Here is a 56775-nt window from a genome sequence, read left to right as displayed (position 1 = left end):
ACCTGGCACCCCGGCTCAACGGCGCTGTGGTCCACTGAGCTCCGCGTGGTCTTCAGGGCCGTCGAGGGCGGCGCAGAGGTCAAGGTGCTCCATGAGGGCTGGGAGGGCGCCGAGGATCCCGCTGCCACCCGGGCAGGGTACGTTGCGGCGTGGCCGCTGATCCTGGCCCGCTACTCCCGCTTTATGGGGTCTGCCGGCTAGGACACCACAGCTAGGGTTTCGTTGGCGGGATGGCCGTGCTGGTGCGGATGACAAAGTCCGTGGGGTATTCGTAGTCGGGCGCAGGGATGGGTGCTGCATCGGCGTCGGAGTTCCAGGCCGTATCCAGCAGCTCAAGCGCCGTTGTAGCGGCGAGCTTGCCCTGGCCGCGGGGATTCTGGTCGATGGTGGTCAACCCGAAGGCCTCGCCAAGTTCATGCCCGTCCAGGCCTACCACGGAGATGTCCCGGGGGACCTGGAGGCCGAAGTCCCTGGCCGCGAGGATGGTGCCCACCGCCATCTCATCCGACGCCGCGAAAACCGCTGTTGGCCGTTCGGAAGCCGTCCCCAGAAGCCGCTTGGCGGCCGTATATGCCCCCTGGATGGTGAAGTCCGCCGCGACCTGCCAGTCCGGATGGACCGGCAGGCCCGCGGCCGCCATCGCAGCCTGGTATCCGCTGAGGCGGATGCCCGGAAGCTTGAAGTCCCGGTTCAATTCAGTGTCCCCGGTCATATGCGCAATCCGCGTGTGCCCCAGCCGGATGAGGTGTTCGGTGACGAGCCGCGCAAGGCGGGCATCGTCGATCCTGATGGAGGCCGCACCGGGCAGGGCGCCGCCGATCGCCACGAGGGGCCTGCGGACGGCCAGGAGCTGCATGATCTCCGCCTCGCTGAGCACCAGGGCAACGGCGATCACGGCATCCAGGCGCTTCCGCAGCAGGAAGTCGCTCAGGACGCTGTTCCTGCGCTCCGTCTGTTCGCCCACGTTATAGAGGGTGAGGTCGTAGCCGGCATCCAGCAGGGTCTCGGAGACGCCCTCCAGCACGGAGGCGAAATACCAGCGCTGCACATAGGGCACCACCAGGCCGATGTTGTAGTTCCGCCCGGACGCCAGGCTGGCGGCGTGGTACGACGGGACGAAGCCCAGCTCCTGCGCTGCCCTGCGGGCCCGCTCCCGGCTCTTGGCCGAAACATTGGCCTTGCCGCTGAGCGCCCGCGAAACCGTGGCCACCGACAGGCCGGCCCGGTCCGCAACCTCTTTGATCCCCGGCATGCTAGTCCGTTGCGCCGCCCTGCCCCAGCGCAATCCAGGCCGTTTCGCCGGAAGCGAGCCAGCCGTCGGTTCCGTCGGCGGCGCTGCGGACCAGGACCTGGCCTGCAGGCAGCTCCAGCGGTTCGTGGTTAAGGTTCATCAGCACCAGCGTAGTCCCGTTGACGTAGCCCAGCGCGGATCCGCTGCACCAGTCTTCTGCCCAGAGCAGCGAGCCGCGGCCCAGGTCCAGGTTGCGGCGGAGTGCCAGGGTTTCCTTGTAGACGGAAAGGTGCGACGCCGGTGATCCGGTCTGCAGATCACGCGCCAGGGCGGCAAACGAGTCGGGGAAGGGGAGCCACGGGTCAGCCCCTGGTCCAAAGCCGAGGTGGGGTTCTGCCGCACGCCATGGCAGTGGGATCCGGCAGCCGTCCCGGCCCAGGCGTTCGCCGCCGGTCCGGGCAAAAGTGGGATCCTGGCGGAGCTGCTCGGGAATGTCGATACCGTCAGGCAGTCCCAGTTCTTCACCCTGATAGAGGTACGCGGCGCCCGGCAGGCCCAGCATAAACACTGACGCAGCCGCAGCACGGCGCCTGCCCAGGGCAACGTCCGGCTGCGGGTCTGCGGGGCCGATGCCGTCCCCGCCGCGCGGTCCCTGCCCGTTGTAGCCGAACCGGCTCGCGTGGCGGACCACGTCATGGTTGGACAGGACCCAGGTGCTGGGCGCGCCAACAGCGTCCAGCGCCACCAGCGAATCGGTGATGACACCGCGGAGGCGGTGGATGTCCAGGCCTGCATGCAGGTAGGGGAAGTTGAATGCCTGCTGCATTTCATCCGGCCGCACCCAGTCGGCCAACCTGGGCAGCGGGTCCACGTTGGCTTCGGCACAAAGGATGCGGTCGTGGCCGTATTCGTTGAGGATTGCCCGCCAGCGGCGGTAGATGTCATGCAGGGCGGGCTGCCCGAACATGGGCGCTGCAGAACCCGGGAAGCCTTCGCTGCTGCTGCCGTCCGCGCGGCCGCCCCAGGCGGGCAAACCTGCCGCCTTGACCAGCGCGTGGGCCACGTCCACCCTGAACCCGGACACGCCGCGGTCCAGCCAGAAGCGGAGGACCCGCTCGAACTCGGCATGGACGGCGGGGTTGTCCCAGTTGAAATCCGGCTGGGAGGAATCGAAGAGGTGCAGGTACCACTGTTCCGGGCGGCCGTCGGTGCCAATGATGCGGGTCCAGGCCGGGCCGCCGAAGTGCGACTCCCAGTTGTTGGGCGGCTCGTTGCCGTCAGGGCCGCTGCCGTCACGGAAAATGAACATGTCCCGTTCGGGGCTGCCTGCGGACGCCTGCACGGCTGCCTGGAAGGCGACGTGCTGGTCCGAGCAGTGGTTGGGCACAAGGTCCACAATCACGCGGAGCCCCAGCCGGTGGGATTCGGCCATCATCACGTCGAAGTCGGTGAGGGTGCCGAAGATGGGGTCCACGTCGCAGTAGTCGCTGACGTCGTACCCGGCGTCGCGCTGGGGCGAGCGGTAGAACGGGGACAGCCAGACGGCGTCCACCCCCAGGTCCGCGAGCTGCGGCAGCTCCTCGGTGATGCCTGCGAGGTCGCCTACGCCGTCACCATTGAGGTCGCGGAATGACCGTGGGTACACCTGGTAGATCACGGCGGAGCGCCACCATCCGGGGATGGTATCGGCAGAGTGGATCAGCGTGAGCGGGCCCGCCGCCAGGGTGGTGTCCGGTGTCACAGTTTCGACAGTCATGAGAGTTACCTTAGAGCAGAATCCGGATTAAATGAAAGCGCTTCCAGTCTGGTTTGCAGGGCCTATTGATAGTTGAAGCCATCCGCGCAGGTCAGGAGCTGGAAGCGCTTGCATCCGAGCCTGCGTCCACCACCGGCGCTCAACCTAGACTGGGTGGAGACGTGCGACGGCGGATGGAGGCTTTGTGGAAAGCGTGGTTGAGGAATTGGTGGCTGCCGTCGGGGCAGCTCAGGTGGACACCGCCGAAGGGACCCTGCGGCGGTACGCGGTGGACCAGGCGCCCATCATCGACTTCCACCTTCCCGTGGCCGTGGTGTTCCCGGCGTCGGTACCTGAGGTCCAGGCGGTGGTGCGTGCCTGCGCCGCCGCGAATGTGGCGCTGGTGCCCCGCGGAGCGGGGACGGGTGTGTCTGGCGGTGCCCATGCCACGCGCGGCTGCGTGGTCCTCTCCCTGGAACGGCTGGACCGGATCCTGGACCTGAGCCCCGACGATGAAACGGCAACAGTGGAACCGGGGGTCATCAACGCCGTGCTTAATGAGGCCGCGGCCACCCACGGGCTGATGTACGCGCCGGACCCTGCAAGCTACCGCAGTTCCACCATCGGCGGGAACGTGGCTACCAACGCCGGCGGTCTCCGCTGTGCCAAGTACGGCGTCACCCGGGACTCGGTGCTGGCCCTGGACGTTGTCCTGGCCGACGGCTCGCTGATCCACACCGGCCACCAGACGTTCAAGGGCGTGGCGGGCTATGACCTGACCGGGCTTTTTGTTGGCTCCGAGGGAACGCTCGGGATTGTGGTGGGCATCACCGTCCGGCTGAAGTACCTGCCGCAGGAGGTGCACACCGTGGCCGCCTTCTACCCCGACTTCAAGCGCGCCGCAGCGGGTGTCCTCGCCGTGGGCCGGGCCCGGGTCCAGCCGGCCATCATGGAACTGCTCGACGGCGGGACGCTGGCGCAGCTGGACGAAATCCACGGCTCGGACCTCAGCGCACGCGGCAGCTCCCTCCTCCTCGTCCAGACGGACGGCTTCGGCGCTGCAGCTGAAGCAGCCAGGATCCGGCAGGTTCTGCAGGACAGCGGCGCGGTGGTGACCACTGAGGAGAGCGCCGAAGCGCAGCGTCTGGTGGAACTGCGACGGCACAGCCGGGGCGCCGAGGTGGACGACCAGTACCGGGTGGGCGAGGATGTCGCCGTCCCGCGCTCACGGCTGGTGGACTATGTGGCGGCCCTGGAAGCCATGGCCGGGGAGCACAGGGTGCACCTGAAGGTTGTTGCGCACGCCGGCGACGGCAACCTGCACCCCACGTTCTGGGTGGACCGGGAGGAGACGGGTGTTGATGCCGGAGCCCTGGCCCGCCTGGAACGGGTGCTGGACGAATCGGTGACGGCCGCGCTGGCCATGGGCGGCACCATCACGGGTGAGCATGGCGTGGGCCAGTACAAGCTGCGCTGGCTGGGCCAGGAGCAGGCTGAACCCGTGCGGGAGCTCCAGCACAGGATCAAGGCGCTGTTCGACCCCGCCGGGATACTGAACCCCGGCAAGGCAATCTAGCCTTCGGTCATCCCAACTGGGTCGCAGTTGTTGTCGTTTTGAGGGCCCAAAACGACAACAACTGCGACCCAGTTGGGGGCTGACCCCCGGCCCTGCGGGAGGGCTCAGTGCGGGAAGGCTCAGTCGTCGGCGTCGGGGTATTCGCTGTCCGCTCCGTAGCGGGACTCCTCGGTCTCCACTTCGAGGATCTTGAGCATCCCGGTGTCCGGGTTGAGCATGATCGCTGCCTCGTCGCGGCGGTGCCGCAGGATGGAGTCGATGTAGGACTGCACGGCTTCGGCCAGCGGGATGTGGCGTTCCTGCTTCTCCGACATGTACCAGCGGTGTTCCAGGACCTCGTGCACGGCTTCCGCCGGTTCCAGTTTGCCGGACAGGTCCCGGGGTATGGACCGGACAATGGGTTCGAAGATCTGGCTGACCCAGAGGTGGGCGCTGTATTCCTCGTCCATGTCCGGGTTGTTGTCGGCCCGGAACGAGTCCATGTCGTTCAGCAGCCGTCGTGCCTGGTTTTCCTGGGCATCCAGCCCGGTGAGGCGCAGCAGCCGCCGCATGTGGTGGCCGGCGTCCACCACCTTGGGCTGCAGCTGGATGGTGGTCCCGTTCTGGGTGGTCTTGATGGCATATTCTTCAACGTCGAATCCCAGTTCGTTGAGCCGCCGGATCCGGGCACCCACCCGCCAGCGCTCGCCAAGTTCAAAGGATTCCTTTTCCGTCAGCTCAGTCCAGAGCCGCCGGTAGCTGTCCATGATGAGTTCGCTGGTGGCCACGGGGTCCACTTTTTCCTCGATCAGGCCGCCGTCGAGCAGGTCCATCAGTTCACCGGCGATGTTCACCCGGGCGATTTCGAGGTCGTACTCACGCTGGCCGGTGGACAGGTCCGGGTAGAGCTCGCCGGTTTCGGCGTCGACCAGGTAGGCCGCGAAAGCGCCGGCGTCGCGGCGGAACAGCGTGTTGGACAGGGATACGTCGCCCCAGTAGAAGCCGATCAGGTGCAGCCGGACCATCAGGAGCGCCTGGGCGTCGATCAGCCGCGTCAGGGTGTCCTTGCGCAGCATCTGCGAGAACAATGCGCGGTACGGCATGGAGAACTTCAGGTGCCGGGTCACCAGCACCGGGTTGAGGGGGCGGCCGTCCATGGTGGTCCGGCCGGTGATGACGGCGACGGGTTCCACGCAGGGGACATCCAGCCGCGCCAGTTTGCGGAGCATGTGGTATTCGTGCCGGGCCACGTGCTCGGACGTTTCCTTGATGGCAATCACGGAACCGCCCAGATGGGCGAAGCGCACAATGTGCCGGGAGATGCCGCGGGGCAGCGCCGCGAGGTTTTCCGCCGGCCAGTCCTCCAGGGCGATGTGCCACGGAAGGTCCAGCAACTCGGGGTCCGCGGCGGCGGCCGTGATGTTCAGGGAACTGGAGACCGAGGCCGCTTTGTCATCGTCCGCGCTGGCCGCCACAAACCGCGGCAGTTTTCCGATCTGCGCGTAGTCGGTGGGTTCATCGTGCCACTGGGCGCTGTTTTCCTCGGTCATGGCTCAATTCTTCCGTACTTTGCGGTGTTGGGCTAAACATCGGGTTAAACGGCCGACGGCGGCCCCTCCAGTGAAGGGGCCGCCGCCGGTTACAGAACGAATCAGTCGCCGAGGCGCAGACCGGTCTTGGTGTCGAACAGGTGCACGTGGCCCGACTGCGGACGGACGTAGAGGGTCTCGCCCTTCAGCGGAGGACGGCGACCGTCGACGCGTGCCACGATGTCGTGGTCCTTGCCGTCGAGCGTGGTGTGGCCGTAGACGTAGGCGTCGGCGCCGAGTTCTTCAACGACGTCGACCTCGACCTTGAGGCCCTCACCCTGCGGTGCGGTCTCGAGGTCTTCCGGACGGGAACCAACGGTGACCGTGCTGCCGTGGGCTTCTTCGAGGATGTTGCGCGGCACGGGGTAAACCGTTCCACCGAACTGGACGCCGCCGTCGACGACGGGCAGTTCGAGCAGGTTCATGGCGGGGGAGCCGATGAAGCCGGCGACAAACACGTTCTTCGGGCGGTCGTACAGGTTGCGCGGGGTGTCGACCTGCATCAGCAGGCCGTCCTTCAGCACAGCCACGCGGTCACCCATGGTCATTGCCTCGACCTGGTCGTGGGTCACGTAGACCGTGGTGACGCCCAGGCGGCGGGTCAGGGACGCGATCTGCGTACGGGTCTGGACACGGAGCTTGGCGTCCAGGTTGGAGAGCGGCTCATCCATGAGGAAGACCTGCGGGTTACGCACAATGGCGCGGCCCATGGCAACACGCTGGCGCTGGCCACCGGAAAGTGCCTTCGGCTTGCGGTCCAGGTACGGCTCAAGGTCAAGAAGCTTTGCTGCTTCACGGACACGCTCGGCGCGCTCTTCCTTGGAAACGCCGGCGATCTTCAGGGCGAAGCCCATGTTGTCGGCAACCGTCATGTGCGGGTACAGCGCGTAGTTCTGGAAAACCATCGCGATGTCGCGGTCCTTCGGCGGAACGTCGGTGACGTCGCGGTCGCCAATGAGGATACGGCCTGCGTTGACATCCTCAAGGCCTGCGAGCATGCGCAGGGAGGTGGACTTACCGCAACCGGAGGGTCCAACGAGGACGAGGAATTCGCCATCGGCGATGTCGATGTTGAGCTTATCGACGGCGGGCTTTTCTGTGCCCGGGTACAGACGCGTAGCGTTATCAAAAGTAACTGTAGCCACAGTTATCAATCCCTTCACCGGCAGGTACGTGCCGGACGATCCGTTGTGAATGGTTCATGTTTGTTCAGTTTTGTTTTGCACCACTGCGTTCCGGCTAGCGCCAGGAGGCAGTGGGTAATGCCGCACGGTGTTTGTGCGCCACATCACAAGCAAGAGTATGCCAGACGCTGCCCGTTTTGTTGTCTTTGTTACGAACGTCACACGTGAAGTTCGGCACGGCGTCAGCTGCCGGTGTGTCCGGGATCCTCTTCGGCAACGGCCAGGCTGCGTTCCTGCAGGAGTGTTTCGAGGAGTTCCGCCACATGGATGGGGGCCTCCACACGGAACTGTGCCCCGGTGAAGTCGAAACCCACCTTGATGCCAACGTCCCCGGGTTCGAGCCGGGCCAGCGCATCCTCGTCGGTGGTGTCATCCCCGGCAAACAGCACCGCAGTGGCTCCGGTGATCTGGCGCAGGAAGGTTACCCCCTCACCCTTGGAGGCGTTGACGACTGACGTTTCCAGGACGCGTTTCCCATCCTTGAGGAACACCCCCTTGCGGTCCTGCAGCAGGGACCGGGCAGCGGCCACAGCATCCTCGGCGACGTCATCGGCCGCGAGCCGGGTGTGGAGCACCACGCCCGCCGGTTTGTCCTCGAGCATGGTGCCCGGTGCCACGGCGACGATTTCGGCGAGCGCGCTGCGGACCTCGGCCAGCAGTTCCGCCTGCGCCGCGTCCAGCGTGAGGCCGGCGGAACCGGGGCCCAGCCAGGCCTCGGCGCCGTGGCTGCCGATCAGCAGGGAGTCCACAGGTGGCGAGGCGACCACCCTCAGGCTGGCGAGTGCGCGCCCGGAGATGAGTGCCGTCGTCGTGCGCGGCAGGACGGCGAGTCCTGCGAACGCCGCAGCCGACCGTGGCAGCGGCCGGGCGTCGTCCGCGTGGCCCACTATCGGCGCCATGGTGCCGTCGAAGTCCAGGGCCACCAGCAGGTGTTCCGTGCGGGCAATTTCGCGGAGGGCTGCACGGAGTTCAGGGGACAGGGCCAGGGGGCCCTGGCCGGGGCGGGCCTCAGGTGTCATCGCGGATGACCTTCTCGTTCAGGGCCTGCAGGAAATCCGCTGACCAGTGGTCGACGTCGTGCTCCAAAATCTGCTTGCGCATGGACTTCATCCGGCGGGAGGCTTCCCGGGCCGGCATGTCCACGGCGGTCATGATGGCGCTCTTGAGGCCGTCAATATCGTGCGGGTTCATCAGCAGCGCCTGCTTGAGCTGGTCCGCCGCCCCGGCGAACTCGCTGAGGACCAGCGCGCCGTCGTTATTGTTCCGGGCCGTGACGTATTCCTTGGCCACCAGGTTCATCCCGTCCCGCAGCGCGGTGACCAGCATAACGTCCGCGGCCAGGTACAGGGCCACCATTTCCTCCACCGGGTAGCTGTGGTGCAGGTAGCGGACGGCGGTGTTTTCCAGGGTGTCGTAGGTGCCGTTGATGTGGCCCACGGTACCCTCCACCTCTTCGCGGAGCAGGCGGTACTGCTCCACGCGCTCCCGGCTCGGCGAGGCAACCTGGATCAGGGTGGCGTCGGCGACGGAAAGCTTGCCGTCCGCCAGGAGCTCCTCAAAGGCCTTGAGCCGGTGCCTGATCCCCTTGGTGTAGTCCAGCCGGTCAACACCCAGCAGGATGGTTTTGGGGTTGCCCAGGTCCTGCCGGATCTGGCGCGCCCGTTCAATGATGTCCGGCCGGCCGGCCAGTTCGCTGATCTGCTGGACGTCGATGGAAATGGGGAACGCCTGGGCGCGGGCGATGTGCGTGATTTCGCCGTCGCCGTCCTTGACGTGGACCTGCTGCTGCTTGACGCTGGCGCCAAGGAAGCGGCGGGCCGAGCGCATGAAGTTTCCGGCGTCGCTGGCGCGCTGGAAGCCCACCAGGTCCGCGCCGAGCAGCCCGTCGATGATGGCCTGCCGCCAAGGGAGCTGGGCGAAGATCTCCGGGGGCGGGAAGGGGATGTGGTTAAAGAATCCGATCCGCAGGTCCGGGCGGACCTTCCGCAGCATCCGTGGCACCAGCTGCAGCTGGTAGTCCTGGACCCAAACGGTGGCGTTTGTGTCAGCATGGCGGACGACGGCGTCGGCGAACCTTTGGTTGACCTTGCGGTAGGCGTCCCACCAGGTCCGGTGGAACTCCGGGGGTGCGATGACGTCGTGGTAGAGCGGCCAGAGGGTCGCGTTGGAGAAGCCCTCATAGTAGAGCTCCACCTCGTCGTCGCTGAGCTGGACGGGGACAAGGTCCATGCCGCCGTGGCTGAACGGTTCCAGCGTTTCGTCGGGGGCACCGTGCCAGCCCACCCAGGCGCCGTCTGTTTTACCCATCATGGGTGCCAGGGCCGTCACCAGTCCACCGGGGGAGCGACGCCACCCCGAGCCGTCGTCGCCGTTGTCGCCCGGAGCGCAACGGTCCACCGGCAGCCTGTTGGACACCACCATAAAGTCGTATTTCGTGGCGTCGCCGTGCGCGGAACCGGTGGTTCCTGGCCGGGATTTGGCGGCGGATTTGTCCTGGACGGGTGATTGCATTGCGGCCCCCTGGGGTTGCTTGTGCTCTCAGGCAACCCTAACGGGGCGGGGTCATCCGTGCTATTCATCCGTTGGGCAACCCGGCGGAATGGTTGAAAGCGCAAGCTCCCAGCTTTCTCCCCTAAAATGGTGGAGTTGCCACTGAGTGGTCCCCCCACGTCGATCGACCCAAGGAACACATGAGCCCCGCAAATGAAGTACGGAAGTCCAAGGCTGAGCGCACCGCGGAGGCGCGCGAGAAGGCCCGGATGATCCGCGAAGCCCAGCTGAAGAAGGAGCGGCGGAACAAGCTGCTGATCGGCTGGGGCATCGTCGCGGCCGTGGTGGCCATCCTGGTCATCGTGGGGCTGGTGGTCACCACCTCGCTCAAGCAGAACACGCCGATCGCGGACCAGGGACCGGTCCCCACCAGCGCCAACACCAACGGCGGCGTGACCCTGCTGGCGAACACCGAGGTCAAGGCCGCCGACGGCGGCTCCGTGGACATGGCCAACCTGCCGGCCAAGCCCGAGACCCTGCCCAGCCCGCTGGTCGCCCCCGGCGCCGAAGCCGAGACCGGCCAGCCCGTCAAGGTTGTTGCGTACGTTGACTTCATCTGCCCCGTCTGCAAGCGGTTCGAGGACACCTACAACGAGGCCCTCACCGGGCTCCGCAACGAAGGCAAAATCTCCCTCGAATACCGCCCGCTGGGCTTCCTGGACCGCCAGTCCAGCACCAACTACTCCTCACGTGCCGCCAACGCCGCCGCTTGCGTCGCGGACAAGGCTCCGGACAAGTACGGCGAATACGTGGACACCCTTTTCACTAACCAGCCCGCTGAAGGTGGCGCCGGCCTTTCCGATGACAAGCTGAAGTCCCTGGCCAGCGACATCGGCGCGGACATCGGCAGCTGCGTGGACGACAAAACGTTCCGCCCGTACGTCAAGTACGCCACCGGCCTGGCCGCCAACACCGGCATCAGCGGCACGCCCACCATCTTTGTGGACGGCAAGCAGTGGGACGGTACCACCGACCTGAATGCCGACATCCAGGCTGCGATCGACGCCAAGGCCTGATCCGCCCGAAGTACCCAAGGCCCGCTCCCGGTTTTCTCCGGGGGCGGGTTTTTGCGCAGGGCCTGCCGGACGCAAGCGTTTTTACCACCGGTGGGACTTTGGGCTACCCTTATCCAGTGCCGTTCAGGCGTTGCCCCATTGGGGGTGTGCCTCCTTAGCTCAGTTGGCCAGAGCACCGCTCTTGTAAAGCGGGGGTCGTCGGTTCGAATCCGACAGGAGGCTCCAACGGAGCCCTCCGTTCCGGCGATTCTGCCGGAACGGAGGGCTTTTCCTTTTCCCGGAAGCAGCCGGTCCCGCTGGTGCCCGATCCTGTCCGGCAATGTGGGCTAGGGTCAGTGCAACAAACCTTCGTGAAGGGTCGCCACCGGATGTCCGTGCGCACCGGGCGAAGGGTGCCGCCGGTACCCGCAGCCTGGCAAAGTTTCGCTGACTGGGCCTTTTTTGTGCTCGGCGGCGTGTCAGCCGTCTGGCTTGCCGCCGTCCTGGTCCGGGAGAGCTTCCTCTTCGGCTGGTGGCAGTTGCTCTTCCTCGTGGGGTTCTGGGTGGCGCTTGCCTACCTGGTGCTGCCCCGGCTGCACAGCATCCTGACCCGGATCTACGTCCCCGACTACTTCATCGGCCGGGCCCGGACCAGCGACGGGTTGCTGGGCGACCCGGTCAACCTCGCCCTCCTCGGCTCCGAAGCCCAGCTCCACACCGCCATGCAGGGCGCCGCGTGGATCCGTGCCGACGACCTGTCGTTCCGGACCGGGTTCCGCATTGTGAAGTCCACCGTCCTGCGGCGCAGCTACCTGGCCGCGCCCGTCAGCCCGCTCCTTCTGTTTGGCCGCAGGCAGGACTTCGCGTACCAGCAGGAAGTGGACGGCAGCCCCGGCAAACGACACCATGTCCGGTTCTGGCGCGCCCCCGCGGGGTGGTTGCTGCCCGGCGGCATCAGCGCCGATTGGCTCGCCGCCGGCACCTATGACCGTAGCGTGGGCTTTTCGCTTTTTACGCTGCAGGTCACCCACAAGATCGCGCCGGACACCGATGTGGAACGGGACCATATCGTGGCTACTGTCCTTGCCGCGCAGGGGGACGCGACGGTGAGCGTCATCCGCGATTTTTCCACCGGATACCACGCGCGCAACGGCGGCGGCGATGCCATAGTTACCGACGGCGACCTGCCCATCCTTGACCTGCGCCAGCTGGCTGCCGGCACCGCGGAGCCTGACCAGGGCACGGACAGCCGCGACCGGCGCCCCGCGCCGGTGGTGGTGGGCGCGGTCATGACCGCCGTCAGCGCGCTCGCCTCGATCCTCACCGGCATCGTGCAGCTGCTGGACGCGCCCATCACCGCCGCCGACACCGACCCTGGACTGGGGCCGCTCGCCACCGTGGTGGTACAGGTCGCGGCGTCCGCCGTGATCGCCGTGGGGGTGGTGATGGCGCTGCTCGCCTGGCGGGTCTTCCTGGGCAGTGCCCGGGCCAGGTCCGCCGTGATGCTGCTCAGCGTGCTCTCCATCGCAGCCCTCGTCACCGCGTCTGAGTCCGGCAACCCGGATGACGTGCGGCAGAACCTGTGGAGCGTGGCGCTGACGGTGCTGGTGCTGCTGGCGCTTTCCAGCGACAGGGCAACCACCTACGTGAACCGCCGGCGCAAGGCGCCCAAACGGATCTCGGGGCTGCCCGGCGGAACGGCCCCGTTCTAGCTGCGCAGGCCTTGCCCGGGGCCAGCCCTGCGCCGCGCTTTCCCTTCCCGGGACGCACCTTCCGGCGGTACTCTGGGACCCGCCAGCACCACGACCGGACAGGAGTGCCAATGCCCAAGACCGGCAAGAACCACCACGCCCTGAAGAAGGAGCTGCCGTCCACCCTGCAGCGCTCCGGCCAGGAAGCCCAGGACACTTTCGCCAAAACCTACGACTCGGCCATGGAGTCCTACAACGACGAAGGCCGCGCCGCGCGGACGGCGTTCGCCGCCCTCAAGCACAGCCACGAAAAGGTGGCCGACCATTGGGAGCCCAAAGCGGAGAACGGCCCGTCGGACGAACGGGCGGAGCAGGGCGGTTTGTCGGATAAACCCACAGCCGGCGGTGTGGACGCCAACGCCTCCAAGGCCCACCTCTATAAGCTCGCGAAGGAACTCGACGTCGCCGGCCGCTCCACCATGGGCAAGGACCAACTGGTCCAGGCCCTACGGAAAGCCAACGACGCCGCCACGCGCAGGGCCAGCGGCGGCTAGCGGTTCCCAGCTGACCAGGGCGCCCCGCCAACTGGCCCTTGCCGTTCCGCCCGCCAGGGTGTCGAATCAGAAGACACATGTGGGCCGGCTTGGACGCCAGGAGGAACATTGTCCGCCATTTCCTGCACGGCACTGCAATGAACCCGGCCGCCCAAAAGATCCAGCGCATCTACCTCACGCTGACCCTGGGCAACACCCTTGCGGCCTCGTTCATCTGGGGCATCAACACCCTCTTCCTGCTGGATGCCGGCCTCAGCAACCTGGAGGCCTTCGCCGCCAATGCGTTCTTCACGGCCGGGATGGTCCTCTTCGAGGTGCCCACCGGCGTCATCGCCGACGGCTGGGGCCGGCGCACCTCATTCCTGCTCGGGACGTTGACGCTGGCCGTATCGACCTTCCTGTACTACCTGCTGTGGCAGTGGTCCGCGCCGTTCTGGTGGTGGGCCGCCGTGTCCGTCCTGCTTGGCCTCGGGTTCACGTTCTTTTCCGGGGCCGTTGAGGCCTGGCTGGTGGACGCGCTGCGCTTCTCCGGATACGACGGTGACCTGGAGGCAGTGCTGGGCCGCGGACAGATGGTCTCGGGCATCGCCATGCTGGCCGGATCCGTGGCCGGCGGCGTCCTGGCGCAGGCCACCAACCTGGGCGTCCCCTTCCTGGTCCGCGTGGCGGTGCTGCTGGCCCTGTTTGCCGTGGCCCTGCGGCTGATGCACGACGTCGGCTTCACACCCGAGCGCTCTCCGCACCCGATCCGGGCCACGCGGGCTGTGCTGAAGGCATCCGTGGACGGCGGGCTGAAGAATCCGCCGGTCCGCTACATGATGCTTGCCGCACCCTTCACCGAAGGTGTCGGCTTCTACGTTTTTTACGCGCTGCAGCCCTACCTGCTGCAGCTGTTCGGTGACCCCCGTGCCTACGCGGTGGCCGGGCTGGCCGCGGCCATCGTGGCTGGAGCGGATGTGGTGGGCGGGTGGATGGCCCCGCGGGTCCGGCGCCTGGTCCGGCGGCGCACCACCATCCTGATCGCCAGCAACGTCATCAGCTCCGTGATCCTGGTGGTGCTGATGGTCACCGCCAACTTCTGGGTGGCGCTGGCCCTCCTGGCGCTCTGGGCCGTGGTGGGGTCCGCAGGCACCCCCGTCCGGCAGGCCTACCTCAACGACATGATCGAATCCAGGCAGCGCGCCACAGTCCTCAGCTTCGATTCGCTGATGGGGTCCGTCGGGGGCGTGGCGGTACAGCCTGCCCTGGGCCGCACGGCCGACCTGTACGGTTACCCGGCGTCCCTCGCCGTGGGCGGTGCCGTCCAGCTGCTGGCCGCCCCCTTCATTTTCCTCAGCCGCCGGCAACGCGCTGCTGCTGATGTCCGGACCGAGCCGGCACCGGACACGGACGCAACGGCAGGGACCGACGCCGGAACGGCACCTGCGCCTTGACCGTTTCCGGCGGGTGCCGGGCAGGGGCAGCCGCGGCAGAGTTAATCGCCGGGAGACGGGGACGAAACGCGGCCACAACAATCGCTGCGTAGGTTGGGCGCATGACAGCTCACAACGCAGGCCGGCTCCTTGACTGGCTTCGGGACGTCTTTACCTACGAATCCCCGGACCGCGCCGCCGACGCCATGGCCGACGCGACCCGCTGGGGCTGGTTGCCGGCGCTCAGCGGTGTGGCCGCCGGTGCGCACCACGCGAGGGCAAGCCATCACGGCGGCCTGGAGCCCGAAAACAGTCGTGGATTGGCCTGACGACGTGGCATCGGAACGGCCCCAGGTGATACTTGCGCCACTGCTTTAACACCTGTCCCGTGCCGGCGGAACGTGTGGTTTTTGCTGCCGGCCGGCGTCGTTACCTGCCATAACGGCGCGGGTGCCGAAACGACATCAAACGGATGACGGCGGGGCAAATTTCCGGTCTTGATGCATGGTGGCGTGATGCTGGGGAAGCTTCGCTAACGGTTGCGCGCCGAAGCGGAAACAAGCCTGTTTTCCGGGTCTGGAGGCTCCTAGCCTTGAGCTATCCACCCGCTCCTCACCCAGGAAAACGACAATGAAAAAACTATCAATCTGGCTCACCGCGCTTCTCATCGCGGCAGGGCTGGGCATCATCATCCCGGGGCCAGCCTCGGCAGCTACATCGTATTGCGGCCTCACTTGGGGGTCATTGGCCAAGGCAGCTCCTGACACCGGCGCAGGGTCCGTCACCAACGTCCGCTCCGGCCGTCAGGCCTGCTACGACCGGCTGGTGATCGACCTCAATGGCCGGACGGACGGCTACAGGGTTGAGTACGTTAGTGTCATCACCAGCGACGGCAAGGGAGAGGTAATACCCGTCAGGGGCGGTGCCCGGCTGCGGATCGTTGCCCTGGCTCCTGCCTACAACGACTCCGGGTCCGCCACCTATCTGCCGGCCAACCCGAAGGAAGTAGTCAACGTGGCCGGTTACCAGACCTTCCGCCAGGTGGTCTGGGCCGGAAGCTACGAGGGCCAGACAACTCTGGGCCTGGGCGTTCGTGCCAGGCTTCCGTTCCGGGCCTTCACCCTGGTCGGTCCGGGCGGCGGGTCCCGCCTGGTGATCGACGTGGCACACTTCTGGTGAGCCTGTCCCGCCCGGCGTAAATTCCCCGGTATGACCACAGAAAAGGTGCCGCAGCCCCGAACCAGGGACCGCGGCACCTTTCGTTGCGTACTGCCGATGGATTGGAAACATGATGCGACGCGGTTTTGGTCCGGCGGTGGATCAACGGGAGCCAGCTGGAACAGGCAGGCGCGGGCTGGCAGGGCGTCCGGGTCCAGGTCGGGCTGGCTTGCGGGGCCCTACCGCGATGGTGCCGCAGTTCCTACTCCGGGACCACCAGGGCCGGCGTGTCACGCCGGAGCGTCTCGCCGCGGAAGAACCCGGGCCGCACCTTGGCCATGACCAGCATAAACACGGCGCCCAGCGCCAGGATGCCGATGCCGAGGATAAACACCAGGCCCACCCCGGACACCTCGGAGCCGCTGCCGAATTCGGGCGCCCAGCTGTCGGCAGCGGTCTGGAGGAACACCACAAACAGGCCCACGCCGCCCAGGACCGGGCAGAGCAGCCGAAGGACGAAGTGGCGGACGCTGCTGAAAACGCTGTGCCGGAAGTACCAGGCGCAGGCCAGGGCGGTCAGGCCGTAGTAGAAGCAGATCATCAGCCCCAGGGCCAGGATGGTGTCATTGAGGACATTTTCGCTGACCACGTGCATCACGGCGTAGAAGCCCGCCGAGACGATGCCGGCGGCGATGGTGGCGTAGCCCGGCGTCGCAAATTTGCGGCTGATGCGGCTGAACGGCTGCGGCATGGCGCCGTAATGGCCCATTGCCAGCAGGCTGCGCGAAGGGGACATAAACGTGGACTGCAGGGATGCAGCCGAGCTGGACAGCACGGCCAGCGACATCAGGATGGCAAAGGGGCCCATGATGGGTGAGGCCAGGGCCGTGAAGATGTTCTCGTGGATGTCGGCGTTGTTCAGGCCGTTGCCGGTGTCCCCGACGCCGGCAAACATCATGGTGGCGATGCTCACCACCAGGTAGATGCCCAGGACGATGACGGCCGTAAGGGTGCCGGCCAGTCCCGAGGTCCGCTTGCCGTTGGCGGTTTCCTCATTGACCGTCAGGCAGACGTCCCAGCCCCAGTACACAAAGATGGACAGCGAGATGCCGGCGGCGATCTGGCCGAACGTCTCGATTTTGGTGACGTCGAACCATTCCCAGCTGAAGGGGATGGCGGTTTCGGAGGTGGACCAGTTGGCGAAGGCCATCCCCACAAACAAGCCCAGGACCACCAGTTGGAAGCCCACCAGGCTGTACTGCACCACTTTCGTGGTGTGCATGCCGCGGTAGCTGACCCAGACCGCAAGAGCCACAAAGACGAAGCAGGTCATTACGTTGACAGCCTTGTTCCCCGCGAGGTCGGCGAGGTCGGGGGAGCCCGTCACCTGGGAAAGGAAGAGGTAGAAGAAGTCGACGGCGACGCCGGCCAGGTTGGAGAGCACAATGATGTTGGCCGCCAGGAGGCCCCAGCCGCCCATCCAGCCCACCCAGGGGCCAAACGCCTTGGTCACCCAGGTGAAGGTGGTGCCGCTGTCCGGCGAGTCGGCGTTGAGCTCCCGGTAGGCCAGGGACACCAGGATCATGGGGATGAATCCGATGAGGAAGATGACGGGCAGCTGCAGGCCGGCCTCATTCACGGTAGGGCCCAGGGCGCTGGTCAGGGTGTAGGCCGGGGCGATGGTCGAAATGCCCAGGACAACCACGGCCAGGAGTCCCAGCTGGCCGCCCTTGAGGCCTTTGGCGGAGATGCCGGCGTCTCCGGAGGCGGGCGCGTTGCCGGGGGACTTGGCGCTGGTGCGGGTGGTCTCTGTCATGGCACCACTTTCTGGAAGAAATTGAGACGGCAGTCACTATATGAATGGCGTTCATTTAGTATGGGGTCGGACCGGCCAGGATGCAAGGGCGCAGCAAAAAGTGGTCCCCGGCACCCTGCTTGCCACGCTTCAGGGAAAATTAGTAAGCTCACTGAGAAATCCCGTCCGGGCCCGCGCTGAAGCGGCGGCAGGCTGGTAGCGTCGGGATTACTGGACCACTCGAGGAGGACGCATGAAAGCTTCACCGACACTGACCAACAACCTCCAGGCCGTCCTGGCGGACCTGATTGAACTGCACATCCAGGGCAAGCAGGCCCACTGGAACATCGTGGGAACGAACTTCCGCGACCTGCACCTGCAGCTGGACGAAATCGTCGACGCTGCCCGCCAGTTCGCCGACGACACGGCCGAACGTATGCGGGCCCTGCACGCTCTGCCGGACGGACGCAGCGCAACGGTGTCCGGATCCACCAGCCTGGCGCAGTTCCCGGAAGGCCTGATCAGTACCAAGGATGCAATCGAACGCATCGTGGCTGCGATGGAAGCTGCCGTAGGCACCATGCGCAAGGTCCATGACGAGGTGGACGAGGAGGATCCCACCAGCGCGGACCTCCTGCACGAGTTCATCGCCAGGCTCGAGCAGTTCGCCTGGATGGTGCAGGCGGAAAACATGAAGCCCACCGCCAGCGTCACCACCGCCGACGCCAAGTAGTTTCTGCAGCCTGTGGGCTGCCAACTACAGAGACGCCCGGCGTCGGAGCCTATGCTCCGGCGCCGGGCGTCTTTTGTCCTGGCGGGTTATATCAAGCCGGTGTCATCCCCGCGTGGTTTCCCCGGTCGGGCCGCCGTGACGGCGCCCGCAGTCCCGCCGCTACTTGCCGGCCCGCGGAACCTTCCGCAGCACGGTGCCGGCCAGAACCGCCGTCAATGCCATCAGCACCAAGGCGATGGTGGCTGTGATGTGCACGCCGGAGTCGAAGGCGGCGCGTGCCGTGGCAAGCAGTTCCCCGGCGGCCGGCGCCTGCAGGGTCGCTGCCAGCTCCACGGCGCCGGCCAGCGTCTCGCCGGCCTGGTGGGTGGCGCCCTGGGGCAGGGAACTGGCCACGCCCTCGGGCAGCACCAGGTTCCGCTGGTAGGAAGCCGTCAGGATGGAACCCAGCACGGCGGTGCCCAGCAGCGAGCCCACCTCGTAGCCCGTTTCGGAGATCGCCGCCGCCGCCCCTGATTTTGCGGCCGGCACGGAGCCCAGGATGAGGTCATTGGAAATGGTTTCCGCGGCCCCCACGCCCAGGGCCAGGACCAGCAACGCCGCCAGCAGCAGTGCCGGTCCCGCGCTGTGGTCGCCGAACGCCACCAGTGCATAGCCGGCGGCGCTGAGGCTCAACCCGCCGGCCACCACAAACCCGGGCCGGACCTTGCGGACCAGCGGGACCACCAGCAGCCCGGCCGCCACGGTGGCCAGAAGTGCCGGGATCATGGCCACGCCGGACGCCGAGGGTGACATGCCTTCAAGCAGCTGCAGGTGCTGGGCCAGGAAGAAGATGAAGCCGTTGAAGGAAAACAGGGCCAGCACGTTGGCGGTGATGGCCGTGCTGAAGACGCGGTTGGAGAACAGGCCCATGTCCAGCAGTGGGGCGGCGAGGGTGCGCTGGCGCCGGACAAAAACCCAGCCCATGGCCAGGCCCAGGGCGATGATGGCCAGGGCCTTGAGGCTGAAGCCGGCGGTGGCGATTTCCTTGATGCCGTAAACCACGGGGACCATCACCAGCATGGAGAGGACGATGCTGATGATATCCACCCGTCCCGGCCGGGGATCCCTGGACTCCGGGATGAAGAATGGGCCAAGGGCCAGGAGTGGCAGCATGATGGGAACTGCCACCAGCAGCACGGCACCCCACCAGAAGTGTTCCACCAGCCAGCCGCCGAAAATCGGGCCAAGTGCGGCGCCGCCCGAGAAGCCTGCCGCCCAGATGGCTACGGCAAGCCGGCGCCTGTTCGGGTCCGGGAAGATGTTCCGGATCAGGGACAGGGTGGAGGGCATCAGCATGGCGCCGAAGAACCCCAGGCCGGCGCGGCCCGCGATGAGCCACTCCGCGGTGGGCGCAAAGGCCGTTGCGGCCGAGACGGCCGCAAAGCCGAGGCTGCCCGTCAGCAGCAGGCGCCGGCGCCCGATCCGGTCGCCCAGGCTGCCCATCGCCACCAGCAGTGCCGCGAGGACCAGTGGGTAGGCGTCCACGATCCACAGGAGCTGGACGCCGGTGGTCTGCAGGCTCCGCGCGATTTCAGGGAGCGCAAACGTCAGCGCGGTGTTGTCAACCGCCACCAGCAGGACCGGAAACATCAGCAGTCCCAGCGCCAACCAGTCGCGCCACGAACCGGCTGAGGTGGGCGTTGCGGCTTCCGCCGCCTGGTCCTTCCGCATGGGGGCTGCTGTTGTCATCCGCCAACTATACCGTCCAGACGGTACAGTTACAAAATTTCTGCCAGTTGAGGGTTTCGCCGCAGCTTTGTGCATGATGGGAACCATGCCCCGAAAACCAGTCGCCCGTGATGCTGTCCTGGACGCCTTCGAAGCCCTGCTGATCGACGTGGGCGAACGCGCCGCCACCCTCGACGCCGTGGCCCGGCAGGCGGGGGTTTCCAAAGGCGGGCTCTTGTATCACTTTCCGAACAAGGAAGCGCTGATCAGCGCCCTGCTGGAGCGCCTCGACGCGCTCGCCGACGCGGATCTCGCCCGCATGGCGGCCGCCCCCGAAGGGGCAGCCGAATACTTCATCCGGACATCCCTCTTCTCCGACACCGCCATGGACCGGGCCTTTGTGGCCGCTACCCGTCTCGCGGAAGTGGCACATGCCGAAGCGCGGCGCCGGTTCGCGGGGATCCAGGGCCAGTGGCTGGACCTGCTGGCCGCCGACGTCGGGCCCGGCGTTGCGAAAGCCGTCCTGTACATGGGTGACGGACTCTACTTCAACGCCATGTGGGAAAGCGGCACCGAAGGCGTCAGTGAGCGCCAGCTGGCCGACGTCGAAAGCCTTATCCTCGCCGTGCGGAAACTCCGGGCCTGACTCCCCGGACGCGCACCCTTCCGCTGTGACCGGCGGGCTGGTTTGCGGCTGCGGCCCGGGCATAGGACAATAAAGGTCTGTGAGGGCTGTCACCCGGCCCGCACGGATGCTGAAAAACTAAATGAATTGCCTTTGATCTGCGGCGGGAGAGTCCTGCTGTCAAGGTACAAGCAGGCGCCGTAGGAGCAAATCCTCCCCAGGAATCTCACAGGCCCATGTACCGCCGCGGCGAGGCGCCTCTGGAAAGCAGCAGGCAGTCCATCTGTGCCCCGTTCCGGGATGCAGGACTGCCAGGCTCACCGACGGTGCAAGCGGGGCCAGCTTCGGCAGGCGGCGCGGAAACTCTCAGGTCCAATACAGAGCGGGGAGGAACCCGAATCGATGCGGCGCACCCTGCGCCGCCTAAGTTTATGGAGTTCCTTGTGACTGTCGCCCCGGCACCCGCCACTTTTGTTGACCGGCATATCGGCGTCCGCCGCGCTGCCGAAGTACAGGCCATGCTCAAGGCAGTTGGCCATGAGAGCGTGGATTCACTCGTTGATACCGCCGTCCCCAAAGGCATCCGGCAGGAAACGCCGCTGGAGCTGGCCCCGGCGGTGAGCGAGGTGGAGGTCCTGGCCGAGCTGCGCCGGATCGCCGCCAAAAACAAGACCGCCGTGCAGATGATCGGCCAGGGGTATTACGACACCGTGACTCCGCCCGTGATCCGCCGCAACATCCTTGAAGGCCCCGCCTGGTACACCGCGTACACGCCCTACCAGCCCGAAATTTCCCAGGGCCGGCTCGAAGCCCTGCTGAACTTCCAGACCATGGTCCAGGACCTGGTGGGCCTGCCCATCGCCAACGCCTCGCTGCTGGACGAAGCCACTGCCGTCGCCGAAGCCGTTCTGATGATGCGCCGCGCCAACAAGGACAAGGGCGCCAAGGACGGCATCACAGTGCTGGATGCCGACTGCCTGCCGCAGACCATCGCCGTGGTGAAGGGCCGCGCCGAGGCGCTGGGCTTCGAAGTCCGCGTCGCCGACCTCACCCACGGCCTGCCCGACGGCGCCATCAACGGCGTGGTCCTCCAGCAGCCCGGTGTTTCCGGCCGCGTTTTTGACCACTCCGCCGTCATCGCAGCAGCCAAGGAGCGGGGCGCCCTGGTCACGGTGGCCGCGGACCTGCTGGCCCTGACGCTGATCACGCCGCCGGGCGAGCAGGGTGCCGACATCGCCGTGGGAACCGCGCAGCGCTTCGGCGTCCCGCTCTTCTACGGCGGACCGCACGCCGCCTACATGGCCGTCCAGAAGGGCCTCGAGCGTTCCATGCCCGGCCGCCTGGTGGGCGTTTCCAAGGACGACGCCGGTGTCCCCGCCTACCGCCTGGCGCTGCAGACCCGCGAACAGCACATCCGCCGTGAGAAGGCCACGTCCAATATCTGCACCGCGCAGGCGCTGCTGGCCATTGTGGCGTCCATGTACGCCGTCTACCACGGCCCCGAAGGCCTTAAAGCCATCGCGGAAACCGTCCACGGACACGCGCGCACCCTGGCGGCATCCCTGCAGGGCGCCGGCCTCGAGGTGCTGCACGGCTCCTTCTTCGACACCGTCACCGTCCGGGTCCCCGGCAAGGCCGCCGAACTGGTGGCAGCGGCCGAGGGCAAGGGCATCAACCTGCGCTCCATCGATGCCGATACCGTGGGTATCTCCGCGGACGAGACCACCAGTGCCGCGGTCATTGCCGACGTGGCGGGCATCTTCGGGGCCGGCATCTCCCGGTCCGTGGACGGCTTCTCGCTGCCCGCCGCCGTGATCCGCTCCAGCGCGTTCCTGCAGCACCCGGTGTTCAGCACCCACCGCTCCGAGACGCAGCTGCTGCGCTACATCCGCAAGCTCTCCGACCGGGACCTGGCCCTGGACCGCACCATGATTCCGCTGGGTTCCTGCACCATGAAGCTGAACGCCACGGCGGAAATGGAAGCCATCTCCTGGCCCGAATTCGCCTCGATCCACCCGTTCGCGCCCGACTCCCAGACCGAAGGCTGGCGGGAACTCATCGCCGACCTCGAAGGCCAGCTGACGGAGATCACCGGCTACGACCAGGTCTCCATCCAGCCGAATGCCGGTTCGCAGGGTGAACTTGCCGGGCTGCTGGCCATCCGCGGCTACCACCTGTCCCGCGGCGATGACCAGCGCACCATCTGCCTGATCCCGGCGTCGGCGCACGGCACCAACGCCGCCTCCGCCGTCCTGGCCGGCATGAAGGTGGTGGTGGTGGCCACCGCCGCCGACGGCACGATCGACCACGCGGACCTTTACGCCAAAATCGAGGCCCACAAGGACGCCCTCTCCGCCATCATGATCACCTACCCGTCCACGCACGGGGTGTACGACGCCGACGTCCGCGAGGTCTGCGACGCCGTCCACGCGGCCGGCGGCCAGGTCTACATCGACGGCGCCAACCTCAACGCCCTGGTGGGGCTGGCACAGCCCGGCCACTTCGGCGGCGACGTCTCGCACCTGAACCTGCACAAGACCTTCTGCATCCCGCACGGCGGCGGCGGACCCGGTGTGGGCCCCGTTGCTGCCAAGGCCCACCTGGCACCGTTTATGCCGGGCAACGCTGCCACCTGGACCGAAGGCAACGACGTTCCCATTTCCGCCTCAAAGTACGGCTCCGCCGGCGTGCTGCCCATCTCCTGGGCCTACGTCCGGCTGATGGGCGGCCAGGGACTCACCGACGCCACCAAATCCGCGCTGCTCGCCGCCAACTACATCGCCAAGCGGCTCAACGAACACTTCCCCGTCCTCTACACCGGCGAGGGCGGCCTGGTGGCCCATGAGTGCATCCTGGACCTCCGCGACCTCACGGCCAAGACCGGCGTCACGGCCGAGGATGTGGCCAAGCGCCTCATCGACTTCGGCTTCCACGCGCCCACGCTGTCCTTCCCGGTGGCCGGAACCTTGATGGTGGAGCCCACCGAGTCCGAGGACCTGGCCGAGATTGACCGGTTCATCGAGGCCATGGTCACCATCCGGCACGAAATCGACCAGGTGGCCCACGGCGATTTCGCCGTGGCCGACTCGCCGCTGCGGCGTGCACCCCACACGGCAGCTGCCGTCATCACCTCCGACTGGGACCGGCCCTACCCCCGCGAGCAGGCCGCGTTCCCCGTCCCGCACCTCCGGCAGGACAAGTACTTCCCGCCCGTGGGACGGGTGGACGGCGCCGCCGGAGACCGCAACCTGATCTGCTCCTGCCCGCCGCTCGAAGCGTTCGAAAACTAAGGACAGCACCGTGACCGAGAAATACACAGCACTGTACGACGCCCACAAAGCGCTCGGCGCTTCCTTCACGGACTTCGGCGGCTGGCAGATGCCGCTCAAGTACAGCTCCGAACTGGCCGAGCACCACGCGGTCCGGAACGGCGCCGGCCTGTTCGACCTGTCCCACATGGGCGAAGTGGAGATCACCGGCCCGGAGGCAGCCCAGTTCCTGGACTACGCCGTGGTGGGAAAGATTTCCGCAATGCCCGTGGGCAAGGCGAAATACTCGCTGATCTGCGCCGAAGACGGAGGCATCATCGATGACCTCATCATCTACCGCCGGCCCCAGGCAGCGGACGGTACCGACGTTTTCCTGGTGGTTCCCAACGCCGGCAACGCCGACGTGGTGGCCGCAGCCCTGGCCGAACGGGCCGAAGGCTTCGATGCGATCGTCAAGGACGCCTCCGCCGAAACCTCCCTGATCGCCGTACAGGGCCCCAAGGCGCAGGACATCCTGCTGCGCCTGGTCCCGGCGGCTCAGCACGAGGCCGTTACGGGCCTGAAGTACTACGCCGGCGTGGACGTGACGTTCCTGGTGGGCGGCGCCGGACTGGACCTGCTGCTGGCACGCACCGGTTACACTGGCGAGGACGGCTTCGAGATCTTTGTGGCCAACAGCGACGCCGCCGGCCTGTGGCAGGCTTTGATGGCGGTTGCCGAACCCGGCGAATTGACGCCGGCCGGGCTGGCCTGCCGGGACTCGCTCCGACTCGAAGCCGGGATGCCGCTGTACGGCAACGAACTCTCGCGGCAGGCGGATCCTTTCGCCGCCGGCCTGGGACCCGTCGTCGCGCTGTCCAAGGAAGGCGACTTCGTGGGGAAGGCTGCACTGGCCGCCCGCAAGGAAGCCGGCGCCGGCAGCACCTCCGGCCGCCGCCTGGTGGGCCTGAAGGGCCTGGGCCGCCGCGCCGGCCGCGCCCACTACCCGGTCCTCAAGGACAGCGTGGTTGTTGGCGAGGTCACCTCCGGCCAGCCCTCACCCACCCTGGGCTTCCCCGTGGCGATGGCCTACGTGGACGTGGCTCACGCCGCCCCCGGAACCGCCCTGGACATCGACCTGCGCGGCAAGGCCGAACCGTTCGAAGTTGTGGCCCTGCCGTTCTACAAGCGCGGCAAGTAAGCCGCGGTCCGGGCGAACGCGGCCGCCCGGACACCCACCCACTCCCGGGCCGGCTTTTCCCGAGGCCCTTCCACTTTCCGCACCAACCCTAAGGAACCCTGCATGGCAATCGTTGCCCCTGAACTTCAGTACTCCGACGAGCACGAGTGGGTGGCCCGCGAGGCCGGAAACCTGGTCTCCGTTGGCATTTCCGCCGTCGCCACGGACGCCCTGGGCGACATCGTGTACGTGGACCTGCCCGAGGTGGGCTCCACGGTCACGGCCGGTGAAACCTGTGGCGAGGTGGAATCCACCAAGTCCGTCTCCGACCTGTACGCGCCCGTCACCGGTGAGGTCACCGAAACCAACCCCGCCGTGGTGGATGACCCCGCCCTGATCAACAGCGATCCCTACGGCGCCGGCTGGCTTTTTAAGGTCGCAGCAGACCACGACGGTCCGCTGCTGTCCGCCCAGGAATACGCCTCCAAAAACGGCGGCGACCTGGGTGGCCCCGCCGTGGCCGCCGGTTCCTAGCCAACCGCAGCAACCGAAGCACCTGCAGCCCGGACACCCAGGCTGCCTGCGGGGGCTGGCCGGACATCCGGAACCGGCCCCCGCCCCATCCCCGTCACCCAGTAAGGACCCACCTCATGGCCGTTGGAGTTTTTGATCTCTTTTCCGTGGGGATCGGGCCGTCAAGCTCGCACACCGTGGGTCCCATGCGGGCCGCGGCCGTATTCGCCGAGGAACTGAAAGCCTCCGGGGACCTGGGACAGGTGGCCTCGCTGCGCGTGGACCTGTACGGCTCCCTGGCCGCCACGGGCCACGGGCACGGCACCATGACCGCGATCCTGCTGGGCCTTGAGGGCTACCACCCCGAGCAGATCCTGCCCGAAGAGGTGGAGGAACGCCTGGCCGGCATAGCCGCGACGGGGACGCTGCAGCTGGCCGGCACCGTGCCGCTGCCGTACGGCGTGGCGGACATGGTGCTCCGGCCGCTCACCATCTTGCCCCGGCACACCAACGGCCTCACGTTCACCGTTTCCGACGCCGGCGGGAACGTCCTGCACCAGGCCACCTTCTTCTCCGTAGGGGGCGGCTTCATTGTCCGGGAGGGCGAGGAAACCGCGGCGCAGCAGGAGCTGGACGCCTCGAAGGAGGAACTGCCGCTGCCTTTCCGCACCGCTGCCGAACTGCTGGCGTGGTGCCAGGCCAAGGGGCTGTCCATCGGCGAGATCATGCTGGTGAACGAGGAAGCGTCCCGGACGGAACAGGAAATCCGCGACGGGCTGCTGCACATCCACGCCGTGATGGAAACCTGCGTGGAGACCAGCCTCAAGCGAGAGGGCCTGCTGCCCGGCGGGTTGAAGGTCCGGCGCCGTGCTCCCGGCTGGCACGCGCGGCTGATGAAGGAAGACAAGGACCGGGACCCCAAGTACTGGCAGGAATGGGTGAACCTGGTGGCCCTGGCGGTCAACGAGGAAAATGCCTCTGGCGGCCGGGTGGTGACGGCGCCCACCAACGGTGCCGCCGGAATCATCCCGGCCGTGCTGCACTACGCCCTGCACTTCGCGCCCGGGATGGACAAGGCGACGCAGGAGGACCGCGACGACGTTGTGGTCAAGTTCCTGCTCACGGCCGGGGCCATCGGGGTGCTGTACAAGGAGCAGGCCTCCATTTCCGGCGCCGAGGTGGGGTGCCAGGGCGAAGTCGGATCGGCGTCGTCCATGGCCGCCGCAGGCCTGGCCGAGGTGATGGGCGGAACCCCCGCGCAGGTGGAAAACGCCGCCGAAATCGCCATGGAACACAACTTGGGCCTTACCTGCGATCCCATCGGCGGGCTGGTGCAGGTGCCCTGCATTGAACGGAACGCCATCGCTGCGGCGAAGGCCATCAACGCCGCCAAAATGGCGCTGTGGGGTGACGGCTCGCACCGGGTGTCCCTGGACGAAGTCATCATCACCATGCGTGAGACCGGCAAGGACATGAGCTCAAAGTACAAGGAGACCGCCATGGGCGGGCTCGCCGTCAACGTGGTGGAGTGCTGAACGGCCCTAGTTGTTGAGCGCGGCCCACAGATTCAGGGTTGACGCGTAGCCAACCCAGGCGAGGTAGGGGAGCAGCAGCACGCCAGCCAGCCGGCTCACCGGGAAGGCCTTCCGGATCAGGAGGACCAGGACGACGGCGAGGGCTGCGATGTCCACGAACCCCAACCAGAGTGCCGGGGCACCGAAGGCCGGGTACAGGGCGAAGAACAGGGGCGTCCAGCAAAGGTTGAGTACCAGCTGGACCCAGTACAGCTTCAGGAAATTCCTGCTGGCCGGGCCGCCCTTGCGCCACACCAGCCAGGCGGCCACCGCCATCAGGATGTAAAGCACGGTCCAGACCGGCCCGAACACCCAGTTGGGCGGGGTCCACGGGGCTTTGCTGGCCGTGCTGTACCAGCCGTCCACGTTGCTGGTGGACGCCAGGCCGCCCAGGAAAGCCACCACGAACGACGCCGCCAGCAACCCGGCCAGGACCGCGGCCTGGACGCCTGCGCTACGCTGCGCCGGCCTGTCAGCCGGCAGTGACTCGGTCCGTTCCCCATTGGTCTGCATACGTTCCACCCTTCCGAACCGGTGCGGCCCCGTCAAGGCGGCTGCCAGTTGGTGGCAGGTGCCGGGCAATGCCGGTGCCCCCGCAGGCTTTAGACTTGATGCTGCATGTCCGCACGCACGCCACGAGACAGAACCGCGCACAGACCCTGAGATTGGACACGGCCCCCTTGCGAGAATTCACCGCACGATTCGCCACCGCCGAGGAAATTGAAAACTGGGACAAGTACGTCACGGCCAACCCTGACGGCGGCAACATGCTGCAGTCGGCGGCCTACGCTTCGGTTAAGAACGGCAGCGGCTGGAAGGTCCTGTTCCTGGTGCTGGAATCGGCCGGGACCGCCAGTTACAACCTGGTGCTGGAAAAGCGCTTCCCCCTGCTGGGTGGCCTCTGGTATCTGATCAAAGGCCCCGGACTTGGCGGGGCCGCCGAGCTTCCCGCAGCGCTGAAAGCCTGTGCAGCGCTGGTGCGTACCCAAAAGCTCAACGTCTTCACCATCAAGGTGGAGCCGGACATCCTTGCCACCGATGACGCCCAGGCGCACCTGGCCGCCGCCGGACTGGTCAAGGCGCCCAACATCCAATCGAATGATTCCACCGCCCTGCTGGACATCTCCGCGGACAGCGAGACAGTCCTCAAGGCCATCACCTCCCGGGCCCGCAATGCTGTCCGCCGGGCGGAGCGGGAAGGCTGCGAAGTACTGCGCCGCGAAGCCGGTCCGGAGACGTACCGCGCCCTCTACGACCTCATGGCCGACACCGTGAAGGCCAAGGGGTCCATGCCGCTGCGCAGCTACGACTACTACGCCCGGTTCTGGGACGAGTTCTGCAGCCGCGGGCAGGGCAGTTTCTTCTTCGCCTACGAGGGCGGCAAACCCAGTGTGGGGGCCTTTGTCATCAACTACGGCGCCAAGGCCACGTACAAGGACGGCGGATCCCTGCAGGACCGCAAGCAGTACGGCGACTCGCACCTGGTCCAGTGGACGGCCATCCGCCACATGCAGGACCTGGGCTGCACGGAGTACGACTTCTGCGGTACCCCGCCCGCAGCGCGCATCAAGGACAAGACCCACAACCTCCACGGCATGGGAATGTTCAAAACCAGCTTCACCAAATCGGTCACCGATTTTGTGGGCTGCCACGACTACATCCTGTCGCCGCTGAAGCACCGGCTATGGGTGCGCGGAGGCGAAAAAGTGTTCCGCCGCCTCGAAACCGCCCGCACCGGCCAACAGTTCTACTGACGAGCAGTCCTACTGACCAGCCCCGGCACCTGCCAGGTCCCGGGACACCGTCCTGCACGTCCCGCACGCCAGGACAGCGAAACGCACCGAAGAAGGTAATCCCGTGAACGCACAGCCCACCACCGACCTTGAGTTCGCCCTGCTCAGCGACGACGAGTTCGAGGCCTTCGCGCTGGCCCACCCCCAGAACAGCTTCCTCCAGTCCGTGGACTTCGCCCGCTTCCAGCGCGCCCGCGGCCAGCAGGTGGAACTGTTCGGCGCCCGCCGGAACGGCGAACTCGTCGCTGCCGGAAAGCTCAATACCACCACCACCCGGTTGGGCTACACCGTCCTGGAATGCGCCAAGGGACCCCTGCTTGACTACACCGACCCCGACTTGCTGCCCGCCGTCGTCGGGCTCCTCCGCCAACGCGCCACCGAACGCAAGGCAGCGGAACTGCGCATCTCACCGAACCTGAAATACGTGGCCCGCGACGAGGACGGCGCGGAGCATCCTGAGGTCCTGGACAACCGGCCGCTGCTGGCCCGCCTGGGCGGGCTCGGCTTCGCGCACCAGGGACTGGAGATGAACTTCGTCAACGTGAACTGGATGTTCGTCAAGGACCTTACCGCCGCGGCCGACGCCGAGGAACTGATCATGGGCACCAGTTACCGGACCCGGAAAGCCATCCGCAAGGCGGAAAAGAACGGCGTCTTCCTGGAGCAGGCCACGCTGGAGACCCTGGACGACTTCTACGGCGCGCTGAGCACCGCGGGCGATGGCAAGGGCTTCGTTTACCGCGAACGCGCGTATTACGAAAACCTGCTCCGCACCACGAACCCTGAGTTCACCAAACTCATGATGGCCAAAATCGACATCCCGGCGTACCGCAAATCCATCACCGAACGCCTCGCCGCCGAATCGGCCACCGCCGATGGCCTCCGTCGTGAAGTGGAGGAGACCGGCAGCAAAAAGAAGGCCAACCGGCTCAAAGTGGTCCAGGACCTTGTGGACAGCTATGAACGCAGCCTCAAGGACATTGAACGCTTCCCGGACTCCGTGGGTGTTGCCACCGTGGCCGCGATCCACTTCATCTGCTACGCGGACGAGGTGGTGTGCGTGATCGGCGGCACCGTCCAGGACTACATCTACTTCAACGGCGCCACGTCCCTGTACTGGGGCATGATGCTGCACGCTTTGGAGAAGGGGTATCCGCGGTACAACTTCTACGGCACGTTCGGCATTTCCGGGGAAGACCAGGAAGGCCACGGCGGTTATGAATTCAAGAAGGGCTTCGGCGGCGAAGTGGTCCAGCTGGTAGGCGACTTTGTCCTTCCGGTCCGGCCGGCGGTGTTCCATGCCAACCGGCTGGCCCGGCAGGCCGCGACCACCGGGCGCACGGCAGCAGCCGCCGCCCGAAAAGCCGCGGCCACCGCCCGCACGCTTGTGGCCCGCCTACCGCTGCGCCGCTCCTGACACACCAGATACCGAACACCGAACACCGCAACCGGGAGGAGGGGACCATGACCGACCGGCCAGGACACCCCGGCGCACGGCCGCACACTGACGGCCTGCCCAAGACTCAAGCGTTGACCGCTGCCCAGCTGCGGCAGGACGCCGCCGCCAAACGGATGCTGCGGCGCCTGGTGCAGGGCGAGAACCCGCCCACCGCGCCGCTGAGCATCGTGGACAGGCTGGCGGGCAGCCCCTACGCCAACCCCACCATCCAGGTGGGTGGTGTTGACACCTCCGCCCGCAAAACACTGGACTTCGCCCTGCACCTGGCCGAAACCATGTTCCGGTACGGCGCAGGAGCCCTCGAAGTGGAAACCAGCATCATCGCCGTCACGGCGGCGCTGGGCCTGAAAAACATTGAAGTGGACATCACCAACCAGTCGGTGGGCATCAACTACGCGCCCAAGGACCAGACCCCCATCGCACTGCTGCGCGTGGTGCGGTCCTGGACCAACAACTACGCCGGCCTGGCCAGGGTCCATCAGCTGGTAACGGACATCGTGGCCGGGGGAGTGGGCCGCGACGAGGCCATCCGGCGGCTGAACGGGATTATCACCAACCCCAAACCGTTCCCGCGCTGGATGGTCACCACGGCATTCGGCGTGTTTGCCGCCGTCTTTGTTGGTGTGCTGGGCGGGGGACCGGTCTCGTCCGCCATCGCGTTTGTGGCCAACATCGCCATCAGCCTGCTCGCCCGCCAGCTGGGGCGGTGGCGCGTCCCGGACTTCTTCATCACCGCCAGCAGCTCGTTTGTGGTGACAATGCTGGCCCTGACCCTGTGGCAATTCGGCCTGACCACCTCACCGGCCATCGTGGTGGTGGGCGGGATCCTGCTGCTCCTGCCTACAGGCAGGCTGGTTTCGTCGGTGCAGGATGCCATCAACGGCTTCCCGGTCACAGCCGCCGGGCGGTTCCTGTCCACCCTCCTGACCTTCAGTGCCATTGTGGCCGGCATAGCCGTGGCCTTTGTGGTGGGGGAGCTGACCGGGATGCAGCGGATCGACGTCACGCAGACCTTCCCCCCGGCCTACGACCTGTGGGTCCTGGTCCTTTTTGTGGCCGTGGCCGTCATCGCCATCGGCATTACGGAGCAGACCAGCTGGCAATTGCTGCTGCCCACCGCCGCGGTGGGTGTGGCGGGGTACCTGGTGCTGCTGGGCAGCGACCAGCTGGGTATCGGCGACAGGTTCTCACCCGCGCTCGCCGCGGTGGTCATCGGACTGCTGGCCCGGGTGGTGGCCCTGCGGCTGGGGGCGCCCCAGCTGGTGGTGGCCGTACCCGCGGCCCTGATCCTGCTGCCAGGGCTGACCATCTTCCGGTCCATGTACGTCCTCACCGTGGAGGAAACCCAGGTCCTGCTGGGCGCCGGCGGCATGCTCAGCGCCGGTGCGATCGTGCTGGGGACCGCCGGGGGCATCGTCCTGGGCGACACGCTGGCCCGGCCGCTGACCCGCAGCCTGGCCAGCAACGAACGGCGCCGCGCCCGGCGGCGCTGACAGGACCGCCCGGCGGCGCTGCAGGTCAGATCTGGCCGACGGGCAGTTTCTTTTCCGCCTGGAATTCGTCTTCCACCCGGCCCCGGGCCCAGTAGCCGGACAGCGACACCTGCCGGCGTTCCAGGCCACGCTGGACAAAAAAGATGTCCCGCAGGGCCTTCATGGCACCCCGCTCGCCGTGGGCGAAGACGTCAACGGTGCCGGCAGGCCACTGCGCCCCGGCAACCGCCGCAACCAGGAGGCCCTGGTCGCCGGCGGCTGCGCCGTTGCGGGCCAGCCAGGCCACCGTAACGCCGGCCGGCGCGGCGATGGACTGGATTCCGGCGTCGGACTCCACCTCAAGGAAGGCCAGGCCCACGGCGTCAGCCGGCAGGGACTCAATGCTCGCGGCAATGGCCGGCAGGGCCGCCTCATCGCCGGCAAACAGGTACCAGTCGGCCTCCGGGTCCGGGTTGTACGCGCCGCCCGGGCCCGTGAACGTGAGGGTGTCCCCTGGTTCGGCCGTAGCGGCCCAGGGCCCGGCCAGGCCCTCGTCCCCGTGCACCACGAAGTCGATAGCCAGTTCACGTGCCGCCGGGTCCACCCAGCGGAGGGTGTACGTCCGCGTGAAGGGCCACTGTTCGCGCGGCATGGTTTCCCGGATGGTCCACAGGTCCAAGGGCTCGGGGTAGGCAACGCCCGGCTGGGGGAACGCGATCTTGACGTAGCGGTCCACAAACCCGTTGTTCACAAAATCCGCGAACCCGTCCCCGCCGGCGACGATGCGCACCATGTGCGGGGACAGTTGCTCCCGTCGCACCACCTCCAGGGTGATCTGCGGACGGCTTTTTTTGGTGGCGCTGGTGGCAGCGGGAACGGTGCTCATAAGGCAAGCCTAAGCTAGGGCGCCGGCGGGAGCTCCCAGGTTACGCCCGGAGCGCCCTGCTCCTGCAGCAGCCGGTTCACGGCACTGAACGGCCGGGAACCGAAAAACCCGCGGGACGCGGAGAGCGGGCTGGGGTGGACGCTGGCGACCACGGGTGTGCCGCCCAGGAGCGGCCGGATCCCCTCCGCGTCCTTGCCCCACAGCACCGCGACCAACGGCGTCGGCGTCCCGTCCGCTGCGGTGCGCCCCGCCACTGCGGTGACGGCCGCCGTCGTGACCGCCTCCCAGCCTTTGCCCCGGTGCGACCCTGCAGTCCCGGCCCGCACGGACAGGACCCGGTTCAGGAGCAGGACGCCCTGGCCCGCCCAGGCTGCCAGGTCGCCGTGGACCCGCGGCGGAAGGCCCAGGTCGGCCTCCAGCTCACGGTAGATGTTGGCCAGGCTTCGGGGGATGGGACGGGTGCGGCGGTCCACCGCGAAGGACAACCCCACAGCGTGCCCGGGCGTTGGATACGGGTCTTGGCCCATGATGAGGACCCTGACGTCCGCCAACGGTTGGCGGAAGGCGCGCAGGATGTTCGACGGCGCCGGCAGGACCGGGTGCCCGGCCCCGGCTTCGGCGGCAAGGAAGCGCAGGACGCTCCGGAGTTCGTCCTCCACCCCGGTCAGTGCCGCCGCCCAGTCCGGTGCCATCAGCCCGGGCAGGGGGCGATCCACCAGGGCGGCAAAGCCGCCGGCATCCGCGGGCTCCGGGTCCAGGTCGAAAAGTGCGTCGGTTTCAGCCACCGTCCCATTGTGGCAGGACCGCCCGCTATGTTGTGGCCCGGGCGGGCCCTTCACGGCTCCGGACCATCCACCGGAGCAAATGACAAGCCTGTTATTCGTCCGTACCATGGGGGTGGACATTGACTGCAACCAGCGAAGGAGTGCGCCGTGGCGGAACCAGCACACGAACACGTGCCTGCGCAGGAGCCGCGGACCTCTCCACTGGCGGATTTCACGCTCCGGGACTCGCCCCTGGGCGAGCGTGAACAGCGGATGCTGGCCCTGGAACGGCAGTGGTGGAAGTACGCCGGGGCCAAGGAACAGGCCATCCGGGAACTGTTTGACCTCTCCGCCACCCACTACTACCAGCTGCTCAACGCCCTGATCGACAGCGAGGATGCGCTGGCGCACGATCCCATGCTGGTGAAGAGATTGCGTAGACTACGTACGTCCCGTCACCGCGCCCGTACCGCGCGGCGCCTGGGGTCCGACGCATAGTCGCCCCCGCCAGGACGCCAGCAGCGACCAGCAAGGATGTCATTTCCCATGACCAAATACGCCCGCGACGAATTCGACAAGGTTCCCCAGACCGCGTCCCGCCAAGGTGTCCACCGAACGGCAACGGCAACGGCCCCGTCCCGGACGCGGTTGTGGCCCATCCTGGCCGTGGGAATCGCCGCGTTGGCCATCGGACTGGTGTCCTTCCTGGTCCTCCCCAAACTCGGTTTCACCGGTCCCGGCAGCCAGGCAGGCACCAGCCAGGAAGCGCCGCTTGCAGGGACTGACGCTCCGTCGGCCGTAGCACCCGGGGACACCACCTCGCCGTCCGCGGAACCCGCTCCGGCCAGCACCGGGGGACCCGCCGCCGGTGCATCGCAGGAGCCCAGCGCCCCGGCAACCACCGCAGCGGCCGCTGACAAGACCCAGCCCGTGGCCGTCTATAACGCCGCCGGTATCGCAGGGCTGGCCACCAGTGTTGGCGCCACCGTGCAGTCCGATGGCTGGCAGCTGGGCCAGGTTGGCAACTGGGCCGGTGCCCCGCAGCAGGGCTCCGTCATCTTCTATGCAGGAGCCGAGCAGCAGGCCAACGCGCAGGCGCTCGCAGTCCTCCTGGACATCCCCACAGTGGTGAGCAGCACCGAATTCCAGGTGCCGCTGGTGGTTGTGGTGGGCCCCGGTTTCCAGTAACGCCCGTCCGGTCACGCCCGAATAACTATTCCCGGCAGCCCCGACCGGCGCCAGCGGCAGCGGCCGGACATTGGCTAGAGTGACATTTCAGGCTTGGTCCGGATCCGGTGCCCTACGCGGCGCCGCTGACGGGCCCAATGGAAAAATGGGTGGGTCAGCATGGCACAGGGAACCGTCAAGTGGTTCAACGCGGAGAAGGGCTACGGCTTCATCACCGTGGACGGGTCCGGCGATGACGTCTTTGTCCACTGGTCCGCCATCCAGGGGGAAGGCTACCGGGCCCTGGACGAAGGCCAGCGCGTGGAACTCGACGTGGGCGAAGGCGAAAAGGGCCCGCAGGCCGATAACGTCCGGCCCGCAGGGTGATGGGCATTCCCGCGACCCGCCGTTTTCCGCTGACCCTGGCGCTGATGCTGGGCGCCTCCATGGCGTTGGCATCATGCTCCGGGATGACCGGCAACGCCCGCACCGATGGGGCCGCCACGGCCGCTGCTTCCGGTGACGGCGTCCTGCGGGTGGGCCTTATCCTGGACAACACCGGCGACGGAAGCCACCTCAACGATTCCCAGCAGGCCGCGGCCAGGCTGGCAGTCAAGGAAATCAACGCCGACGGCGGGCTCAAGGGCAGGCAGGTGGAACTCCTGCCTGCCACGGCGGGGCAGGACACGGCAGCCCAGGCCCACCGGCTGGTGGAATCCGAAGCGGACGTGGTCATCGGGCCTACCGATTCGAGCCATGCCGCCGAAGCCATCGATGTGCTCTCCCGTGCACGCACGCCACTCATCTCGCCCGCCAACACGGCTGCAGGCCTCACCGCAATCGACAGCGGCGGTTATTACTTCCGCACCGCGGCCGCGGACGTTGCCCAGGGCCCGCTGCTCGCCAAACTCGCCGGGGACGGCGGCGCCACCACAGTTTCGGTGCTGTACCAGGACAGCGCCTACGGCAAGGACGTGGCCACTGCCGCTGCGGAAGCGGCCCGCCAGGCCGGCCTGGACGTGGTGGCCAACACCGCGTTCAAACCCGGAGAGGCACGCAGTGCGGCGGCAGCAGCCGGTGCCGCGGCCCCGGGAGCCGTAATCCTCATCGCACGTGACGGCGCGGAAGGGGCCCTGCAGGAACTGGCCAAGGCGGGGGTTCCCGGCACGCGCCTCATCCTCAGCGACGGCGCCTTCGCCAGGTACGGTTCCGCGCTGGCCCCCAAAGCACTGACCGGGGCCCGCGCCCTGGTCCCCGGCAAGCTGCCCACGCCCGCCTTCCAGGCCAGGCTGCTGGCAGTGGCGCCGGACCTCAAAGACGTCTCCTTCGCCGCCGAAACCTTCGACGCCGTCACCCTGGCCGTGCTGGCTGCAGCCAAGGCGGACGACGACTCCGGCGCATCCATCGCCGCCAACCTGATCGCCGTCTCCGGCGGAACAACCGAGGCAACCGCGACGGCTCCGGCGGTGACGCCTTGCCTTTCCTACGCGGATTGCCTTCCGGCAGCGGGTTCGGGCCCGGGGATCAATTACGACGGCGAGTCAGGGCCGGTTGCCTTCGACGCCAACGGGGACATCACCGCTGCCACCTACAGCGTGTTCAGGTACGGCGACGACAACGTGCCGGCAGCCTCAGGCACCGAGACGGCGGGCCGGGCCGGGAGCTAAGGCACCGTCCCACGCCTCTTTGCGCAGAGCGGAACAGGGCTTCATTCGCTTGCACTCACACGTGGAGAGTGCTAATTATTGAGTTAGCACTCTGACGTATCGACTGCTAAGCGATGTCCGGTTCCGGCCGGCAGCGCCTGGCGCCGGATTCGGAGCGAGAGAAACACCTTCCTGAAGTGAGACCCGGACCCGGGGGCATACAGAGGCCACCGGCGAAAGGTCGTCCGTCGCGGGCACCGCAGCGAAGGTTCATTCTTAACGTCTGTCCCCGAAAGGACTACTGCCGTTATGGCCAAGATCATTGCATTTGATGAAGAGGCACGCCGCGGCCTTGAGCGGGGCCTGAACATCCTCGCCGACGCCGTTAAGGTCACCCTCGGCCCGCGTGGACGCAACGTCGTCCTCGAAAAGAAGTGGGGCGCCCCCACGATCACCAACGATGGTGTTTCCATCGCCAAGGAGATCGAGCTGGACGATCCTTACGAGAAGATCGGCGCAGAGCTGGTCAAGGAAGTTGCCAAGAAGACGGACGACGTCGCTGGCGACGGTACCACCACCGCCACCGTGCTGGCACAGGCACTGGTCAAGGAAGGCCTGCGCAACGTTGCCGCCGGCGCCGACCCGCTCTCCCTCAAGCGCGGCATCGAGAAGGCAGTCGAGGCAGTTACTGCCGAGCTGCTGAACTCCGCCAAGGAAATCGAAACCAAGGAAGAAATCGCTGCCACGGCATCGATCTCTGCCGGTGACGACGAAATCGGTGCGCTGATTGCCGAAGCCCTGGACAAGGTGGGCAAGGAAGGCGTCATCACGGTCGAGGAATCCAACACCTTCGGCCTGGAACTCGAGCTCACCGAAGGCATGCGCTTCGACAAGGGCTACATTTCCGCGTACTTCGTCACTGACGCAGAGCGCCAGGAAACGGTCCTCGAGGACCCGTACATCCTGATCGTCAACTCCAAGATCTCCAACGTCAAGGAACTGGTTGCTGTCCTCGAAAAGGTCATGCAGTCCAACAAGTCGCTGCTGATCATCGCCGAGGACATCGAAGGCGAGGCCCTGGCCACGCTGATCGTGAACAAGATCCGCGGCACCTTCAAGTCAGTCGCCGTCAAGGCTCCGGGCTTCGGCGACCGCCGCAAGGCCCAGCTGGCCGACATCGCCGTCCTCACCGGCGGCCAGGTCATCTCCGAAGAGGTTGGCCTGAAGCTCGAAACTGCAGGCCTTGAACTCCTGGGCCAGGCACGCAAGGTTGTTGTCACCAAGGACGAGACCACCATCGTTGAGGGTGCAGGCGACGCCGACCAGATTGCCGGCCGCGTTGCCCAGATCCGTTCCGAGATCGAAAACTCCGATTCGGACTACGACCGCGAGAAGCTGCAGGAACGCCTGGCCAAGCTGGCCGGCGGCGTTGCAGTCATCAAGGCCGGTGCCGCTACCGAAGTTGAGCTCAAGGAGCGCAAGCACCGCATCGAAGATGCCGTGCGTAACGCCAAGGCAGCCGTTGAAGAAGGCATCGTCGCCGGTGGCGGCGTCGCCCTCATCCAGGCCGGCGCCAAGGCGTTCGCCAACCTGCAGCTCTCCGGCGACGAAGCAACGGGCGCCAACATCGTCCGCGTTGCCATCGACGCTCCGCTGAAGCAGATCGCCTACAACGCCGGCCTGGAGCCGGGCGTTGTGGTTGACAAGGTCCGTGGCCTGCCCGCAGGCCACGGCCTGAACGCAGCCACCGGCGAATACGTCGACCTGCTGGCAGCCGGCATCAACGACCCCGTCAAGGTGACCCGCTCTGCCCTGCAGAACGCGGCCTCCATTGCCGGTCTCTTCCTCACCACCGAGGCAGTTGTTGCTGACAAGCCCGAGAAGAACCCCGCCCCCGCAGGCGGCGGCGACGACATGGGCGGCATGGGCGGCTTCTAGCCACCCCTTCGCCGGGACCAGTCCCGCCGTACACCAAAGCGGCCCCCTCCTCGGAGGGGGCCGCTTTGGTGTGTGGACTTTTACTTACGTGCGCTGGAAAGCATTTCGTCAACTTCCTTCCGGAAGCCTTCGGCTGCAGCTGACGGGCTAAGCCGGTCATACAGCACCTCGTCAGTGAAGCGCTTGATGACGTTCTGGACGCTGCCGGCGCCGACGGGCGGAACGGCGGGCGCGGCTTTGATGTCCGGGGAGATGTCCTTCAGGAAGGACACCACCGTGGTATCGGCCGGCTTCAGGTCCGGGGTGATGGCCTGGACGATGTCCGTGTTGGTGGGCACGCCGCGGTCCGTCATCAGGATCTTGCCGGCTTCAGGGTTGTTGGTCAGGTAATTGATGAACGTCGCGGCCTCGGCCGGGTGCTTGGATCGGGACGACGCGGACCAGAACATGGTGGGCTTGTAGTACATGCCATTGTCCGCCGAGGAGCCGTCCGTGCTGGGGGCCCGGAGCATCTTGATGCTGCCCCCGGTAGTGGCTTCAAGGGAACCCAGCTGGTTGGTCCACCACCAGGCCATGCCTACGCGGTTGGTGCCGAAGAGGCTTTCCTCCAGGCCGGCCCCTGAGTCCTCCGTCGCCACCGTGGCCGGTGGGCTGGCCTTCGAATCGCGCTGTTCCTTCAGCCGTTCCCAGAAGGAGGCGGCGGTTGCGGTGTCGAAGTCCAGCTTTCCATCAGCGGAATATAGGGCTTCGCCGTGCTGCCGGAGCCAAATGATCAGGTCCGCCTCGTTGCTGCCGTAGGCGGCGCCATAGGTCTTGCCGTCGCCGGACGCGCTGATTTTCGCTGCCGTGTCCATAAAGTCGTCCCAGGTCCAGGTGGCGTCATCGGGGATCGGGACGTTGGCGGCTTCGAAGACCTTGGTGTTGGCCATGATCACGTAGGCGTTCTGGCCGGTGCTGAGCCCGTATTGCGACCCGTCGTACTGGCCGGAGGCCAGGGCTTCCTTGTCCAGTTTTCCGGTGTCGATGCCGTCCTGCTTGGCGAGGTCCAGGAGGGCGCCGCGGCCGCCGTACTCTGCGATGTACTTCTGGTCCATCTGGATGACGTCAGGGGCATCGTTGGCGGCCGTCTTGGTAGCCAGCTTGTCCCAGTAGCCGCCCCATTCGCCGGGTTCGGATTCGATGTTGATGTTCGGGTGTTCGGCTTCGAAAGCGGCGATGACCTTTTCGGTCTGGGCGTTCAGGTACTCGTTGCCCCACCAGGCAAAGCGCAAGGTCACTTCGTCGCTGTTGGAGCTTCCGGCGGCACCGCAGCCGGTTGCAAGGATGGAGAAGGCTACGGCGGCTGCGCCGAGCCGGAAGCGCCTGCCGAGGCTGGTAGGGATCGTCATTGATGAACCTTCCTGGTGATGGTCTGCACGTTTCCCTGGGAGTGGGACATCCATTTCACTCCGCATGAGAAAACGTTTTCTCAGGTTGTAGAAGTGATTGTTTCCCACCGCAGGGGCCTCGTCAAGACTTTTTCGGTAACCGCTTTCCGAAAATTGCGAAGAACGTGTGTGCATCAGGGGTCAGCAGGGTGCGGTGTGCCCGGTGCCGGAACGGCACCATGCCGCCCGGAATCGGGAATGTCCTGGCTCTCTGGCAGGATGGACCGGTGACGATTACTGCAGCGGCTGACGGTTCGGCTTTGGGAAATCCCGGCCCCGCCGGATGGGCCTGGTACGTGGATGACGACTGCTGGCGGGCTGGTGGCTGGCCGCATGGCACCAACAACCAGGGCGAACTGATGGCGGTGCTGGACCTGTTCCGCGCCACGGCGCACCTGCCTGGCGAGGACCTGCACATCCTCTGCGACAGCCAGTACGTCATCAACTCAATCACCAAGTGGATGCCGGGCTGGAAGCGCAAAGGCTGGCGCAAGGCCGACGGCAAGCCAGTGCTGAATGTGGACCTCCTGAAGGACCTGGACCGGGAACTCGCAGGCCGGAAATACAGGTTTGAATGGGTCAAGGGGCACGCCGGCCACGACCTCAACGAGGCCGCCGACGATCGTGCCCGAGCAGCTGCGACGGCGTTCCAGCAAGGTGTGGCGCCCCGCAGCGGACCCGGTTTTCCGGACTCGGGCTACCCAGGAACGGCAGTGGTTGGCGCCGGGGTGGAACCACGTGTATCGGTGGATCCACACAGCGCGGCACCAGCTGCCGGGTCCGCCCGACCGGGTGCCCGGCCGCGGCTGGAACCCGGCTACGATGCGCCGGACCTGTTCAGCGAACTGGCCGCCGAGGCCTTTGACACTGCAGAGCCCGCGCAGGCCGCCGGCGGCGCCGGTGCCCCTGAGGCGATCGTGGAGGAACTGGAGCGCGAGCTTCTGGGCCCGCTGGTCCGCGGCGACATAGGCCGGACGGCTGTGCTGCTGCACCCCGACTTTGTGGAGATCGGCAGCTCGGGGCGGATGTGGACCCGGGATGCCATGACGATGGCGCTGGAGGAGGATCCGGGGGAGCGGACCGACATTGAAATCCTGTCAGCCGACCGGATCGAAGACACCTCGGTCCTGCTGACCTACCGGAGCTTCGGCCGCGCAGGCACTACCCTCCGGAGCTCACTCTGGGTGCTGGACGGCGCCCGCTGGCGGCTGCGGTTCCACCAAGGCACCCCTGAGGCCTGAGCGCGCAGCGCACCTCCGTCACCGGACCCCGGCGCCACAGGGCTGCACCGAACCGAAAGCTTCGCCCAGTCGAGCCGAAAGCTTCGCCGAGCCGAAAGCGTAGCCGAATCGAAAGCTCCGCCCAACCGAAAGCTCCGCCGAACCGCGGGCTCAGCCGAACCGCTGCGTGTTGCCTTGCTCGGCCTGGGCATACGTGGCGGCGGCGGACGCCAGGGCACTGTTGATGGACGCCAGCGAAGCTTCCACCCGGCCCTGCGTCAGGGTCCACTCGGTGATCAGTGCCTGGAAACTGGTGGCGGCGGCCCCCCGCCACGAACCCTGCAGCTCGTCCAGTCCGCTCTTCATGGCGTGGACGTCTGCACTGATCCGTTCAACGGTGGCCTGGACGGAAGCGGATTTCACCTGGAGAAGTTCGGTATCGACGGAGATGATGCTCATGGCGGGGCCTTTCGCTCCAGCGGGCACGTGCCCTGCCCGGAAGGTCCGGGCTGCTGCAATCGAGCCTATGGACACCACCGGGGCACCGCCACGGGACTAGCGCTGTATGTGGATAACCCCGTCGTCGCTGCCCGCTGCGCGGGCGTCCGCTGCCCCGTCGCCTGACGCGTCGGGGTCCGCTGCCGGAGTGTCCTCGCGGAAGGGGAGGCTGACCACCAGGGTTGCCCCGCCGCCGTCGGTATCCGTCACCCGCACCGAACCGCCGTGGGAGCCCACGATCGCTGCCACGATGGCCAGGCCCAAGCCGCTCCCGCCGGTTTCGCGGGTGCGGGAGGTATCCGCGCGGTAGAACCGCTGGAAAACTTTGCCGGCGTCCTCGGCGGAGATGCCCGGACCATGGTCCCGCACCTCAATGACGGAGGCCGGCCGGCCATCAACGGTGCGGACGCCCACGGCGAGTTCAATAGGACTGCCATCGGGCGTGTAGCGCATGGCGTTGCCTACGAGGTTCCCCACCACCTGGCGGAGTTTGGCTTCGTCCCCCAGCGCCGGGGCCGGGGCCGCAGGGCCGCCGTCGATCCCGGTGAGCGAAACCACCCTCGACCGGTCGCTGGCCTGGGTGTCCACCACGGCGTCGTGGGCTATCAGCTGGAGATCCACGGGCTTTTCCTGCAGCGGGCGTTGCTCGTCCAGCCGGGCCAGCAGCAGCAGGTCCTCCACCATGGAGCCCATCCGCTTGGCTTCACTTTCGATCCGGCCCATGGCTGTGGAGACGTCCTCGGGTGTGGTCAGGGCGCCGTGCCGGTACAGCTCGGAGAAGCCGCGGATGGTCACCAGCGGGGTGCGGAGCTCGTGGGAGGCGTCGGCGGCGAACCGGCGCATTTTCGCTTCCGATGCCGTCCGCGCAGCGAAGGCAGTCTCGATGTGGGCCAGCATGGCATTCAGGGAACTGCCCAGCCTGCCCAACTCCGTGTGGGGGTTGTCCACTTCCACGCGCCGGGCCAGGTCACCGGCGGCGATGGCGGCTGCCGTCTTCTCCACCCGGGCCAGCGGCCGGAAGGACCGGCTCACCGTCCAGCTGCCGATCAGCGATGCCAGCAGCAGGGTCAGCAGGCCCACGCCTGTCACCACCAGGGTCACGTGGCTGAGGACATCGTCGACGCTCTGCAGCGGCAGCCCGATGACAACGACGCCTTTCTCGCTGTTGTTCAGGACAACGTTGACGGCGACCACGCGCCAGTTTTCCCCGTCGGTGCCGCGCACCTGGAACGGAACCCGGTTCCGGGCTTCGGCCTGGGCTGCGGAGATGTCCTGGATGTCAGGATGGTTCTGCTTATCCCCGCCGAGCGGATAAGGATCCTGCTGGTCCCGGTAGAGGATGAGCGAATAGTCAGTGGGGACGCTGGGATTGGTGGGGGCCTGCAGCTGGCTGAACGACTGCTGCTTGCCGGCGAGGGCGACAGCGGCATTCAGTTTGTCGTCCACCTGGCCCTGCAGGTAGCTGTGCATCAGGGTCAGCGTCACGGCGCCGGTGACGGTCAGCGCCACCACCAGCAGGCCCATGATGATGGCCACCAGCTGGGACCGCAGGGACGCCGATTTCCATCGCTGTACCAAGGTCAGCGCTTTTCGGCCGTCCGGAGCACGTAGCCCACGCCGCGTTTGGTCTGGATCAGTGCCGGCGCCTCCGGGTCGAGGTCCACCTTGCGGCGCAGGTAGGAGATGTAGGACTCAACAATCGAGGCGTCGCCGTTGAAGTTGTACTCCCAGACGTGGTCCAGGATCTGGGACTTCGACAGCACCCGGTTGGGGTTCAGCATGAGGTAGCGCAGGAGCTTGAATTCGGTGGGGGACAGTTCGATCACGGTGCCGCCGCGCCGCACCTCGTGGGCGTCGTCGTCGAGCTCCAGGTCGTCCACGCGGATGACGGCGTCGTCGTCATCGAGGGTGGGCTGAGTCCGGCGCAGGACAGCGCGGATCCGCGCCACCACTTCATCCAGGCTGAAAGGCTTGGTGACGTAGTCGTCCCCGCCCACCGTAAGGCCCGTGACCTTGTCTTCCGTATCGTCCTTGGCCGTGAGGAACAGCACGGGGAAGTGCTTTCCGGAGGCCCGGAGCCGCCGGGTGACGGTGAAGCCGTCCATGTCGGGCAGCATAACGTCCAGGACGGCGAGGTCCGGCGCGTGCGCTTCGGCTGCTGCCAGGGCATCGCGGCCGTTGGCAGCCGAGACCACCTCGAACCCGGCGAACCGCAGGGACGTGGACAGCAGTTCACGGATGTTGGGTTCGTCATCCACAACGAGGAGCTTAGCCTCCGGGCCGGTCTTGTTCATGTTCCCATCATGCTCCCAGACACTGGGAGTTGTCTGGATGCACGGTGGAAGGCAGGTGGGAGCCGGACCCGTTGGTCTTCCACTCTTCCACCAAGGAGCCGGCGGCGATACACTGGCGCCCCACTATGCAAGGGGACGTCGATGGATGGCATAAAGCCGGCCGGCCCGGACCACCGGATACCCGCATTGCTGGAAGCCGACCTTCCCGCCGTCGCCGCAACGTCCCTCCGGCGCAGCGTCACGGACCTGGCGGAAGTGCAGGCGGAAAGCATCACCCCGCCCGGCGCCAACATGACCACGGGCGGGCTGTGGCGGATCACCGGCACGGCACGGGCACACGCGGGCGACGGTCGTCCCGGCGACCAGCCCTTCAGCGTCGTCGTCAAGCTCACGCAGTCGCCGCTGCTGTGGTCAGGCATCGACGTGGTGCCCCCGGACCTCCGCGAACAGCTCGGCCTGCGCTACCCGTGGCGCACGGAAGCGCAGGCCTACGCCTCCGGCCTGGCAGCGGCCTTGCCGGACGTCGCCTGGATGCCCGACGCGTATCTCATCACCGAAATCGACCCACAGCGGACCTTGATCTGGATGGCGGACGCCGCCGGTGCCGCTGCCAACTGGTCCGATGCGGCGTACGCTGACGCAGCGTACGCCCTCGGCAGGATCTCCGGCAGCCCGGAAGTAGCCGCGTGCGTGGCGCAGGTGGCGGACGCCACCACGATCCTCCGCCTCCGGTTCTACCTGGAAGGCGTGGGGTCCCAACTGCTGATCCCGATGATCCAGGGCAATGACATCTGGCAGCATCCGGCGGTTACCGGGGCCGCTGACGAAGCGGTCATCACCGGCCTGCGCCGGCTCGCGGACGACTGCTGGGACCTGATGGACGGGCTGGTGGCACTGCCGCAGCTCCCCGTCCACGGTGATGCGAGCCCGCAGAACCTGATGCTGCGCCGTCCCGCAGCGAACGGCAGCCGGACCGGGTTCGCCGTGGTGGACTGGGGAAACTTCGGCCGCGGCCCCGCAGGCTTCGACCTCGCCCAGCTGCTGGCCGGCCGTGTGAACTCCGGGGACCTGTCCGGCGACCAGCTGCACCGCCTCGCCCCGCTGTGCGGGGAGGCCTACTGCGAAGGAATGTCCGACGCCGGTGCGGAGCCGGTACCGTCGGAGGTCCGGCACGGGATGGTGGCGGCGCTGGCCCTGTTCAGCGGGTTGGGGGTGCTGCCGTTTGACCGCCTGGGCGGGCCGCCCACGCCCGGGCTGGATGACCTCGTGGCAGGCCGGTTGGAGATGGCCCGCTTTATCCTGGGCGCACTGGACGCCGGCTGGTAGCCGGCCTTGCGGCGCCGCGGGCCGGCGTATTTACCAGCCCATGGTCCCCGGCTCACCTTTGAACGGGCCCACCACCCGGTCCGTGATCCAGCCGCCGTAGAAGCCGCCGGCCTGCGGCCTGACGCGCTCGCCGTCGACTTCGCAGCTGTCCATCCGGCCAGGGTAGAGCGCCACATGGCCGGCCAGCGCCGCGTAGCCGGCCACGGGCTCCGGATAAAACCAGGCGGCGCCCTCCGCGGCGGCATCCCCGCCGCGGACGGTCAGGTACCGGGCAGCGCCCTTGAATTCGCAGAAGCTGCTGCCTGGGGCCGGTTCCAGCGCACCCGGCACAAACGCCGACGCCGGGAAGTAGTAGACGGGCGGGTGGCTTGTCTCCAGGACCCGGAGGGAGTCCGACGTGTCCAGGATCAGGGCCCCGCCCAGGAAGATGCGGATCCTTTCGCTGCTGGGTTCCACCCGTGGCGGCCGGGGGTAGTCCCAGACGGACTCCTGCCCGGGCAGGGGGACCAGTGGGGTCTTTGCAGTCGTCATGCCTCCAGTGTGCACGATCCATCCCGTGGGTGCGCCGGCGGGGCGGACCCACGCCGGGCCTGCGCGGCAGGGCGGACAGGCGGCCTGCGGCACCCGGGCGGGTTCCGCCGTCGGGAACCCCGGAAAGAGGCGGGCTGAAGCGCCGGCCGGGAACGCAAATCCGCCCCGGAACGTTCACCGCCGGACGTATTCCCCCTGCCCCGGGTCAGGAATACAGTGAGGGGTGTTGGGCCCGTCCGGTCAGGGGCCGGTGAATCCGGCTGCCGGCACGTCCCAGCATTCTTTGAGGCAACATCAGATAGATTTCCTGCCCAACCGAAGGGGACGAAACACCATGACCGATGGAAGTGCCACCGAAAGCAACGGCGCCACTGACCGCAGCATCCGCGACTGGGCTGACCTGGCCGAGGAAATGTGGTCCTACCTGACCGGCAAGGGCGCCGCGATCAACTACCAGTTTGTGGACATGACCGTGGAGGTACCCCGCGACATCGGACCGGACGCGCCCCGGGCAACGTGGAAACTCAACGGCAGCCTCAGAGTCACCACCAGCGACAAGGACGCCGCCGGGTCCGATCTGAACCGCAGCTGACGGTTATGGCCGAGTACCGCCTGGATATCGACGTGGACTTTTCCTACACGGACGGGGCAGGCACCGTCACCAACGGGACTGCCCGTGCGGCCGGCACGGAAGTGACGGTATCCCTGGACAGCCTGGCGCCGGTGGGCGGCGGCGGGCTGCCGTCCTTGGATGACGTCCGGCCGTTCGCCGACATGCTGGCCGGCAAAGGCGTGAGTGTGACGCTGGCCGGTCCGGACGGGACCATCCTGAGCCTGGGGGCGGTGAACAGCCCCGCGACACAGCGGCTCGTCACCCGCAGCGCCAACATCAAGCTGGGAAAGCTGGGCGCGTTGATGCCGCTGGCCCGGCAGGGCCGGCGCAAGGCCGCGGGTGTGCCCCTGCTGCCACCTGCCACCCCGCTGCCGTTGCTCCCCACGGTCCGGCGGAACATCACCCGCCGGATCACCACCACCCACTACACCCGGGGCAGTGGCCGGCCCCGGCTGATCTTTGTCCAGGACGCGGCCAGCTGGACCGGCCAGGTCCCCCGCGAGGTGACCCTGGACCAGGAATCGCTGAGCATCGGCAGCGACCCCGGTTCCGGGCTCCTGCTCGAAGGGCTCGACGGGCTGCACGCCGAGGTGGTCCATGACGGCCGGGACGAGTACATCCTGGTGCCGCACGGCAGCGTCAGCGGCAGCGTGTCCGGAACCGGCCCGTCAGTGCTCCGCACCGGCGCGCGGATCCAGATGGGGCAATGGTGCCTGGCGTTTTTCCGGGAGGAATTCGCGGACCATGGGCGCCCGCACGGCGGCCGGAGCGGCGGCGAACTGGCCTACGAACGTCCGCAGTTCGATCCGCGGACCGGCACCATGGAGCGGGACAGCAACGAAAGTGTCACCTAGGGATCAGCCCGGCCGGTCCGCATCCTTGGCATCGAGGATGCGGTAGGCGTACCCCTGCTCGGCCAGGAACCGCTGCCGTTTGGCGGCGAACTCCTGGTCCAGGGTGTCCCTGGCCACCAGGGAGTAGAAGCGGGCGGCCCGGCCATCCTTCTTGGGCCGCAGCAACCGGCCCAGCCGCTGCGCTTCCTCCTGGCGCGAGCCGAAGGAGCCGGACACCTGGATGGCCACGGAGGCCTCCGGAAGGTCGATGGAGAAGTTGGCCACCTTGGACACCACCAGGGTCCTGACCTCCCCGGCCCGGAACGCGTCGAACAGCTTCTGGCGTTCCTTCACGGTCGTGTCGCCCTTGATCACCGGGGCGGCCAGGCGCTCGCCGATCTCGTCCAGCTGGTCGATGTACTGTCCGATTACCAGGAGCTGTTCGTCGCGGTGCTTTTCCACCAGGCGCTCCACCACCAGGGTCTTGGACTCTGACGTGGAGCACAGCCGGTACTTGTCCGCGTCCTCGGCCATGGCGTAGGCCACCCGTTCGTCGTGGGGCAGGTCCACGCGGACCTCCACGCAGTCCGCCGGCGCGATGTAGCCCTGCGACTCGATGTCCTTCCACGGCGCGTCGTAGCGTTTGGGGCCAATCAGGCTGAAAACCTCACCCTCGCGGCCGTCCTCACGGACCAGCGTGGCGGTCAGGCCCAGCCGGCGCCTGGCCTGCAGGTCCGCCGTCATCCGGAAGATCGGGGCGGGCAGCAGGTGGACCTCGTCGTAGATGATCAGGCCCCAGTCGTGGCCGTCCACCAGCTCAAGGTGCGGGTACAGGCCGCCGCGCTTGAGCGTGAGGACCTGGTAGGTGGCGATGGTGACCGGCCGGACCTCCTTGACGGCACCGGAATATTCGCCGATCTCATCCTCAGTCAGGGTGGTGCGTTTGAGCAGTTCGTCCTTCCACTGCCGGGCAGCCACCGTGTTGGTCACGAGGATCAAGGTGGTGGTGCAGCCGGTGGCCATCGCCGCTGCGCCCACAATGGTTTTCCCGGCGCCGCAAGGCAGCACCACCACTCCACTGCCGCCGGACCAGAAGTTTTCGCTGGCCTGCTGCTGGTAGGGCCGCAGCTGCCAACCCTCTTCCTTGAGCGCAATCAGGTGCGGGGTGCCGTCCACGTAGCCGGCCAGGTCTTCCGCAGGCCAGCCGATCTTCAGCAGCAGCTGCTTCAGCTGGCCCCGCTGGGAGGCGTGCACCACAACGGTTTCGCCGTCGATCCGGGGGCCCAGCAGGGGCTGGATCTTTTTGGCCCTGATCACTTCCTCCAGGACCGGATAGTCGTCGGTGCGCATCACCAGGCCGTGCTGGGGGTCCTTTTCCAGCCGCAACCGGCCGTACCGGGACATGGTTTCGGCCACATCCACCAGCAACGAATGCGGTACCGGGAACCGGGAGTACTTCAGCAGCGTATCCAGGACCCGTTCGGCGTCCAGGCCCGCGGCCCGCGCATTCCACAGGCCCAGCGGGGTGAGCCGGTAGCTGTGGACGTGTTCCGGGGCGCGTTCCAGTTCCGCGAAGGGCGCGATCGCGTGCCGGGCTTCGGTGGCGAGCTCGTGGTCCACCTCCAGGAGGATGGTTTTATCACTCTGGACGATCAGGGGTCCGTCGTTCACGGGGGTCCTTTACTGGCGCAGTTCCCCTGCGGCCTCGATATCGATGATGCGGTGGACGGACAGGACCCGTTCTGTTTCCCTGGCAGGGTCAAACACCCGGACCCGGCCGCCGCTTACGGATAGCGGAACAACAATTTCCAGGTTGGCATTCCCCAGGCTGTCCACCACGTTCATGCTGATTTTCTGCTTGAGCCGGATGGCCCGCTGCAGCGCCTCAAGCCCCAGCTGGGTGGCCACCTCGCCGGAGTGCCCGTTGCCGGATGCGCCGGCACCGGATGTTCCGTTGCCGACGGCGGCCCCCACCTGCCGCAGCACGGCCAGTTGCGCCTCCACGTCCTCAGCCGGGGGCGCGGTCCGCGGCGGGGAATAGACCGGGCGGCCGTTCTCCTGCGGCGCGGTGGTCCGCCGGAGCCGCAACGCTGGCCCGTCCCCGTTATCCACCGCGGGGGAGAGGCCCAGGCTGCGGAGGGCCTGCGCGGCTTCCCGGGGAGCCACGGAGGCCACCAGCACCGTGGGGGCGATCCGGACCAGGCCCAGGGCGACCGCGCGGGGGCCGGAGAGGAGCTCCTGCAGGGCGGCCTCGTCGTCGCTTTGGATGAAGCTGGCGGCAGGCCCCACTTGGAGCCTGCCATGCCGGGATGCCGTGTCCGCCACGAGGTACTCCAACGGCTGGGGCACGGCAGTGGCCGAGTGCTCGCGGAGGAAGGCGAGCAGCCCGGCGGCATCAAAACCGTTGTCCAGGGCCCGGCGGATGGACCCGGCCGAAAAGCGGTAGATCCCTGCAGGTCCTTGGCCCTCGGCGTCGGCCATCAGCAGGAGCTGCTCCGTCAGGGCCGGTGCCAGGTAGCCGGGGGCAACGGCGGTCAGGTCGGCCTGGAGCAGCACGTGGTTCAGTGCCGCGGGCAGGTGCTCGCCCAGGATGTCCAGCGCATCGTCCTGCTGGTCCGCCGCCACGGCACTGCCCAGCTGGGTCAACGCGCCGGATCCCACCAGGCCCAGGAGCTCGGCTTCGGCGAGGACGCCGCGGATCAGGGAGCTGAAGCGCCGGGCCATCCTGGGCTGCGACCATTCGGCGCGCTGGAGGACCGCGACTGCGTCCAGCACGGGCGCCGTTCCGTCCGGCGCCCCTGCCTCGTCGGTGAGCTCCTTCAGGATTTCCAGGATCCGTTTGCGCACCACCGGGGCGTCGGGGCGCTGCGCCTCGGCGGAGAGCGCCACGATGGCACCGCCGCCCGGGGCGCGGTGGCCCGTTGCGGGCCCGGCGCCGGGCTGGCCCACCAGGGAGGGCACCCGCTCGCTGGCCAGCCAGGCGTTGACCAGCCACAACCATTGCTCCTGCCGGGGCACAAGGAGCCATTCGAGGTCCGCCGGGCGCACCCAGGAACTGGTGTCCACGTCCAACCGGATCAGGCCCGCCAGGGCGCACAGTTCCAGCAGCACCCCCGCCCGGGTCTGGTCCAGGCGCAGCACCTCGCTCAGCCTGCGGGTTTCGCGGACGCCCACGCCGCCGCTGCGCAGGGTTGCCAACGGCTGTTCGCCAACGGCGTGCAGCAGCTCGCCCACCAGGCGCAGGGTCTCCGAGATGGCGCTGAGGGCAGCGTTCCGGCGCAACGCGGCGGTGGTCCGGCCAAGCTCGGGGCGGGGCGGGGTAAGGCTGAAGTCGTCGATAACCACACCGCCGCGCAGCGACGTGCCCACGCTGTGCGGCAGTTCCACATGCGCCGCGTCCAGGGGCACCAGCAGGCCGCGGGCCAGCAGCCAGTCCACGGGCCCGACGTCGGCACCCTCGGTGGTGATCGACGCCTTGCGTTGCGCCTGGGGGACGGCGCCCATGGCCCAGTTCCGGAACCTGGCGAGCAACGCCGTGGTCCTTGCCGGTGCCCCTGCGAGGATATGGTGCAGTCCCTCCGGCGATGACGTCCAATGCTGCAGGGCCAGAGCTGCTTCCATGGGGGTGGTGGCATCGTGGATGTCCGCACCGCTGCGGTGCAGTTCGGAAACCAGCTGAACGGCGCGCTGCGCGAACGCGGGCTGGAGCCGGACCAGTTCCGTGTAGCTGCGGCCGAGCCCGGCCGGGTAAATCCCCACCACGTCCTTCAAGGAGCCCACAGGCAGGTAAAACCGGTGTTTCGCCGCCCCGGCGGCGGTTCCGGACGGTGGGGCTGCCCGGTGGACCAGCGCCATTTCCTGCAGGGTGGCCAGGATGGCGTCGACGGTGGCGGCGGTGGACCCGGTGATGAGTTTGCGGAGCCCCGCGGCGGACGCGCTGTGGCCGGTGTCCGTGTTGGTGCACAGGTGGAGGGTTTCCAGGACCTGCATCTGCGGCCGGTTAAGCCGTTCCAGCGCCCGCTGGACGCTGACCCGCGCACTGGCCCGGGCCGCCAGCGCGGCGAAATCCGGGACGCCCGGGGAGATAAGGTCCGGCCGCGCCGCAAACAGCGCCCGCAGCGAGTCATCGGTGCGGGCGGCCAAGTCCTTGCTGAGCGCGCGAATGAGGGACATCAGTCCAACGTTACCGCCGGTCAGGCTTTGTTGCCCGGCGACGCCCGGCAACACTGTCCAGAACCAGGAAGAGCATCAGGATGAATGCCAGCGGCAGCCCGTAAAGGGCGGAGTAGGTCACCCAGGGCGGAGCCACGGCGCCGGCGAAGGCCAGCGCCATAACGGCTGCAACGGCGGCCAGGGACAGCAGGGCAATGGCTGCGGCCGCAATCATCAGGGGCCTGCGGTAGCGCGGGGGTGTCATGGAAGTAACGCTACAGGCCCGCGGCGGCGGGGGTGAACGGCTCCCGTGGGGCCCGGTAAAGCGGGAATGTGGCACCGGGCAGGATAACCTTGAAGGATACAGACCAAGACGGTCCGCAGCTGCCATACCCTGAACCCGCACCACAGTGCGGACGCGGTGGTGGCCGGCCGGGTCCCCAGACATTAAGACGAAGAAGGTTGATTACGTGCCTACCGGCAAGGTCAAGTGGTATGACAAGGACAAAGGGTTCGGCTTCCTCGCCGGCGAGGACGGCCAGGAAGTATTCCTGCCCAAATCGTCGCTGCCCGAGGGTGTGACGGAACTCAAGGCCGGCACCCGTGTGGAGTTCGGCGTCGCTGACGGCCGGAAGGGTGCCCAGGCGCTGGGCCTGCGGGTACTGGACAAAACGCCGTCCCTGGCCAAGGCCAAGCGGCCCAGCGCCAAGGACCTGGCGCCCCTGGTCCAGGACCTCGTGAGTGTGCTGGATAACCTGTCCGGCACCCTGTCGGCCGGAAAGTACCCGGAAGGCAACAAGGGCAAGGCCATCGCCGCTGCCCTCCGCAAGGTCGCCGACGAGCTGGACGTTTAGGCAACCATGAACCCCCAAGCTGAACAGCCGGAAGCGGTGCTGCAGGACCAGGCCGCTGACGCCCCGGCCGCTGACCAGGCCACCCCTGCTGCGGCAGCCCCCGCACCGGCCGCGCCCAAGCGGGGCGCCGGTGTGCCCGTGTGGCGGGTTGGAAAGCCGGACGCATTCCTGGCCGCAGCCGTGGATTCGGCCCGCGCCGCCGTCGAGGGCATCACCGAACCGGGCGCCGTTGGCCGGCACCTGGCCGCCAAGAGCGAAGGCGACCGCCTGGTGACGCACCTGTTCGAGTCCAGGCTCGCCGGGTACCAGGGCTGGCAGTGGTACGCCGTGCTGACCCGCAACTCCCGCTCCAAGACGGTCACCGTCAACGAGCTCGGCATGCTGCCGTCCGGGGAATCCATCCTCGCCCCTGAATGGGTGCCGTGGGCCGAACGCGTCCGGCCTGAGGATGAGCAGGAACAGGCTGCCCAGGAGCAGGAACGCCGGCACCGGGACGCGCCGGCCCACAGCTCTGCTGATGCGGATGCCGCAGAAACGGACGACGACGTTGCGGACCAGGTGCCGGAAGGCCAGGAACACGACGCAGTTGTGTCAGCTGATGCAGCTAACGACAATGACGACGATGACGCGGACGACGCCGAAACGGACGAGGATGAAGACTCGCCGGACAGTGCCGGTTTCGGCGGCCGGGGAGACTAAGGCCCCGCGGGCCCGGTTTTTCCCGCCGAAGCCCCAGCACTCCGCACGGCATTTTCTGACCAAAGTACTCCGCACCAAGCACTCCGCACCACGGCACTCCGCACCACAACAAAAAGGCGCCGCCCGGCTGTTTAGCCGGGCGGCGCCGTCGTGCGTTCAGGACATGTCGCTGCGCGCTATTTGCGCAGTTCGCCCACCACGTAGTCGATGCTGGCCAGCAGGGCGGTCACGTCGTCCGGATCGATGGCAACAAACGTGGCAATGCGCAACTGGTTGCGGCCCAGCTTGCGGTAGGGTTCGGTGTCCACCACGCCGTTGGCTCGCAGGACCTTTGCCACCTGGGCGGCGTCCACGGAATCATCGAAATCAATGGTGGCGATGACGTTGGACCGTTCGTCCGGGTTGGCTACGAACGGTGTTGCGTACTCCGAAGCCTCGGCCCAGCTGTAGATCCGGCCTGCCGAATCGGCGGTGCGCCCGGCGGCAAAGTCCAGGCCGCCGTTGCTGTTCAGCCACTGCACCTGGGCGTCCAGGGTCACCAGGGTGGAGAGCGCCGGGGTGTTGTAGGTCTGGTTCAGCCGGGAGTTGTCGATGGCCGTCTGCAGGTCCAGGAAATCCGGGATCCAGCGGTTGCCGGCCTTGATCCGCGCGGCACGCTCCAGTGCGGCCGGCGAGAACAGGCCCAGCCACAGCCCGCCGTCCGAGGCAAAGTTCTTCTGCGGGGCGAAGTAGTAGACATCGCTTTCGGCAACGTCCACGTCCAGCCCGCCGGCAGCCGAGGTGGCATCCACCAGGACCAGCGAGCCTTCATCGGCCCCCGCGACGCGGCGCACCGGGGCGGAGACGCCAGTGGAGGTTTCGTTCTGGGGCCAGGCGTAGACGTCCACACCGGCCTCTGCCTGTGCCGTGGGACGGGTGCCCGGCTCGGCCTTGATGATGGAGGAAGCCGCCAGGAACGGGGCCTTGTTGGTGGCGGCTGCGAACTTGGAACCGAACTCACCGAAGGACAGGTGCTGCGCCTTCTCCTCAACCAGGCCAAAGCTGGCAACATCCCAGAACGCGGTGGAGCCACCGACGCCGAGGACTACTTCGTAGCCTTCGGGGGCGCGGAAGAACTGGCTCAGGCCGGAGCGGACGGAGCCCACCAGGTTTTTGACCGGAGCCTGGCGGTGGGAGGTCCCCAGGATGGCCTTGGACGCGGCGGAAAGAGCATCGATCTGCTCCTGCCGGACCTTGGAGGGTCCGGCGCCGAACCGTCCGTCCCGGGGCAGCAGGTTGGCGGGGATCGTGATGCTGGCTTCGCTCACAGGTGCTCCAATTTCGGCGTGGAAGTTGTTGCGCCGGGACGGCTGGGTGCCGGCCGCCAGTGGTCAGCGGCCCTCGGCCCGGACCCTCCAATTGTGCCTGAAGTGGTGTTTCGGCGGGAACCGCACCCGTCATAGTCCAGTCATTGAGACAGTCCGGCGGAAGAGCCGAATCTATTCGGACAAACTCAAAATAGGCTAAGCTTTTCCACGGACTACGCCGCCGTCTGGGCGGTACGGTGGGACAACGCAAGGTACTGCGCTCGAGGAGCTGAGCTGGATGACGGATCTTATCGACACTACGGAGATGTACCTTCGCACCATTTTGGAGCTTGAGGAAGAAAACATCGTTGCCCTCCGGGCCCGCATCGCGGAACGGCTGAGGCACTCGGGGCCCACGGTTTCGCAGACCATCGGCCGGATGGAGCGTGACGGCCTGGTGGTGGTGTCCGGGGACCGGCACCTGGAACTGACCGAGACCGGCCGTAAGCGCGCCACCGAAGTCATGCGCAAACACCGGCTCGCCGAGCGCCTCCTGGCGGACGTTATCGGCCTGGACTGGGCGTACGTCCACGACGAGGCCTGCCGCTGGGAACACGTGATGAGCGAACGCGTGGAGAAGCGCATCTACGAGATGCTGAACCACCCCACGGAGTCGCCCTACGGCAACCCCATCCCGGGCCTCGCGGCGTTGGGTGGCCAGCCCGGCAACGGCTTCCGGGACGGAGCCGTCAGCCTGCTGGAAGCCATGAAGTCCTACGGCCCCGCCTCCTCGGTGACGGTGAGCCGGCTGGCGGAGCCCATCCAGGTTGAACCGGAGCTTCTGGTCCAGCTCGACGAAGGCGGCATCCGGCCCGGCGCAGCCGTTTCGCTGGAGCGCGTTGGCGACTACATCTCCGTCCGCGTGGCCGGCATCGAAGGTGCCCTGGAACTGCCCCCTGAAGTGGCAGCGCACGTCTTCGTCGCGGTCAACTGACGCTGCCCGACGCCGCACTTACCCAATCCCGAGCGGGTTACGCAAAGATAACGGAATTGTTACTTTGCGGGGGTAACGGATATAGTTGAACCTAAGCGTTGATACATAAGCGTTACTTGATCCGGAGCCGAGCTCTGCCAGCGGATCAGGCGCACAAGTCATTTCTGGCAGAGGCGGGGGAACCACAACCGGCAGCGGGGGCTGCCTTGGGGTGAAGTCCGTCAGCAGCAAGCCTCTCCAGTGAAGGATCCTACGGGATACCCCTGTGCCAAAGCTTGCCCGCGCGGACCGGGTCGAACGAACTCTCTGACCCGAATCCGACAGCTAACTCCGCAGGCTTTTCCAGAGAGGAACCGTTCTTGACCATGCAGACCTCCAGGGGACGCCGCCGTGCGGCCGTCCCCGCTTCGGCGCCACGGGCAGCTGAAGCCACCAGCACGGAGCGCCCGCGCGATTTCCACCGCGACGCGCGCCGCCGCAGGGGTCCCTTCCGGCAGATCACCGACTTCGCGTCGGCCAGCGGCATGGGCCAGAAAGCCGGCATCGCCCTGGCTGCCACGGGCCTGGTCCTTACCGTGACCGTCCCGGCCACCAGCCCCGTGCTTGCAACCGACGCACCCGGAGCCACCCCCGTGGCTGCCGCCGCAGTAACCCCGCAGCCCCGGATCTCCGCAGAAGCCGGCGCCCAGCTGGACTTCAGCCGTTCCGCTGTGGTGACCCAGGCCGATCCGGACGGCAAGCTCAAGCAGCTGCTCAGCGCCCAGTCCGCCAGCGCCGTCTCCCGGGCGGCCTCGGCAGGCAGCCTTGCTGCGCCGCTGGCCACGCTCACCACTGCCTCTCCCTTCGGCTACCGCGTCAGCCCCATCACCGGCGGCAACGGCGACTTCCACCGTGGCCAGGACTACGTGGCCCAGTGCGGCACATCCGTGCTTGCTGCTGCAACCGGAACCGTGACATTCGTCGGCTGGCACCAGTACGGCGGTGGAAACCGCGTGGTGATCGACCACGGCAATGGCCTGGAGACCACCTATAACCACCTCTCCTCCTTCACTGTGAAGGAAGGCCAGACGGTGTCCCGCGGCGATGTGGTGGCCCTGAGCGGCACCACGGGCGCTTCCACCGGCTGCCACCTCCACTTCGAGGTCCAGGTCAACGGCGAAGTCGTCGATCCTACCGGCTGGCTCTAGTCAAATGATGGTTCACTACCGGATCGCCGAGATCCGCCGTGACCTGAATGTGACATTGAAACGAAACTGCTGTACCGTCTAACTTGCGTCAAGTTTTCCGAACTTGACGCTCTTGAGTGGATTGCCTAGCTCTGCCACCGCTCAAGGTCCGTTCGCATTTCATCGTCTGGCAGGGGCGGGGGAACCAATTTTGGCCTTCAGCTGTATCGAAGGCCTTGGGGTTAAGTCGCAAAGCTTCCCAGGAAGCAGCGCGGCCGGGTGACTCCCATCCGAATCCGACAGCTCACCTCGCAGGCATTGGGAGAGGCCACCTTCTTGTCTTCACGCCACAATTCTGCGCGCCACCGTGCGCTCACGGTTCGCACCAGCCCTTTGGACAGTGTTTCCAAAGCCGTCAGTGCCAATGCCGGGACAGTAGGTCGCCAGGCGGCAGTATTCGCCGCCGCGTCGGGCCTGATCCTGACCATGGGACTGCCTGCCACAGCTGCTGACACCACTGCCGGAGTGTCCGCTTCCACCGAGTCCGGCACCGCCCAGACCGCGCTGGCAGTCACCGCCGCTCCCACCGCCACCGTTTCCTTCGAACGCACAGTGGTCACAACCATTGCTGCGCCGAAGCCGGAGCCGGTCCGAGTGCAGGCCACCCCCGCAGCCACCGCAACGGCAGCAGCCCCGGCCGCAGCCGGAGCTACGGCCGCGGCAGCAGC

General features: G+C 67.1%; 51 protein-coding genes, 1 tRNA gene and 3 riboswitches (2 of these 55 running past the window's edge). Of the genes, 32 read left to right on the top strand and 20 right to left on the bottom strand.

The window, feature by feature from the left end:
• Positions 1-201 carry the 3' end of an SRPBCC family protein gene (locus QRN07_RS15370; RefSeq protein ID WP_050686550.1) on the top strand. It extends 312 nt beyond the left edge of the window, so the window shows 201 of its 513 coding nt (coding positions 313-513); its start codon lies beyond the left edge, outside the window; it ends in the stop codon at positions 199-201.
• A gap of 10 nt (positions 202-211) precedes the next feature.
• Here the strand turns inward: QRN07_RS15370 and QRN07_RS15365 are convergent, their stop codons facing one another.
• On the bottom strand, positions 212-1252 hold the full coding sequence (locus tag QRN07_RS15365) for a LacI family DNA-binding transcriptional regulator (protein ID WP_050686551.1): 1041 nt from the start codon (positions 1250-1252) through the stop codon (positions 212-214).
• A 1-nt stretch (position 1253) separates the two neighbouring features.
• Positions 1254-2987 (bottom strand): glycoside hydrolase family 13 protein, encoded by a 1734-nt coding sequence (locus tag QRN07_RS15360; protein ID WP_285241462.1) that lies wholly within the window; start codon positions 2985-2987, stop codon positions 1254-1256.
• 184 nt (positions 2988-3171) lie between these two features.
• Here QRN07_RS15360 and QRN07_RS15355 point away from each other — a divergent pair, with 184 nt between their 5' ends.
• Positions 3172-4542 carry an FAD-binding oxidoreductase gene (locus tag QRN07_RS15355; RefSeq protein WP_050686553.1) on the top strand — a complete coding sequence of 457 codons (1371 nt, stop codon included), beginning with the start codon at positions 3172-3174 and terminating at the stop codon, positions 4540-4542.
• A 119-nt stretch (positions 4543-4661) separates the two neighbouring features.
• Here the strand turns inward: QRN07_RS15355 and QRN07_RS15350 are convergent, their stop codons facing one another.
• The 4 genes from QRN07_RS15350 to QRN07_RS15335 form a co-directional block, all read right to left on the bottom strand.
• The gene (locus QRN07_RS15350) at positions 4662-6071 is read right to left on the bottom strand and encodes a DUF4032 domain-containing protein (RefSeq protein ID WP_050686554.1); all 1410 of its coding nucleotides are present in this window, start codon (positions 6069-6071) and stop codon (positions 4662-4664) included.
• A 101-nt stretch (positions 6072-6172) separates the two neighbouring features.
• Positions 6173-7255, bottom strand: a complete 1083-nt coding sequence (locus QRN07_RS15345) for an ABC transporter ATP-binding protein (RefSeq protein ID WP_050686555.1) — start codon at positions 7253-7255, stop codon at positions 6173-6175.
• A gap of 221 nt (positions 7256-7476) precedes the next feature.
• Positions 7477-8313 carry a trehalose-phosphatase gene (gene otsB, locus QRN07_RS15340; protein WP_056596012.1) on the bottom strand — a complete coding sequence of 279 codons (837 nt, stop codon included), beginning with the start codon at positions 8311-8313 and terminating at the stop codon, positions 7477-7479.
• Positions 8303-9805 carry an alpha,alpha-trehalose-phosphate synthase (UDP-forming) gene (locus QRN07_RS15335; RefSeq protein ID WP_050686557.1) on the bottom strand — a complete coding sequence of 501 codons (1503 nt, stop codon included), beginning with the start codon at positions 9803-9805 and terminating at the stop codon, positions 8303-8305. Before QRN07_RS15335 ends, otsB begins: the two co-directional genes overlap by 11 nt.
• 179 nt (positions 9806-9984) lie before the next feature.
• Here QRN07_RS15335 and QRN07_RS15330 point away from each other — a divergent pair, with 179 nt between their 5' ends.
• From QRN07_RS15330 to QRN07_RS15300, 7 genes are all read left to right on the top strand, one after another.
• Positions 9985-10860: a DsbA family protein gene (locus tag QRN07_RS15330; protein WP_050686558.1), complete on the top strand. Its 876-nt coding sequence runs from the start codon at positions 9985-9987 to the stop codon at positions 10858-10860.
• Between the two features lie 148 nt (positions 10861-11008).
• Positions 11009-11085 (top strand) — tRNA-Thr (locus QRN07_RS15325).
• A 143-nt stretch (positions 11086-11228) separates the two neighbouring features.
• Positions 11229-12551, top strand: coding sequence for an LssY C-terminal domain-containing protein (locus QRN07_RS15320; protein ID WP_285241461.1), 1323 nt, complete (start codon positions 11229-11231; stop codon positions 12549-12551).
• Positions 12552-12661: 110 nt separating this feature from the next.
• Positions 12662-13084 carry a ChaB family protein gene (locus QRN07_RS15315; RefSeq protein ID WP_285241460.1) on the top strand — a complete coding sequence of 141 codons (423 nt, stop codon included), beginning with the start codon at positions 12662-12664 and terminating at the stop codon, positions 13082-13084.
• A gap of 137 nt (positions 13085-13221) precedes the next feature.
• Complete coding sequence (locus QRN07_RS15310) at positions 13222-14517, top strand: MFS transporter (RefSeq protein WP_056596319.1); 1296 nt, start codon at positions 13222-13224, stop codon at positions 14515-14517.
• Between the two features lie 101 nt (positions 14518-14618).
• Complete coding sequence (locus QRN07_RS15305) at positions 14619-14825, top strand: hypothetical protein (RefSeq protein WP_056596022.1); 207 nt, start codon at positions 14619-14621, stop codon at positions 14823-14825.
• 301 nt (positions 14826-15126) lie between these two features.
• A complete protein-coding gene (locus QRN07_RS15300) occupies positions 15127-15675 on the top strand; it encodes an AMIN-like domain-containing (lipo)protein (protein ID WP_056596024.1) in 549 nt (182 codons plus the stop codon).
• A 241-nt stretch (positions 15676-15916) separates the two neighbouring features.
• Here QRN07_RS15300 and QRN07_RS15295 read toward each other — a convergent pair whose 3' ends face one another.
• Positions 15917-17470 carry an APC family permease gene (locus QRN07_RS15295; RefSeq protein WP_285241459.1) on the bottom strand — a complete coding sequence of 518 codons (1554 nt, stop codon included), beginning with the start codon at positions 17468-17470 and terminating at the stop codon, positions 15917-15919.
• Between the two features lie 232 nt (positions 17471-17702).
• Here QRN07_RS15295 and QRN07_RS15290 point away from each other — a divergent pair, with 232 nt between their 5' ends.
• Positions 17703-18182 carry a Dps family protein gene (locus tag QRN07_RS15290; protein ID WP_050686569.1) on the top strand — a complete coding sequence of 160 codons (480 nt, stop codon included), beginning with the start codon at positions 17703-17705 and terminating at the stop codon, positions 18180-18182.
• 159 nt (positions 18183-18341) lie between these two features.
• Here the strand turns inward: QRN07_RS15290 and QRN07_RS15285 are convergent, their stop codons facing one another.
• Positions 18342-19892, bottom strand: coding sequence for an MFS transporter (locus tag QRN07_RS15285; protein WP_285241467.1), 1551 nt, complete (start codon positions 19890-19892; stop codon positions 18342-18344).
• Between the two features lie 103 nt (positions 19893-19995).
• Here QRN07_RS15285 and QRN07_RS15280 point away from each other — a divergent pair, with 103 nt between their 5' ends.
• From QRN07_RS15280 to QRN07_RS15260, 5 genes are all read left to right on the top strand, one after another.
• A complete protein-coding gene (locus QRN07_RS15280) occupies positions 19996-20535 on the top strand; it encodes a TetR/AcrR family transcriptional regulator (protein ID WP_050686573.1) in 540 nt (179 codons plus the stop codon).
• Between the two features lie 133 nt (positions 20536-20668).
• A riboswitch (glycine riboswitch) is annotated at positions 20669-20768 on the top strand.
• Between the two features lie 177 nt (positions 20769-20945).
• The gene (gene gcvP / locus QRN07_RS15275) at positions 20946-23804 is read left to right on the top strand and encodes an aminomethyl-transferring glycine dehydrogenase (RefSeq protein WP_442854145.1); all 2859 of its coding nucleotides are present in this window, start codon (positions 20946-20948) and stop codon (positions 23802-23804) included.
• Between the two features lie 10 nt (positions 23805-23814).
• Complete coding sequence (gcvT, locus tag QRN07_RS15270; protein ID WP_056596033.1) at positions 23815-24963, top strand: glycine cleavage system aminomethyltransferase GcvT; 1149 nt, start codon at positions 23815-23817, stop codon at positions 24961-24963.
• A 102-nt stretch (positions 24964-25065) separates the two neighbouring features.
• A complete protein-coding gene (gcvH, locus tag QRN07_RS15265) occupies positions 25066-25476 on the top strand; it encodes a glycine cleavage system protein GcvH (RefSeq protein WP_050686579.1) in 411 nt (136 codons plus the stop codon).
• A gap of 116 nt (positions 25477-25592) precedes the next feature.
• On the top strand, positions 25593-26990 hold the full coding sequence (locus QRN07_RS15260) for an L-serine ammonia-lyase (RefSeq protein WP_056596037.1): 1398 nt from the start codon (positions 25593-25595) through the stop codon (positions 26988-26990).
• 6 nt (positions 26991-26996) lie between these two features.
• Here QRN07_RS15260 and QRN07_RS15255 read toward each other — a convergent pair whose 3' ends face one another.
• Positions 26997-27542 carry a TspO/MBR family protein gene (locus QRN07_RS15255; RefSeq protein WP_050686583.1) on the bottom strand — a complete coding sequence of 182 codons (546 nt, stop codon included), beginning with the start codon at positions 27540-27542 and terminating at the stop codon, positions 26997-26999.
• 167 nt (positions 27543-27709) lie between these two features.
• Between QRN07_RS15255 and QRN07_RS15250 the strand changes: the two genes are divergently transcribed.
• From QRN07_RS15250 to QRN07_RS15240, 3 genes are all read left to right on the top strand, one after another.
• Positions 27710-28783, top strand: coding sequence for a lipid II:glycine glycyltransferase FemX (locus QRN07_RS15250; protein WP_285241458.1), 1074 nt, complete (start codon positions 27710-27712; stop codon positions 28781-28783).
• A gap of 103 nt (positions 28784-28886) precedes the next feature.
• Positions 28887-30239: a peptidoglycan bridge formation glycyltransferase FemA/FemB family protein gene (locus QRN07_RS15245; protein WP_285241457.1), complete on the top strand. Its 1353-nt coding sequence runs from the start codon at positions 28887-28889 to the stop codon at positions 30237-30239.
• 47 nt (positions 30240-30286) lie between these two features.
• Positions 30287-31774 carry a threonine/serine exporter family protein gene (locus QRN07_RS15240; RefSeq protein WP_050686590.1) on the top strand — a complete coding sequence of 496 codons (1488 nt, stop codon included), beginning with the start codon at positions 30287-30289 and terminating at the stop codon, positions 31772-31774.
• Positions 31775-31799: 25 nt separating this feature from the next.
• Here the strand turns inward: QRN07_RS15240 and QRN07_RS15235 are convergent, their stop codons facing one another.
• Entirely contained in the window at positions 31800-32639 is an 840-nt protein-coding gene (locus QRN07_RS15235; protein ID WP_285241456.1) for a siderophore-interacting protein, read from the bottom strand.
• 14 nt (positions 32640-32653) lie between these two features.
• Positions 32654-33424, bottom strand: a complete 771-nt coding sequence (locus QRN07_RS15230; RefSeq protein ID WP_285241455.1) for a uracil-DNA glycosylase — start codon at positions 33422-33424, stop codon at positions 32654-32656.
• A 147-nt stretch (positions 33425-33571) separates the two neighbouring features.
• Between QRN07_RS15230 and QRN07_RS15225 the strand changes: the two genes are divergently transcribed.
• The 5 genes from QRN07_RS15225 (at position 33572) to groL (ending at position 38154) form a co-directional block, all read left to right on the top strand.
• On the top strand, positions 33572-33901 hold the full coding sequence (locus QRN07_RS15225; protein ID WP_050686595.1) for a DUF3263 domain-containing protein: 330 nt from the start codon (positions 33572-33574) through the stop codon (positions 33899-33901).
• A 48-nt stretch (positions 33902-33949) separates the two neighbouring features.
• The gene (locus QRN07_RS15220; protein WP_285241454.1) at positions 33950-34591 is read left to right on the top strand and encodes a LytR C-terminal domain-containing protein; all 642 of its coding nucleotides are present in this window, start codon (positions 33950-33952) and stop codon (positions 34589-34591) included.
• 159 nt (positions 34592-34750) lie between these two features.
• Positions 34751-34957 (top strand): cold-shock protein, encoded by a 207-nt coding sequence (locus QRN07_RS15215; RefSeq protein WP_056596050.1) that lies wholly within the window; start codon positions 34751-34753, stop codon positions 34955-34957.
• The gene (locus tag QRN07_RS15210; protein WP_056596053.1) at positions 34957-36237 is read left to right on the top strand and encodes an ABC transporter substrate-binding protein; all 1281 of its coding nucleotides are present in this window, start codon (positions 34957-34959) and stop codon (positions 36235-36237) included. The genes QRN07_RS15215 and QRN07_RS15210 overlap by 1 nt, the downstream gene beginning before the upstream one ends.
• Positions 36238-36525: 288 nt before the next feature.
• Positions 36526-38154, top strand: a complete 1629-nt coding sequence (groL, locus tag QRN07_RS15205; protein ID WP_050686603.1) for a chaperonin GroEL — start codon at positions 36526-36528, stop codon at positions 38152-38154.
• An 80-nt stretch (positions 38155-38234) separates the two neighbouring features.
• On the opposite strand, the gene QRN07_RS15200 is transcribed toward groL, so the two are convergent.
• The gene (locus QRN07_RS15200; RefSeq protein ID WP_056596056.1) at positions 38235-39542 is read right to left on the bottom strand and encodes an ABC transporter substrate-binding protein; all 1308 of its coding nucleotides are present in this window, start codon (positions 39540-39542) and stop codon (positions 38235-38237) included.
• 266 nt (positions 39543-39808) lie between these two features.
• On the opposite strand from QRN07_RS15200, the gene QRN07_RS15195 reads away from it, so the two are divergent.
• Entirely contained in the window at positions 39809-40822 is a 1014-nt protein-coding gene (locus QRN07_RS15195; RefSeq protein ID WP_056596322.1) for a ribonuclease HI family protein, read from the top strand.
• Positions 40823-40972: 150 nt separating this feature from the next.
• On the opposite strand, the gene QRN07_RS15190 is transcribed toward QRN07_RS15195, so the two are convergent.
• The 3 genes from QRN07_RS15190 to QRN07_RS15180 all read right to left on the bottom strand — a co-directional run bounded on the left by QRN07_RS15190 (position 40973) and on the right by QRN07_RS15180 (position 43593).
• Complete coding sequence (locus QRN07_RS15190; protein WP_050686607.1) at positions 40973-41260, bottom strand: WXG100 family type VII secretion target; 288 nt, start codon at positions 41258-41260, stop codon at positions 40973-40975.
• A gap of 96 nt (positions 41261-41356) precedes the next feature.
• Positions 41357-42877 (bottom strand): sensor histidine kinase, encoded by a 1521-nt coding sequence (locus QRN07_RS15185; RefSeq protein WP_050686609.1) that lies wholly within the window; start codon positions 42875-42877, stop codon positions 41357-41359.
• Between the two features lie 2 nt (positions 42878-42879).
• Positions 42880-43593 carry a response regulator transcription factor gene (locus QRN07_RS15180; RefSeq protein WP_050686611.1) on the bottom strand — a complete coding sequence of 238 codons (714 nt, stop codon included), beginning with the start codon at positions 43591-43593 and terminating at the stop codon, positions 42880-42882.
• A 141-nt stretch (positions 43594-43734) separates the two neighbouring features.
• Between QRN07_RS15180 and QRN07_RS15175 the strand changes: the two genes are divergently transcribed.
• Positions 43735-44919: a phosphotransferase gene (locus QRN07_RS15175; RefSeq protein ID WP_162242785.1), complete on the top strand. Its 1185-nt coding sequence runs from the start codon at positions 43735-43737 to the stop codon at positions 44917-44919.
• 30 nt (positions 44920-44949) lie between these two features.
• Here the strand turns inward: QRN07_RS15175 and QRN07_RS15170 are convergent, their stop codons facing one another.
• Entirely contained in the window at positions 44950-45450 is a 501-nt protein-coding gene (locus QRN07_RS15170; RefSeq protein WP_050686615.1) for a DUF427 domain-containing protein, read from the bottom strand.
• Positions 45451-45784: 334 nt separating this feature from the next.
• Here QRN07_RS15170 and QRN07_RS15165 point away from each other — a divergent pair, with 334 nt between their 5' ends.
• The gene (locus tag QRN07_RS15165) at positions 45785-46042 is read left to right on the top strand and encodes a hypothetical protein (protein ID WP_050686617.1); all 258 of its coding nucleotides are present in this window, start codon (positions 45785-45787) and stop codon (positions 46040-46042) included.
• Between the two features lie 5 nt (positions 46043-46047).
• Positions 46048-46917, top strand: coding sequence for a hypothetical protein (locus tag QRN07_RS15160; RefSeq protein ID WP_056596062.1), 870 nt, complete (start codon positions 46048-46050; stop codon positions 46915-46917).
• A gap of 3 nt (positions 46918-46920) precedes the next feature.
• Here the strand turns inward: QRN07_RS15160 and QRN07_RS15155 are convergent, their stop codons facing one another.
• From QRN07_RS15155 to QRN07_RS15145, 3 genes are read right to left on the bottom strand one after another with little or no spacing between them, the layout of a single operon-like run.
• On the bottom strand, positions 46921-48567 hold the full coding sequence (locus tag QRN07_RS15155) for a DNA repair helicase XPB (RefSeq protein ID WP_056596064.1): 1647 nt from the start codon (positions 48565-48567) through the stop codon (positions 46921-46923).
• 9 nt (positions 48568-48576) lie between these two features.
• On the bottom strand, positions 48577-51069 hold the full coding sequence (locus QRN07_RS15150; protein WP_285241453.1) for a helicase-associated domain-containing protein: 2493 nt from the start codon (positions 51067-51069) through the stop codon (positions 48577-48579).
• A 10-nt stretch (positions 51070-51079) separates the two neighbouring features.
• On the bottom strand, positions 51080-51313 hold the full coding sequence (locus QRN07_RS15145; RefSeq protein WP_050686621.1) for a hypothetical protein: 234 nt from the start codon (positions 51311-51313) through the stop codon (positions 51080-51082).
• Positions 51314-51518: 205 nt separating this feature from the next.
• Between QRN07_RS15145 and QRN07_RS15140 the strand changes: the two genes are divergently transcribed.
• Entirely contained in the window at positions 51519-51902 is a 384-nt protein-coding gene (locus QRN07_RS15140; protein WP_050686622.1) for a cold-shock protein, read from the top strand.
• A 6-nt stretch (positions 51903-51908) separates the two neighbouring features.
• Positions 51909-52601: a DUF3027 domain-containing protein gene (locus QRN07_RS15135; protein ID WP_050686623.1), complete on the top strand. Its 693-nt coding sequence runs from the start codon at positions 51909-51911 to the stop codon at positions 52599-52601.
• A gap of 176 nt (positions 52602-52777) precedes the next feature.
• Here QRN07_RS15135 and serC read toward each other — a convergent pair whose 3' ends face one another.
• Positions 52778-53908 (bottom strand): phosphoserine transaminase, encoded by a 1131-nt coding sequence (gene serC / locus QRN07_RS15130; RefSeq protein ID WP_285241452.1) that lies wholly within the window; start codon positions 53906-53908, stop codon positions 52778-52780.
• A gap of 277 nt (positions 53909-54185) precedes the next feature.
• Here serC and QRN07_RS15125 point away from each other — a divergent pair, with 277 nt between their 5' ends.
• The 3 genes from QRN07_RS15125 to QRN07_RS15115 form a co-directional block, all read left to right on the top strand.
• A complete protein-coding gene (locus QRN07_RS15125) occupies positions 54186-54881 on the top strand; it encodes an iron-dependent transcriptional repressor DtxR (RefSeq protein ID WP_050686625.1) in 696 nt (231 codons plus the stop codon).
• 146 nt (positions 54882-55027) lie between these two features.
• Positions 55028-55236: riboswitch (cyclic di-AMP (ydaO/yuaA leader) on the top strand.
• Positions 55237-55246: 10 nt separating this feature from the next.
• Positions 55247-56068, top strand: a complete 822-nt coding sequence (locus QRN07_RS15120; RefSeq protein WP_050686650.1) for a M23 family metallopeptidase — start codon at positions 55247-55249, stop codon at positions 56066-56068.
• Between the two features lie 136 nt (positions 56069-56204).
• Positions 56205-56379: riboswitch (cyclic di-AMP (ydaO/yuaA leader) on the top strand.
• Positions 56380-56440: 61 nt separating this feature from the next.
• Positions 56441-56775, top strand: the 5' end (the start) of a protein-coding gene (locus tag QRN07_RS15115; protein WP_050686626.1) for a C40 family peptidase. It continues 364 nt past the right edge of the window; the window shows 335 of its 699 coding nt (coding positions 1-335); its start codon is at positions 56441-56443; the stop codon falls past the right edge of the window.

It is taken from the genome of Pseudarthrobacter sp. MEB009, from assembly GCF_030208875.1.
Lineage (GTDB): Bacteria > Actinomycetota > Actinomycetes > Actinomycetales > Micrococcaceae > Arthrobacter.
The sequence above is the reverse complement of the archived record's forward strand: the minus strand, read 5'-3'. Positions and strand labels throughout refer to the sequence as shown.

Bases quoted from the DNA above. Each gene is read 5' to 3' on its own strand.
- QRN07_RS15260 (WP_056596037.1), top strand. From the start codon at position 25,593: ATGGCCGTTGGAGTTTTTGATCTCTTTTCCGTGGGGATCGGGCCGTCA.
- QRN07_RS15255 (WP_050686583.1), bottom strand. From the start codon at position 27,542: ATGCAGACCAATGGGGAACGGACCGAGTCACTGCCGGCTGACAGGCCG.
- gcvP (WP_442854145.1), top strand. From the start codon at position 20,946: ATGGAGTTCCTTGTGACTGTCGCCCCGGCACCCGCCACTTTTGTTGAC.
- QRN07_RS15220 (WP_285241454.1), top strand. From the start codon at position 33,950: ATGACCAAATACGCCCGCGACGAATTCGACAAGGTTCCCCAGACCGCG.
- groL (WP_050686603.1), top strand. From the start codon at position 36,526: ATGGCCAAGATCATTGCATTTGATGAAGAGGCACGCCGCGGCCTTGAG.
- QRN07_RS15150 (WP_285241453.1), bottom strand. From the start codon at position 51,069: ATGTCCCTCATTCGCGCGCTCAGCAAGGACTTGGCCGCCCGCACCGAT.
- QRN07_RS15210 (WP_056596053.1), top strand. From the start codon at position 34,957: ATGGGCATTCCCGCGACCCGCCGTTTTCCGCTGACCCTGGCGCTGATG.
- QRN07_RS15300 (WP_056596024.1), top strand. From the start codon at position 15,127: ATGAAAAAACTATCAATCTGGCTCACCGCGCTTCTCATCGCGGCAGGG.
- QRN07_RS15350 (WP_050686554.1), bottom strand. From the start codon at position 6,071: ATGACCGAGGAAAACAGCGCCCAGTGGCACGATGAACCCACCGACTAC.
- QRN07_RS15285 (WP_285241467.1), bottom strand. From the start codon at position 19,892: ATGCGGAAGGACCAGGCGGCGGAAGCCGCAACGCCCACCTCAGCCGGT.
- QRN07_RS15235 (WP_285241456.1), bottom strand. From the start codon at position 32,639: ATGAGCACCGTTCCCGCTGCCACCAGCGCCACCAAAAAAAGCCGTCCG.
- QRN07_RS15170 (WP_050686615.1), bottom strand. From the start codon at position 45,450: ATGACGACTGCAAAGACCCCACTGGTCCCCCTGCCCGGGCAGGAGTCC.
- QRN07_RS15360 (WP_285241462.1), bottom strand. From the start codon at position 2,987: ATGACTGTCGAAACTGTGACACCGGACACCACCCTGGCGGCGGGCCCG.
- QRN07_RS15315 (WP_285241460.1), top strand. From the start codon at position 12,662: ATGCCCAAGACCGGCAAGAACCACCACGCCCTGAAGAAGGAGCTGCCG.
- QRN07_RS15145 (WP_050686621.1), bottom strand. From the start codon at position 51,313: ATGACACCCCCGCGCTACCGCAGGCCCCTGATGATTGCGGCCGCAGCC.
- QRN07_RS15290 (WP_050686569.1), top strand. From the start codon at position 17,703: ATGAAAGCTTCACCGACACTGACCAACAACCTCCAGGCCGTCCTGGCG.
- QRN07_RS15310 (WP_056596319.1), top strand. From the start codon at position 13,222: ATGAACCCGGCCGCCCAAAAGATCCAGCGCATCTACCTCACGCTGACC.
- QRN07_RS15135 (WP_050686623.1), top strand. From the start codon at position 51,909: ATGAACCCCCAAGCTGAACAGCCGGAAGCGGTGCTGCAGGACCAGGCC.
- QRN07_RS15305 (WP_056596022.1), top strand. From the start codon at position 14,619: ATGACAGCTCACAACGCAGGCCGGCTCCTTGACTGGCTTCGGGACGTC.
- QRN07_RS15175 (WP_162242785.1), top strand. From the start codon at position 43,735: ATGGATGGCATAAAGCCGGCCGGCCCGGACCACCGGATACCCGCATTG.
- QRN07_RS15160 (WP_056596062.1), top strand. From the start codon at position 46,048: ATGGCCGAGTACCGCCTGGATATCGACGTGGACTTTTCCTACACGGAC.
- QRN07_RS15335 (WP_050686557.1), bottom strand. From the start codon at position 9,805: ATGCAATCACCCGTCCAGGACAAATCCGCCGCCAAATCCCGGCCAGGA.
- QRN07_RS15320 (WP_285241461.1), top strand. From the start codon at position 11,229: ATGTCCGTGCGCACCGGGCGAAGGGTGCCGCCGGTACCCGCAGCCTGG.
- QRN07_RS15180 (WP_050686611.1), bottom strand. From the start codon at position 43,593: ATGAACAAGACCGGCCCGGAGGCTAAGCTCCTCGTTGTGGATGACGAA.
- QRN07_RS15295 (WP_285241459.1), bottom strand. From the start codon at position 17,470: ATGACAGAGACCACCCGCACCAGCGCCAAGTCCCCCGGCAACGCGCCC.
- QRN07_RS15120 (WP_050686650.1), top strand. From the start codon at position 55,247: ATGCAGACCTCCAGGGGACGCCGCCGTGCGGCCGTCCCCGCTTCGGCG.
- QRN07_RS15190 (WP_050686607.1), bottom strand. From the start codon at position 41,260: ATGAGCATCATCTCCGTCGATACCGAACTTCTCCAGGTGAAATCCGCT.
- QRN07_RS15165 (WP_050686617.1), top strand. From the start codon at position 45,785: ATGACCGATGGAAGTGCCACCGAAAGCAACGGCGCCACTGACCGCAGC.
- QRN07_RS15365 (WP_050686551.1), bottom strand. From the start codon at position 1,252: ATGCCGGGGATCAAAGAGGTTGCGGACCGGGCCGGCCTGTCGGTGGCC.
- QRN07_RS15200 (WP_056596056.1), bottom strand. From the start codon at position 39,542: ATGACGATCCCTACCAGCCTCGGCAGGCGCTTCCGGCTCGGCGCAGCC.
- QRN07_RS15215 (WP_056596050.1), top strand. From the start codon at position 34,751: ATGGCACAGGGAACCGTCAAGTGGTTCAACGCGGAGAAGGGCTACGGC.
- gcvH (WP_050686579.1), top strand. From the start codon at position 25,066: ATGGCAATCGTTGCCCCTGAACTTCAGTACTCCGACGAGCACGAGTGG.
- QRN07_RS15280 (WP_050686573.1), top strand. From the start codon at position 19,996: ATGCCCCGAAAACCAGTCGCCCGTGATGCTGTCCTGGACGCCTTCGAA.
- QRN07_RS15240 (WP_050686590.1), top strand. From the start codon at position 30,287: ATGACCGACCGGCCAGGACACCCCGGCGCACGGCCGCACACTGACGGC.
- otsB (WP_056596012.1), bottom strand. From the start codon at position 8,313: ATGACACCTGAGGCCCGCCCCGGCCAGGGCCCCCTGGCCCTGTCCCCT.
- QRN07_RS15330 (WP_050686558.1), top strand. From the start codon at position 9,985: ATGAGCCCCGCAAATGAAGTACGGAAGTCCAAGGCTGAGCGCACCGCG.
- QRN07_RS15125 (WP_050686625.1), top strand. From the start codon at position 54,186: ATGACGGATCTTATCGACACTACGGAGATGTACCTTCGCACCATTTTG.